General features: G+C 26.1%; 54 protein-coding genes and 2 tRNA genes (1 of these 56 cut by a window edge). 26 read left to right on the top strand and 30 right to left on the bottom strand.

Going from position 1 to position 57,671, the window contains the following annotated elements:
• Positions 1 to 294, bottom strand: partial view of a PD-(D/E)XK nuclease family protein gene (locus H0H71_RS02790; RefSeq protein ID WP_238784450.1) — the beginning only. Its footprint begins 2,151 nt before the window's first position; the window shows 294 of its 2,445 coding nt (coding positions 1–294); the start codon lies at positions 292 to 294; the stop codon falls past the left edge of the window.
• A gap of 297 nt (positions 295 to 591) precedes the next feature.
• Positions 592 to 1,548: a bifunctional riboflavin kinase/FAD synthetase gene (locus H0H71_RS02785; RefSeq protein WP_185856013.1), complete on the bottom strand. Its 957-nt coding sequence runs from the start codon at positions 1,546 to 1,548 to the stop codon at positions 592 to 594.
• A 64-nt stretch (positions 1,549 to 1,612) separates the two neighbouring features.
• On the opposite strand from H0H71_RS02785, the gene atpD reads away from it, so the two are divergent.
• Together atpD and H0H71_RS02775 are read left to right on the top strand one after the other, a co-directional pair.
• On the top strand, positions 1,613 to 3,118 hold the full coding sequence (gene atpD / locus H0H71_RS02780) for a F0F1 ATP synthase subunit beta (RefSeq protein ID WP_185856012.1): 1,506 nt from the start codon (positions 1,613 to 1,615) through the stop codon (positions 3,116 to 3,118).
• A gap of 32 nt (positions 3,119 to 3,150) precedes the next feature.
• Entirely contained in the window at positions 3,151 to 3,384 is a 234-nt protein-coding gene (locus H0H71_RS02775) for a F0F1 ATP synthase subunit epsilon (protein ID WP_185856011.1), read from the top strand.
• On the opposite strand, the gene pdxA is transcribed toward H0H71_RS02775, so the two are convergent.
• Positions 3,379 to 4,413, bottom strand: a complete 1,035-nt coding sequence (gene pdxA / locus H0H71_RS02770; RefSeq protein ID WP_238784449.1) for a 4-hydroxythreonine-4-phosphate dehydrogenase PdxA — start codon at positions 4,411 to 4,413, stop codon at positions 3,379 to 3,381. The two genes, H0H71_RS02775 and pdxA, sit on opposite strands and share 6 nt — an antisense overlap.
• A gap of 55 nt (positions 4,414 to 4,468) precedes the next feature.
• Between pdxA and H0H71_RS02765 the strand changes: the two genes are divergently transcribed.
• Positions 4,469 to 5,071 carry a riboflavin synthase gene (locus H0H71_RS02765; protein ID WP_185856010.1) on the top strand — a complete coding sequence of 201 codons (603 nt, stop codon included), beginning with the start codon at positions 4,469 to 4,471 and terminating at the stop codon, positions 5,069 to 5,071.
• A gap of 5 nt (positions 5,072 to 5,076) precedes the next feature.
• On the opposite strand, the gene H0H71_RS02760 is transcribed toward H0H71_RS02765, so the two are convergent.
• A complete protein-coding gene (locus H0H71_RS02760; protein WP_185856009.1) occupies positions 5,077 to 6,666 on the bottom strand; it encodes a phosphoenolpyruvate carboxykinase (ATP) in 1,590 nt (529 codons plus the stop codon).
• 98 nt (positions 6,667 to 6,764) lie between these two features.
• Between H0H71_RS02760 and H0H71_RS02755 the strand changes: the two genes are divergently transcribed.
• The 5 genes from H0H71_RS02755 (at position 6,765) to yihA (ending at position 10,547) form a co-directional block, all read left to right on the top strand.
• Entirely contained in the window at positions 6,765 to 7,028 is a 264-nt protein-coding gene (locus H0H71_RS02755) for an acyl carrier protein (RefSeq protein WP_185856499.1), read from the top strand.
• Positions 7,029 to 7,093: 65 nt separating this feature from the next.
• Positions 7,094 to 8,356 (top strand): beta-ketoacyl-ACP synthase II, encoded by a 1,263-nt coding sequence (fabF, locus tag H0H71_RS02750; protein WP_185856008.1) that lies wholly within the window; start codon positions 7,094 to 7,096, stop codon positions 8,354 to 8,356.
• Positions 8,346 to 9,131 carry a ribonuclease III family protein gene (locus H0H71_RS02745; protein ID WP_185856007.1) on the top strand — a complete coding sequence of 262 codons (786 nt, stop codon included), beginning with the start codon at positions 8,346 to 8,348 and terminating at the stop codon, positions 9,129 to 9,131. Before fabF ends, H0H71_RS02745 begins: the two co-directional genes overlap by 11 nt.
• A 41-nt stretch (positions 9,132 to 9,172) precedes the next feature.
• The gene (locus H0H71_RS02740; RefSeq protein ID WP_185856006.1) at positions 9,173 to 9,958 is read left to right on the top strand and encodes an alpha/beta fold hydrolase; all 786 of its coding nucleotides are present in this window, start codon (positions 9,173 to 9,175) and stop codon (positions 9,956 to 9,958) included.
• The gene (gene yihA / locus H0H71_RS02735) at positions 9,933 to 10,547 is read left to right on the top strand and encodes a ribosome biogenesis GTP-binding protein YihA/YsxC (protein WP_185856005.1); all 615 of its coding nucleotides are present in this window, start codon (positions 9,933 to 9,935) and stop codon (positions 10,545 to 10,547) included. Before H0H71_RS02740 ends, yihA begins: the two co-directional genes overlap by 26 nt.
• On the opposite strand, the gene aroQ is transcribed toward yihA, so the two are convergent.
• From aroQ to H0H71_RS02720, 3 genes are read right to left on the bottom strand one after another with little or no spacing between them, the layout of a single operon-like run.
• Positions 10,531 to 10,956 (bottom strand): type II 3-dehydroquinate dehydratase, encoded by a 426-nt coding sequence (aroQ, locus tag H0H71_RS02730; RefSeq protein WP_185856498.1) that lies wholly within the window; start codon positions 10,954 to 10,956, stop codon positions 10,531 to 10,533. The genes yihA and aroQ overlap by 17 nt on opposite strands.
• Positions 10,925 to 11,680: a pseudouridine synthase gene (locus H0H71_RS02725; protein WP_185856004.1), complete on the bottom strand. Its 756-nt coding sequence runs from the start codon at positions 11,678 to 11,680 to the stop codon at positions 10,925 to 10,927. Before H0H71_RS02725 ends, aroQ begins: the two co-directional genes overlap by 32 nt.
• 3 nt (positions 11,681 to 11,683) lie before the next feature.
• Positions 11,684 to 12,610 (bottom strand): mevalonate kinase family protein, encoded by a 927-nt coding sequence (locus H0H71_RS02720; RefSeq protein WP_185856003.1) that lies wholly within the window; start codon positions 12,608 to 12,610, stop codon positions 11,684 to 11,686.
• 159 nt (positions 12,611 to 12,769) lie between these two features.
• Between H0H71_RS02720 and H0H71_RS02715 the strand changes: the two genes are divergently transcribed.
• The 4 genes from H0H71_RS02715 (at position 12,770) to H0H71_RS02700 (ending at position 17,592) form a co-directional block, all read left to right on the top strand.
• Positions 12,770 to 13,663, top strand: coding sequence for an NAD kinase (locus H0H71_RS02715; protein WP_185856002.1), 894 nt, complete (start codon positions 12,770 to 12,772; stop codon positions 13,661 to 13,663).
• 106 nt (positions 13,664 to 13,769) lie between these two features.
• Entirely contained in the window at positions 13,770 to 14,507 is a 738-nt protein-coding gene (locus H0H71_RS02710; RefSeq protein WP_185856001.1) for an isoprenyl transferase, read from the top strand.
• A 23-nt stretch (positions 14,508 to 14,530) separates the two neighbouring features.
• A complete protein-coding gene (locus H0H71_RS02705; RefSeq protein WP_185856000.1) occupies positions 14,531 to 17,050 on the top strand; it encodes a BamA/OMP85 family outer membrane protein in 2,520 nt (839 codons plus the stop codon).
• A gap of 35 nt (positions 17,051 to 17,085) precedes the next feature.
• Positions 17,086 to 17,592, top strand: a complete 507-nt coding sequence (locus H0H71_RS02700; RefSeq protein ID WP_185855999.1) for an OmpH family outer membrane protein — start codon at positions 17,086 to 17,088, stop codon at positions 17,590 to 17,592.
• Between the two features lie 119 nt (positions 17,593 to 17,711).
• Here H0H71_RS02700 and H0H71_RS02695 read toward each other — a convergent pair.
• A tRNA-Phe gene (locus tag H0H71_RS02695) sits at positions 17,712 to 17,784 on the bottom strand.
• Positions 17,785 to 17,927: 143 nt separating this feature from the next.
• Between H0H71_RS02695 and H0H71_RS02690 the strand changes: the two genes are divergently transcribed.
• The 3 genes from H0H71_RS02690 to H0H71_RS02680 are packed head-to-tail and all read left to right on the top strand — an operon-like array spanning position 17,928 to position 21,799.
• On the top strand, positions 17,928 to 18,383 hold the full coding sequence (locus H0H71_RS02690) for an LptA/OstA family protein (RefSeq protein WP_238784448.1): 456 nt from the start codon (positions 17,928 to 17,930) through the stop codon (positions 18,381 to 18,383).
• A complete protein-coding gene (locus H0H71_RS02685; protein WP_185855998.1) occupies positions 18,380 to 19,651 on the top strand; it encodes a hemolysin family protein in 1,272 nt (423 codons plus the stop codon). Before H0H71_RS02690 ends, H0H71_RS02685 begins: the two co-directional genes overlap by 4 nt.
• Positions 19,652 to 21,799 (top strand): SurA N-terminal domain-containing protein, encoded by a 2,148-nt coding sequence (locus tag H0H71_RS02680; RefSeq protein WP_185855997.1) that lies wholly within the window; start codon positions 19,652 to 19,654, stop codon positions 21,797 to 21,799. It abuts the gene before it with no gap.
• A 10-nt stretch (positions 21,800 to 21,809) separates the two neighbouring features.
• Here H0H71_RS02680 and H0H71_RS02675 read toward each other — a convergent pair whose 3' ends face one another.
• The 3 genes from H0H71_RS02675 to H0H71_RS03090 all read right to left on the bottom strand — a co-directional run bounded on the left by H0H71_RS02675 (position 21,810) and on the right by H0H71_RS03090 (position 24,870).
• The gene (locus H0H71_RS02675) at positions 21,810 to 22,058 is read right to left on the bottom strand and encodes a Sec-independent protein translocase subunit TatA/TatB (RefSeq protein ID WP_238784447.1); all 249 of its coding nucleotides are present in this window, start codon (positions 22,056 to 22,058) and stop codon (positions 21,810 to 21,812) included.
• The gene (gene secF / locus H0H71_RS02670) at positions 22,058 to 24,004 is read right to left on the bottom strand and encodes a protein translocase subunit SecF (RefSeq protein WP_238784446.1); all 1,947 of its coding nucleotides are present in this window, start codon (positions 24,002 to 24,004) and stop codon (positions 22,058 to 22,060) included. Before secF ends, H0H71_RS02675 begins: the two co-directional genes overlap by 1 nt.
• 86 nt (positions 24,005 to 24,090) lie before the next feature.
• Complete coding sequence (locus H0H71_RS03090) at positions 24,091 to 24,870, bottom strand: preprotein translocase subunit SecD (protein ID WP_238784445.1); 780 nt, start codon at positions 24,868 to 24,870, stop codon at positions 24,091 to 24,093.
• Between the two features lie 552 nt (positions 24,871 to 25,422).
• Between H0H71_RS03090 and H0H71_RS02665 the strand changes: the two genes are divergently transcribed.
• Positions 25,423 to 26,160, top strand: coding sequence for a TerC family protein (locus H0H71_RS02665; protein WP_238784444.1), 738 nt, complete (start codon positions 25,423 to 25,425; stop codon positions 26,158 to 26,160).
• A gap of 2 nt (positions 26,161 to 26,162) precedes the next feature.
• Here H0H71_RS02665 and H0H71_RS02660 read toward each other — a convergent pair whose 3' ends face one another.
• From H0H71_RS02660 to folP, 6 genes are all read right to left on the bottom strand, one after another.
• Complete coding sequence (locus H0H71_RS02660; protein WP_185855996.1) at positions 26,163 to 27,383, bottom strand: dihydrolipoamide acetyltransferase family protein; 1,221 nt, start codon at positions 27,381 to 27,383, stop codon at positions 26,163 to 26,165.
• An 18-nt stretch (positions 27,384 to 27,401) separates the two neighbouring features.
• The gene (pdhA, locus tag H0H71_RS02655) at positions 27,402 to 28,418 is read right to left on the bottom strand and encodes a pyruvate dehydrogenase (acetyl-transferring) E1 component subunit alpha (protein WP_185855995.1); all 1,017 of its coding nucleotides are present in this window, start codon (positions 28,416 to 28,418) and stop codon (positions 27,402 to 27,404) included.
• Between the two features lie 87 nt (positions 28,419 to 28,505).
• On the bottom strand, positions 28,506 to 29,198 hold the full coding sequence (locus H0H71_RS03110) for a glutamate ligase domain-containing protein (RefSeq protein WP_262887063.1): 693 nt from the start codon (positions 29,196 to 29,198) through the stop codon (positions 28,506 to 28,508).
• Positions 29,195 to 29,830, bottom strand: coding sequence for a Mur ligase family protein (locus tag H0H71_RS03080; protein ID WP_262887062.1), 636 nt, complete (start codon positions 29,828 to 29,830; stop codon positions 29,195 to 29,197). The genes H0H71_RS03110 and H0H71_RS03080 overlap by 4 nt, the downstream gene beginning before the upstream one ends.
• A complete protein-coding gene (locus H0H71_RS02645; RefSeq protein WP_185855994.1) occupies positions 29,808 to 30,629 on the bottom strand; it encodes a diadenylate cyclase in 822 nt (273 codons plus the stop codon). The genes H0H71_RS03080 and H0H71_RS02645 overlap by 23 nt, the downstream gene beginning before the upstream one ends.
• A 111-nt stretch (positions 30,630 to 30,740) precedes the next feature.
• Positions 30,741 to 31,589 (bottom strand): dihydropteroate synthase, encoded by an 849-nt coding sequence (gene folP / locus H0H71_RS02640; protein ID WP_185855993.1) that lies wholly within the window; start codon positions 31,587 to 31,589, stop codon positions 30,741 to 30,743.
• A 56-nt stretch (positions 31,590 to 31,645) separates the two neighbouring features.
• On the opposite strand from folP, the gene H0H71_RS02635 reads away from it, so the two are divergent.
• The 3 genes from H0H71_RS02635 to H0H71_RS02625 all read left to right on the top strand — a co-directional run bounded on the left by H0H71_RS02635 (position 31,646) and on the right by H0H71_RS02625 (position 33,049).
• Entirely contained in the window at positions 31,646 to 32,227 is a 582-nt protein-coding gene (locus H0H71_RS02635) for a nucleotide modification associated domain-containing protein (RefSeq protein WP_185855992.1), read from the top strand.
• Positions 32,184 to 32,942: a triose-phosphate isomerase gene (gene tpiA, locus H0H71_RS02630; RefSeq protein ID WP_185855991.1), complete on the top strand. Its 759-nt coding sequence runs from the start codon at positions 32,184 to 32,186 to the stop codon at positions 32,940 to 32,942. Before H0H71_RS02635 ends, tpiA begins: the two co-directional genes overlap by 44 nt.
• 32 nt (positions 32,943 to 32,974) lie before the next feature.
• Positions 32,975 to 33,049: transfer RNA gene (locus H0H71_RS02625), tRNA-Arg, on the top strand.
• Positions 33,050 to 33,068: 19 nt separating this feature from the next.
• Here H0H71_RS02625 and H0H71_RS02620 read toward each other — a convergent pair.
• The 5 genes from H0H71_RS02620 to ubiE form a co-directional block, all read right to left on the bottom strand.
• Positions 33,069 to 33,935, bottom strand: a complete 867-nt coding sequence (locus tag H0H71_RS02620; RefSeq protein ID WP_185855990.1) for a sigma-70 family RNA polymerase sigma factor — start codon at positions 33,933 to 33,935, stop codon at positions 33,069 to 33,071.
• 10 nt (positions 33,936 to 33,945) lie between these two features.
• A complete protein-coding gene (pnp, locus tag H0H71_RS02615; protein WP_185855989.1) occupies positions 33,946 to 36,081 on the bottom strand; it encodes a polyribonucleotide nucleotidyltransferase in 2,136 nt (711 codons plus the stop codon).
• A gap of 231 nt (positions 36,082 to 36,312) precedes the next feature.
• On the bottom strand, positions 36,313 to 36,582 hold the full coding sequence (rpsO, locus tag H0H71_RS02610) for a 30S ribosomal protein S15 (RefSeq protein ID WP_185855988.1): 270 nt from the start codon (positions 36,580 to 36,582) through the stop codon (positions 36,313 to 36,315).
• A gap of 58 nt (positions 36,583 to 36,640) precedes the next feature.
• Entirely contained in the window at positions 36,641 to 38,143 is a 1,503-nt protein-coding gene (locus tag H0H71_RS02605) for a GH3 auxin-responsive promoter family protein (RefSeq protein WP_185855987.1), read from the bottom strand.
• A 33-nt stretch (positions 38,144 to 38,176) separates the two neighbouring features.
• A complete protein-coding gene (ubiE, locus tag H0H71_RS02600) occupies positions 38,177 to 38,911 on the bottom strand; it encodes a bifunctional demethylmenaquinone methyltransferase/2-methoxy-6-polyprenyl-1,4-benzoquinol methylase UbiE (RefSeq protein WP_185855986.1) in 735 nt (244 codons plus the stop codon).
• A 91-nt stretch (positions 38,912 to 39,002) separates the two neighbouring features.
• Here ubiE and H0H71_RS02595 point away from each other — a divergent pair, with 91 nt between their 5' ends.
• The 6 genes from H0H71_RS02595 to H0H71_RS02570 all read left to right on the top strand — a co-directional run bounded on the left by H0H71_RS02595 (position 39,003) and on the right by H0H71_RS02570 (position 46,008).
• Positions 39,003 to 40,115 (top strand): 3-oxoacyl-ACP synthase III family protein, encoded by a 1,113-nt coding sequence (locus H0H71_RS02595; protein ID WP_185855985.1) that lies wholly within the window; start codon positions 39,003 to 39,005, stop codon positions 40,113 to 40,115.
• Between the two features lie 82 nt (positions 40,116 to 40,197).
• Complete coding sequence (locus H0H71_RS02590) at positions 40,198 to 40,464, top strand: type B 50S ribosomal protein L31 (protein ID WP_185855984.1); 267 nt, start codon at positions 40,198 to 40,200, stop codon at positions 40,462 to 40,464.
• 21 nt (positions 40,465 to 40,485) lie between these two features.
• Positions 40,486 to 41,703 carry a putative sugar nucleotidyl transferase gene (locus tag H0H71_RS02585; RefSeq protein WP_185855983.1) on the top strand — a complete coding sequence of 406 codons (1,218 nt, stop codon included), beginning with the start codon at positions 40,486 to 40,488 and terminating at the stop codon, positions 41,701 to 41,703.
• Between the two features lie 48 nt (positions 41,704 to 41,751).
• Entirely contained in the window at positions 41,752 to 44,106 is a 2,355-nt protein-coding gene (metE, locus tag H0H71_RS02580; RefSeq protein WP_185855982.1) for a 5-methyltetrahydropteroyltriglutamate--homocysteine S-methyltransferase, read from the top strand.
• Positions 44,107 to 44,135: 29 nt separating this feature from the next.
• Entirely contained in the window at positions 44,136 to 44,582 is a 447-nt protein-coding gene (locus tag H0H71_RS02575; protein ID WP_185855981.1) for a SufE family protein, read from the top strand.
• A gap of 49 nt (positions 44,583 to 44,631) precedes the next feature.
• Positions 44,632 to 46,008 (top strand): aldehyde dehydrogenase family protein, encoded by a 1,377-nt coding sequence (locus H0H71_RS02570; protein ID WP_238784443.1) that lies wholly within the window; start codon positions 44,632 to 44,634, stop codon positions 46,006 to 46,008.
• Here H0H71_RS02570 and rpoN read toward each other — a convergent pair whose 3' ends face one another.
• From rpoN to leuS, 6 genes are all read right to left on the bottom strand, one after another.
• Positions 46,009 to 47,547 carry an RNA polymerase factor sigma-54 gene (gene rpoN / locus H0H71_RS02565; RefSeq protein ID WP_185855980.1) on the bottom strand — a complete coding sequence of 513 codons (1,539 nt, stop codon included), beginning with the start codon at positions 47,545 to 47,547 and terminating at the stop codon, positions 46,009 to 46,011.
• Between the two features lie 3 nt (positions 47,548 to 47,550).
• Positions 47,551 to 48,963: an asparagine--tRNA ligase gene (gene asnS, locus H0H71_RS02560; protein WP_185855979.1), complete on the bottom strand. Its 1,413-nt coding sequence runs from the start codon at positions 48,961 to 48,963 to the stop codon at positions 47,551 to 47,553.
• A complete protein-coding gene (frr, locus tag H0H71_RS02555; protein WP_185855978.1) occupies positions 48,960 to 49,514 on the bottom strand; it encodes a ribosome recycling factor in 555 nt (184 codons plus the stop codon). The genes asnS and frr overlap by 4 nt, the downstream gene beginning before the upstream one ends.
• A gap of 10 nt (positions 49,515 to 49,524) precedes the next feature.
• Positions 49,525 to 50,241, bottom strand: coding sequence for a UMP kinase (gene pyrH / locus H0H71_RS02550; protein ID WP_185855977.1), 717 nt, complete (start codon positions 50,239 to 50,241; stop codon positions 49,525 to 49,527).
• Between the two features lie 99 nt (positions 50,242 to 50,340).
• A complete protein-coding gene (locus tag H0H71_RS02545; protein ID WP_185855976.1) occupies positions 50,341 to 51,768 on the bottom strand; it encodes a Glu/Leu/Phe/Val family dehydrogenase in 1,428 nt (475 codons plus the stop codon).
• 146 nt (positions 51,769 to 51,914) lie between these two features.
• On the bottom strand, positions 51,915 to 54,776 hold the full coding sequence (leuS, locus tag H0H71_RS02540) for a leucine--tRNA ligase (RefSeq protein WP_185855975.1): 2,862 nt from the start codon (positions 54,774 to 54,776) through the stop codon (positions 51,915 to 51,917).
• Between the two features lie 160 nt (positions 54,777 to 54,936).
• On the opposite strand from leuS, the gene mgtE reads away from it, so the two are divergent.
• A complete protein-coding gene (gene mgtE, locus H0H71_RS02535; protein WP_238784475.1) occupies positions 54,937 to 56,217 on the top strand; it encodes a magnesium transporter in 1,281 nt (426 codons plus the stop codon).
• Between the two features lie 20 nt (positions 56,218 to 56,237).
• Here mgtE and H0H71_RS02530 read toward each other — a convergent pair whose 3' ends face one another.
• The gene (locus H0H71_RS02530) at positions 56,238 to 57,245 is read right to left on the bottom strand and encodes an RluA family pseudouridine synthase (RefSeq protein WP_185855973.1); all 1,008 of its coding nucleotides are present in this window, start codon (positions 57,243 to 57,245) and stop codon (positions 56,238 to 56,240) included.
• Between the two features lie 43 nt (positions 57,246 to 57,288).
• On the bottom strand, positions 57,289 to 57,671 hold a 383-nt coding region (locus tag H0H71_RS02525), incomplete at its 5' end, for a hypothetical protein (RefSeq protein WP_185855972.1).

Raw genomic sequence — 57,671 nt, 5'->3', positions numbered from 1 at the left:
TGAATCTCTTTTCAAAAGAAATACTATTTGTGTATTTTTTTCTTTAGATAGAAAATTCTTTAGCTTAGAAAAAGCTATTCTAAAAAGCATCCCAGGATAAGCTTTTCCTTTTTTTATAAGACAATGTTGAAGAATGTAATAGTACCTAGAAAGGTCTTCCCAAAAAAGTAAGTTTTTATTTTTTTTTTCCAAGATATTTGGATTCCATTCTTTCATTTTTTCTGTAGAAATAATAGAGGAAAAAAAAGAGTCTAGTTTAATAAGATTAAGATCCAAATCATGAAAATCATTCAAAATACTAGGCCCCCATTTTAAAAAATCGTTAAAATTTTTTGCTAGAAAACTGTTTTTTTTTTTAATATTTCAAAAAAAAGTAAAAGCACATAAAATCTATGGTATGAAGATAAACCTGAAAGGATTTCTAGAAATCTTTCCATAGTATAGAATTCTGTATTAGGAAAATTTCTAAACTTTGTACTATATTTTTTTTGGATATATTCTATGATAGAATTCTCAAATGAAACTAAAAAAAATTTTTTTTGAACAAACTCTTTTCTTTTTAGAAGAATATGATGAATGATTTGATCTATTTTATTTTTCACAATGATTATTAAATTTTTGAAAAAATTTTTTTATTTTTATTTGATCTTTATTTATTTGCGTTTTCAAATCTTGAATTGTCCTAAATTTTTTTTCTTCACGAATAATTTTAAGAATCAAAATATCTATTTCTTTTCCATAAATATTTTTATGAAAATCAAAAATATGAACTTCTATTTTAATTTTTTTATTATTTCTAATCCTAATAGTAGGACATACCCCTATATTCAACATTCCTTGATAAGTATTATGTAGATAATTAATTTTTACCGCATAGACTCCTTGTTTTGGAATTAATTTTTTGTTATCAATTCTTATATTAGCGGTAGGGTAATTTAAAATTCTTCCTATTCCATTTCCTTGAATCACAAAACCAGATAAAGTATACGAGTACCCTAAAGCTTTATTGGCCCATTCTATATTTCCTTTTATAAGAGATTTTCTAATACTTGTGGAACTTATGATTTTTTTGTTGGATTTACAAGGATTTACTTGATAAAGTTTGAATCCATAAATCGGAGATAGATTTTTTAAATGATGAAAAGATCCATCTCTATTTTTTCCAATATGTGAATCATATCCTGTAATGAATTGTTTAATTTTTAATCTGGATGAGACAATTTTTTGAAGAAAATCTTTCGTACTTAGTTTTGAAAAATTGATAGTAAAAGGATGAATAATTAAGTGTTGAATTCCTGTTTTTTTTAGGTTATATATTCTTTCAGAAAGAGTATTTAAATAGAAAATTTCTTTATTGGGTTCTAATATTTCTTTTGGATGTGGATAAAAAGTAAGTAAAACTGAACAAAATAATTTTTCTTTTTTTGCTCTGAAAACTAAATTTTTAATGATTTTTTGATGGCCTTTATGAACTCCATCAAAAACTCCAAGCGTAAATACACATGGAAGAAAAGAAGAAAATTCATCAATGAATGAATAAATTTTCAAAATTTTTATTTTTTCTCTTACATTTACAAAGATAAATGATTTGCGTATACTCAAAAAAAATTATATGCAGGAGAAAAAATTAAATGGAAAAATAATTAAAATTATAGGACCAGTTATTGATGTTTCTTTTAAAAAAAACTCTTTTCTTCCTAAAATATATGACGCATTAAAAGTTAGGGTACATGAAAAAAAAATTGTCTTAGAAGTACAGCAACATATTGGAGAATGTACTGTTAGATGTATCTCTATGGATACAACAGATGGGTTACAAAGAGGGCAAAAAGTAGATATTATTGGAGGGCCTATTAAAATGCCTATAGGAGAATCTATTAATGGACGGGTTTTTAATGTTTTGGGAGATGGGATAGATGGATTAGATAATTTAGATAGTTTAAAAACTAACCCTATTCATAAGATTCCTCCAAAATTTAAAGATTTGTCCACGGAAACAGAGATATTATACACAGGAATTAAAGTTATTGACTTGATAGAACCTTATCCAAAAGGGGGAAAAATTGGATTATTTGGAGGAGCTGGAGTTGGAAAAACTGTGTTAATACAAGAACTAATCAATAATGTAGCAAAAGGACACGGAGGGCGTTCTGTTTTTGCAGGAGTAGGAGAGCGGACTAGAGAAGGAAATGATTTATTAAGAGAAATGTTGGAATCGGGGATTATAAAATATGGTGATTCTTTTATGAAATCTATGAAAAAAGGGGTTTGGGATCTTACAAAAATAGATAAAGAAGCTTTAAAGGAATCTAAGGCCGCTTTTGTTTTTGGACAAATGAATGAACCTCCGGGAGCAAGAGCTAGAGTAGCTTTATCTGGGTTAACACTAGCGGAATATTATAGAGATCAAACAAGTTCGGAAAAAGAAAAAAAAGGAAAAGATGTATTATTTTTCATAGATAATATATTTAGATTTACTCAAGCTGGATCAGAGATTTCAGCTTTATTAGGTAGAATCCCTTCATCTGTTGGATACCAACCAACTTTATCTTCTGAAATGGGGGCTCTACAAGAAAGAATTACATCTACTAAGAAAGGATCTATAACTTCTGTACAAGCTGTTTATGTTCCAGCGGATGATTTAACAGATCCAGCTCCTGCTATTACGTTTTCTCATTTGGATGCTACTACTGTTCTTTCAAGAAAAATAGCTTCTTTAGGGATCTATCCTGCAATTGATCCATTAGATTCTACTTCACGTATTTTATCTCCCGACCTAATTAATAGAAATCATTATGATTGTGCAGAACGTGTTAAAGAAATCTTGCAAAAATACAATTCTTTGCAAGATATTATAGCGATTCTAGGGGTAGAAGAACTTAGTGATGAAGATCAATTACTAGTTCGTCGTGCAAGACGGATTCAACGGTTTTTATCTCAACCTTTTCATGTAGCAAAACAGTTTACAGGAATTGAAGGAGAATTTGTAAAAATTGAAGATACAATTAAAGGATTTAATATGATAATGGATGGGGAGCTGGATAGTATTCCAGAAACAGCTTTTAATTTGAAAGGGACAATTGAACAAGTGATAGAATCTGGAAAAAAAATGTTATAAAAATTTCAAGAAATAAAATAACATGAAATGAAATGAAAGTTACAATTATTAACTTTGAAAAAGTTTTGTATCAAGAAAATAGTGTTACAGAAATGACAGTTCCTGGAGTCAATGGATATTTTCAAATATTAGAAAATCATGACGCAATGATATCTGTATTAGGAGTGGGATTCATGAAACTATTATTTAAAAGTAAAAATTTTTTCATAAAAATAAATAGAGGTTTATTGCAAGTCAATAAAAATATTGTTCTTGTTATTTTATAATAAATTTTTTGAAATTTTCATATGTTCTTTTCTATTTTTGAATATTTTTATTGCACTGAAAATAGCTTTTTCAAAAGATTTTTCATTAGCAATTCCTTTTTTTGCAATATCATATGCGACCCCATGATCTGGAGAAGTTCGTATCTGAGAAAGACCAGCAGTAAAATTGACTCCTTCATTAAAGGTTAATGTTTTGAAAGGAATTAACCCTTGATCATGATACATAGCTAAAACAGCATCAAAATTACGATAACTATGATTTCCAAAAAATCCATCTGGTGAATAGGGGCCAAATACCAAGAGTCTTTGTTTAAATAAATGATCAACTGCTGGTTTAATTCTTGTTTTTTCCTCGTCTCCAACTAATCCGTTTTCACCTGAATGAGGATTGCATCCTAATACTGCAATTCTAGGTTTTTCTATAGAAAAATCTATTATCAAAGACTGATGCAAAATTTTGATAGACTTTATAATTTTTTTTATAGTCAATTCAGAACTAACATTTTTTAATGGTAAATGATTAGTAACTAAGGCTATTTTTAAAGTATCATGAATCATTACCATCAATGATTCCCCTTCCAAAATATTTTTAAAATATTCAGTATGACCAAAAAAAGAGAATCCTTTAAAATTCATAAAATTTTTATTTACTGGTGCAGTAACAAGAACATCAATTTTCCCTTCTTTTAGAGATTTGGCAGCTTTTTTTAAGGATGAGATAGGGTATTTTCCTGAATCTTGGTTAATTTTTACAGAATCAAATTTAATATCCTCTTTCCAAATGTTTAGAACATTGATTTTATAATCAGTAATTTCTTTGAAATTTTTTATTTCTCTAATATTGCTCACTTCTAGATTGAGAATTTTTTTATAATAAGAGCATAATTTCGTAGATCCAAATAATATAGGAGTAAAAAATTCTAAAAGTTTTTTTTTTCTACATACTTTTAAAAAAATTTCCATTCCTATTCCATTAATATCTCCAGTGGAAACTCCTACTATAATCTTGTTTTTTTTCATAATTTTCATAATTTATTTATGAAATAAATATATTTATATTTATTTTGTTTTTGTAAAAAAAAATATGTTTACTGGAGTTATAGAATGCACTACAAAAGTAAATCGGTTATATCTCTATAAAAATAATCTTTACATTACTTTTCAAAATCCATTTCATAAAATAAAAATTAATCAAAGTATTTCCCATAATGGAATATGTTTTACCATAATAGATATTAATAATCATAAAAAAACTTATTCAGTAGTAGCTTCTGAGGAAACTTTACATCGTACCAATTTAAATGGATTAAAAATGAACGATGAAGTCAATTTAGAACGTGGAATGAAAATTTATGAAAGATTCGATGGACATATTGTACAAGGTCACATAGATACAACTGCTAAAATAATTGGAATAAAAAAAAGGATTGGAAGTTGTATTTTTTCTTTTTATTCTAAAAAAAGTTTAGAAAATATGGTTGTAGAAAAAGGATCTATTGCTGTTAATGGAATCAGTCTTACTGTAGTAAAATGTACTAAATCCATGTTTGTCACATCTATTATTCCTTATACATATGAAAAAACAAATTTTCAATTTTTGAAAATTGGAGATTCTGTTAATGTGGAGTTTGATATACTTGGAAAGTATATTAGAAAATCTGTTCATTTTATAATGAAAAAACAATGAAAATTTTATCTTATTTGAGGTTCTCCAAATGTTATTTTTTCATCTGTATATTTTCTGTATCTATCAAAGTGTTTAATAAATTTTTTAACAAGATTTTTAACTTGAATTTGATACATTTTTTTATCTTTCCATGTTCTTTTTGGATTTAGTATCTCAGAAGAGATTCCGGGACAATATTTTGGAATTTTAAAATTAAAAATAGGATCTTTTTCATAAGGGGCTTTAGATAAATATCCATCTATAGCAGATTCTACAAGTTTTCGTGTGTCTTTTAATTTAATCCGAGATCCTCCTAAGGAATCTCCTCCAGATATCAATCCTGTATTTACCATCCACACATTGATTTCTGTTTTATCTAATTTTTCTATGAGCATATTCGTATATTGAACAGGGTGTAAAGGCATAAACGGGGCCCCAAAACAAGAAGAAAAAGTAGCTTGTGGTTTTTTTATATTTAACTCTGTTCCAGCAACTTTAGAAGTATATCCTAATAAAAAATAATAGGCTGATTGCGCTTTATTGAGTTTTGCTATAGGAGGTAATACTCCAAAAGCATCATAAGTTAGAAAAAAAATGTTTCTAATATTGGAAGATAATAATTTTTTTTCAATATTTTTCACAAAATAAATAGGATAACTAATTCGTATATTCTGTGTGATAGAATCATTAAAATAGTCAACTTCTTGAGTTTTTTTTTTGAAAACTACATTTTCCAACATAGCACCTTTTTTTATGGATTGATAAATCATAGGTTCTTTTTCTTTAGAGATTCCCAGTATTTTCGCATAACAACCTCCTTCAAAATTAAAAACAATATTATCGCGTGTCCATCCATGTTCATCATCACCTATTAATTTTCTATTTTCATCATTGGAAATAGTAGTTTTTCCAGTTCCAGATAATCCAAAGAAAAGTGCAGTATCTTTTTGACGTATGCCTACATTTGCTGAACAATGCATAGGAAATACATTTTTGTAAGTAGGAAGTATGAAATTTAAAACAGAAAAAATGGATTTCTTAATTTCTCCTGTATATCCAGATCCACCAATTAATACAATTTTTTTTAAAAAATTTAATATGGAAAAATTTTTTTTACGGGTTCCATCAGTTACAGGGTTTGCTTGGAATCCGGGAGCACATAATAACAACCAATCCGGAAGAATTTTTCTAATTTTTGGAATTCTAAAAAAAAGATTATGAATAAATAAATCGGACCATGGATATTCACTGATAGAACGAATATTCAATTGATAACGTGGATCTGAACAAAGATACCCATCTCTTACATATAATGTTTTTCCAGATAAATAATTAACTACTTTTTGATACAAATTATCAAATTTTTTTGCATCAAATGATTGATTAAATTTTTCATCCCACCAAATTGTATTTTCTGTAATGCTATCTTTCACAATAAATCTATCTTCAGGAGATCTTCCAGTAAAGAAACCTGTTTTAATAGCTAGTACTCCTGATTTGGTTTCTATCCCCATTTCATTTTGAATGACTATATTTTGCAATTCATCAGGAGATAACTGACAATAATTTGAAGAATTCAGTATACCGTAATTTTTTAGAGAAAGAGAACAACTCATAATAGTATCGTATCGAAATTTTTATGCGAAACAAATTTATATATGATTTACAAAAGTTTACTAATTTTGTACAAGAAAAAAACAAAAATATAGATTCTATGTCTGATATTGCATCAAGAGTTAATGCACTTATTGTAGAAAAATTGAGTGTAGAAGAAAATGAAATTCTTCCAACTGCTAGCTTTACTAATGATTTAGGTGCAGATTCCTTAGATATAGTGGAACTTATTATGGAGTTCGAAAAAGAATTTAAGATTAGTATTTCTGATGAAAAAGCAGAGAAAATTACTACTGTTGGGGAAGCTATACAGGCAATAGAAGATCTTTTAAATGAGGAAAAAATAGATTCACAAAAAGAGTAGTCAAACTTCTTAATGAATAATAAGAATGAATAAGAATAAATGATAATTTATATGGATATGATATTATGGGAGAGGAATTAAAGAGAGTAGTAGTTACTGGGATTGGTTCTATAAATCCAATAGGAAACAATGTAGAGGAGTATTGGGGGGCACTTGTTAGTGGAAAAAGTGGAGCGGAACCTATTACATATTTTGATACAAAAAAATACAAAACTAAATTTGCTTGTGAATTAAAAAATTATGATCCTAGTATTTTCTTTAGTAAAAAAGAAATACGAAAACTTGATCCTTGTGCTCAATATGGAATTTTAGCTGCTTCAGAAGCTGTAAAAAATAGTGTAATAAATTTTTCTAAAGAGAAAAAAGAACGAATAGGGGTCATTTGGTCTTCTGGAATAGGAGGTCTTTTAAATTTAGAAAAGTCTATTTCAGATTATGTAACAGGGGGAAGAAATCCTCGATTCAGTCCATTTTTCATTCCTAAAATGCTTATAGATATTACAGCTGGGGTCATTTCTATGAATTATGGCCTTCATGGTCCTAATTATGCAACTGTATCATCCTGTGCTTCATCATCTAATGCAATAGTGGATGCCTATCATTTAATATGTTTAGGAAAAGTTGATATCATGGTAACAGGTGGTTCAGAAGCAGCTATTACTCAAAGTGGAGTAGGAGGATTTAATGCTTTGCATGCATTATCAACTAGAAATGAAGATTATAAAACGGCTTCACGTCCTTTTGATAAGGATAGAGATGGGTTTGTTTTGGGGGAAGGAGCTGGATGTCTAATTCTTGAAGAATATCAACATGCTAAAGAAAGAGGAGCTACTATTTATGCCGAAATTGGAGGAATTGGAATGTCTGGAGATGCTTATCATATTACTGCACCTCATCCAGAAGGAAAAGGCATAGTATTAGCAATGAAAGCAGCAATTCAAGATGCTAGAATTGAGAATAACGAAGTAGACCATATTAATTCTCATGGAACTTCTACTAGATTAGGTGATCTTGCGGAAGTAAAAGCGATTCAAGAAGTTTTTCATGAAAATGTATATAATATTGATATAAATTCTACTAAATCTATGACAGGACATTTATTAGGAGCTGCGGGAGCCATAGAAGCTATAGCTTCCATACTTCCTTTAACAAGAAAAATTATCCCGCCAACTATTAATTTATTTCATATAGATGAAACTATAGATCCAAAAATTAGTTTTACCCCAAATAAGGCTAAAAAAAGGGAAGTAAAAGTTAGTCTATGTAATACTTTTGGTTTTGGAGGACATAACGTGTGTATTTTATTTAAAAAAATAGATGTTATCTGAGAAAATTCCTTTTCATAAAGAATATGAATATGAAGATGATGATTCTATTTTAGTTAGTAAATTAAAAAAGATATTGGGTTTTTGCCCTAACAATCTGAAATTGTTGAAAAAAGTATTTATTCATAGTTTTTCAAAAAAAAAAAGAAATAAAGATTATTATTTTTATTTTCAGAGATTAGAGTTTTTAGGAGATGCGGTTTTGAATTCCATTATTTCACATTTTTTGTATGAAAAACTTCCAGAAAAAAAGGAAGGTGAATTAACTCAAGTACGATCTAAAATAGTGTGTAGAAGAAATCTAAATGAAGTTTCTAGAAAATTAACTCTTACCGATATTTTTCTAAAAAAGGAGAATTCAATTCTATCTGTATCTGATAATATATTAGGGAATATCCTTGAAGCTTTAATAGGATTTCTTTATTTAGAAGTGGGGTACAAAGGGTGTAAAGATTTTGTCTATAAAAAAATATTACATTCTTACGTTGATATTGAAAAGTTGCAAAAAGAGATTTTTAGTTACAAAGTATGGATTATAGAATGGTCTCAGAAAAAGAAATTTTTTATAAATTTTAATACTTTTAGAGAAAAAAAAGTGTTGAATCGTTCAGAAAAAAATCAGAATGTAATTACCTATTTATCTGAATTTACTGTATCTCAATATGGAATAAAAACTAAAGGAAGAGGCACATCGAAAAAAAGATCAGAAGAAATTGCAGCAAAAAAAGCTTATTTTCTAATTCAAGAGAAATGTAAAAATAAAAAAAAAACGGAATAAATTTTGGATTCTAAAAAAATTACAAGTATATGTATGATTTTATGTCTTATTTTAAAGGAAAAAAGTATTACGTAAAAAAAGGAAAAGGACATCCTCTTATTTTGCTTCATGGATTAATGGGGGGATTAAGTAACTTCAATGCTCTTTTAGATTTTTTTCCAAAAAAAGGATATCAAGTTATTATTCCTTCACTTCCTCTTTATAAGATGCCTTTATTTCTTACAAATATTTATAGCTTATCTAAATTTGTTACTAAATTTTTGAATGAAATAAGTGTTAAAAAAGCTACATTAATAGGAAATTCTCTTGGAGGACACATTGCTTTAATGATAGCAAAAAAAAGAATGGATTTAGTTCATTCTGTTGTTCTTACAGGAAGTTCTGGGTTGTTTGAAAAATCTTTTGGATATGCTTTTCCTAAAAGAGAGAACTACGAATATATTAAAAAAAAATCTCAAGAAGTCTTTTATGATCCTAAAATAGCTACTAAAAAATTAGTAGATGAAGTTTTTCACATTGTGAATGATAAAAAAAAAGGAATTAAAACTTTGTATCTAGCAAGAAGCGCTATGAAATATAACATGGCCCAAGATTTATCTATGATTCAACAACCGATTTGTTTAATCTGGGGAAAACAAGATCATGTGACCCCACCTGAAGTAGCAGAAGAATTTCATAGGTTACTTCCACATTCAGAATTGCATTGGATCGATAAATGTGGACATGTTCCTATGATGGAACATCCAAAAAAATTCATAAATATACTGGAAAAATGGCTTACAAATTTGATAAAAAAAAAACATGAAAATTTTTTCAGTACAATTTAAAGGAAGTACGGTCCAATCAAATCAATTTTTTTTTTCTAACTTTCCTGAATATGTTTTTGCGGGACGTTCTAATGTCGGAAAATCTAGTTTGATCAATTTTATTACAAATCGTAAAAAACTTGCTAAAGTTTCCTCTAATCCAGGAAAAACACAGTTTATTAATCATTTTTTAATAAACCATAAATGGTATCTGATAGATTTTCCTGGATACGGATATTCTTCTCTAAAGAAGACAAAAAAGGAAAAAATACAAAAGTTAATCACAGGCTATATTTCTTTTTATAGAAGAAATTTAACCTGTTTTTTATTGATAGATTGTAGAAGAACAACCATTCAAAAAATGGAAAAAGATTTTATCCAAATATTAAAAACATTTGGGATCCATTTTTGTATTATTTTTACAAAAATTGATAAATTAAATCAAAGAATTCTTGAAAAGAATATTTTTCTATGTAAAAAACAAATTGAAAAAATATTCTTTTCAATCCCGAAATATTTTAAAGTTTCTGTAAAAGAAAAATATGGAAAAGAGAAAATTCTTAGTTTTATTGAAAATATCAATAATACGATATCTACAATGAAAAACTAATTATCCCCAACTCATAAGATTTTAATCCAAAACCAAAAATAGTTCCTTTACATACAGAAGATATGTATGATTTTTTTCTGAACGATTCCCTTGAATGGATATTAGAAATATGTACTTCTACAACTGGTGATGGAATTGCTTTTATGGCATCAGCAATTCCTAAAGATGTATGTGTATAAGCACCTGCATTGATGACAATTCCATCAACTTGAAATCCGATAACATGTAAAATATCTATAATTTTTCCTTCGTGATTACTCTGATGATATGTAAGATCTATATTACAGAAAAGTTTTTTTTTTTTAATTCTTTTGAAAAAAGATATAAAATCTTCATTTCCATATAATTCTTGTTCTCTTTTTCCTAATAAATTTAAATTAGGGCCGTTGATTATGCTTATTTTTTTCATGTTTTTCATGAATTTTCATTATGTCATTTACTTCTTTTCTATTTAAAAAACACCAACATCCTATTTTAATATTTTTTTTAGTAAATCCTCCAAAATTTACTCTATCCAATCGGATTACTTTATAATTTAATTTCGTAAAAATACGTCTAATCACTCTATTCCATCCTATGTGCAATCCAATTTTTATTTTATTTTTATCTCTATAGATAAAATCTACTTTTACTCTTCCTTCATTGAGAGATATTTTTCCTTTTCTAATTTTATCAATATCAATGTTTTGAATTTTTTTATTTAAAAAAACATGATATATTTTTTTTACATTATATTTTGGATGAGTTAATTTTTCAGTTAGATTCCCATCGTTTGTAAAAAGTAATACACCTGTTGTTAAACGATCTAATCTTCCTACAGGATAAATTCTATAATTAGAAAAACTTGGAATTAGATTCATAACTGTTTTTCTTTTAAATTGATCTTTTGTAGAAGTAATAAATCCTTTTGGTTTATTCAGAAGTAGATATATTTTTTTTTTATCTTTTATTTTATGTCCATGGAATTTTATAACATCATTAACGTGTACTAGGGTCCCCAATTTTGAAACTGTTTTTCCATTGACTTCTATAATTCCTGATTGAATTAATTGATCCGATTTTCTTCTTGAAGCAATTCCCGCATTAGATAAATAATGATTTAATCGTATAAATCCATATTTTTTTTTTTTCATTTTTTAAAACCGAAAAAGAACTTCTGTTGTATATTGTTTTAGTTTTTCTTTAGATAAATCATAATCTGGAGTAAACACTAACATAAAACCTCCTCCTCCAAAACCACATAATTTTAGGTAATGTATATTGGTAAAAAGTCCTTCTTCCCATATTTTACAAAATTTTTCTGGAATTATAGGACGAAAATGATGAAATCCCCAAGCAGAAAGTGATTTGACGTGTTTTAGTAATACTTGAAAATCTTTTTTTAGAAAAGCTTCAATACATTTTTCATTGTATTTAAAAAATTCTTCCTTTAATATTTTTTTGAATTTATCATGGTTTAATTTTTTTAAAAAAAAATTTATCATTGATGATGTCCTTGGGATTCCGGAATCGAGTAAAAATATCGCCCCTCTCCCTTTTAAAAAAGGAATTTTTATAGTTGAAATATTTGTTTTTGAACGAATCAGTAAAGGAATGTTTAAGTAACAAATTAAAGGATCAATCCCCGAACTTTTTCCGTGAAAAAAAGATTCCATTTGGCTAAATGTTCTTTTCAAACTTATTATGTGTTTTTGTTCTTTTTTTATCACACATTTTTTGAGTTTGTTTGTAGCGTATTTTTCATAAATAGCGGCAACTAGCGCACCTGAACTTCCAATTCCATATCCTTGAGGAATGTTTGAATGAAAAAAAATTCCTTTTTGAATATCTTCATGTAATTTATAAAGATCTAATGAAACCAAATTTTTTCTTTTTTTTTTCAATAAAAATTTGTAGTATTTTTTTAATTCTAAATTAGAATAAGAAAATTCTTTACTGGAAGTAGATTGAAATTTTAAAGTTCCTTGATAAGAATTATGAGGAATGGAAAGTCCGCTAGAATTTTCCAATATTCCATATTCTCCAAACAAAAGAACTTTTGCATGAAATAAAGATTGTTTCATATTTACTTCCTTAACTTTGTGTATCCTTTAAACAAATTTAGTGCAATTAAAACAAAAAACTAATTATTTTTTTATTTTTAATGTTTATAAATTTTTTCATAAAAATTTTGTAATTTTTCTTTTTAGTGTTTAGTAACTGAAACTTAATAATTATTCACTATGAAAATAGCCATATATGGACAAAAATTTGTTAAGAAAAATATTCCATACATCAATCAGTTCATAGGCTATGTTTCAAATCATTCAATAGAAATTTATATTGAACAGTCATTTTTTAATGTTTTATCTTCTTTTGAAGAATTTAAAAATCTTAATTTTCCAGTTTTTTCTCATTATAAGGAATTATTAAATAAAGATTTTAGTTTGATGTTTACTTTTGGTGGAGATGGGACTATATTGTCTGCAATTACTCTCATTAGAGATTCAGGAATTCCTATTGTTGGAATAAATACAGGAAACTTGGGATTTTTAGCTTCTTTCAATAAAGATGTTTTTATTAAAAAAATAGATCAAATTTTTAATCAAAAACTCCATTTAATTCCTAGGAGTTTATTATGGTTAGAAACATCAATCGTAAATCATGATTTATTTTTTTTTAATAATTTTGCGTTAAATGAAATAGTTATCTTCCGTAAAGAAACGGTTTCTATGATCACCATAGATGTTTATATAGATAATGAATTTTTAACATCTTATTGGGCAGATGGGTTGATCATATCTACGCCTACAGGTTCTACCGGGTATTCTTTAAGCTGCGGGGGGCCAATAATTACTCCAGATAATAAAAATTTTGTTCTTACTCCCATTTCTCCACATAATTTATTTTCACGTCCACTAATTATTCCAGATACACAAAAAGTTCATTTTAAAATACATAGTCGTGTTAAATCTTATTCATTATCTTTAGACACAAGGCTGACTTATTTGAATAAAGAAAATGAATTATATATTAAAAAGGCTCCTTTTTATATATATCTCATTCAAGAAGAAAAAAAAACTTATTATAAAACTTTACGAGAAAAATTATTATGGGGAATGGATCAAAGGAATTAAAAAGAATTAATTTAATAAAAAATAAATACATATATCTTTGTATATAAATATATTTGTTACTCATAAATAAAAATAAAGAGAAAGATGGATTGATTATTTGATTTTTATGAAAAACTTATTAAAAAAAATAGATTATAATAACATTCCTCATCATGTAGCTATTATCATGGATGGAAACGGACGTTGGGCTGAAAAAAGAGGAAAAATTAGAACATTTGGACATGAAAATGCAATACAATCTGTAAGAGATACTATAATTGTAGTAAAAAAATTAAGAATTTCCTATATAACTTTATATGCTTTTTCCTCAGAAAATTGGAATCGTCCAAAAAAAGAAATAGATAATTTAATGCATTTCATTCATCTGAATTTAACTTCTTCTTTAGAAGAAATTCATGATAATAATGTAAAAATTATTTTTATAGGAGAAATAGAAAAATTTTCTTATCTAATTCAAAAAAAATTGATCTACTTTAGAAATAAAACCAAACATAATACATCAGGAACCTTGATTTTAGCTTTGAGCTATGGTGGAAGAGAAGAAATTTTAAGAGCTACAAAAAATATTGCTGAAAAAATTCATATTGGACGTTTTTCATTGAAAGATGTGAATTATTCTTCTTTTCAAAATCATTTATATACTAAAGACATACCAGATGTAGATTTGATCATTAGAACTAGTGGAGAACAACGAATTAGCAATTTTTTACTTTGGCAATCTGCTTATGCAGAATTTTATTTTACAAATGTATTATGGCCAGATTTTCGGAAAAAAGATTTTTATGAGGCCATAATAAATTATCAAAAAAGAAAACGTCGATTTGGAACAGTTGAGAATAACTAATAACTAGAACTAGAGTATTTTTTATGAAAAAAAGTATAATATTTTTCTTATTATTGACGCATCTTTCATTTTCATATAGCGTAACTGATTCATATAACAATAGCGTAACTGAAAAAACAGAAAACTGGATTCAGGAAAAACCAAAAAATGAGAAAATTTCTTCTTCTTTTACTATTAAAAATATTAAAATAATAGGGAAGACAAAATATGATCCTGTTTTTATTTCAAACTTATCTTGTCTCTATCCTGGAGATAAAATTGAGATACCAGGAAAAGAAATAGATAATGCTATTAAAAAGTTATGGGATACTAATCTTTTTAAAACAATATCCATATACAAAAAAAATACAAATCCAAAAAATAAAAATGAGATAGATTTATTCTTTGATTTAGAAGATTCAATAAAAGTTAATCAGATAAATCTTGAGGGAAATGGAAAGACACAATTTGAGACTATTAAAAAAATACATTCCGGAGATAAAATTTCTGATCATTTAATTCAATCTATTCATAATGAGATTGAAGATTATTATCTTAAAAAAGGATATAAAGATATTTCTATAAAAAAGGAATTCATTTCTACAAAAAAAGAGAATGAAAATATTCTCAATATACATGTATATAAAGGAAAAAAAACATGGATAGAAAATATATTTTTTTCGGGGAATCAAATTCTAAATGAAAAAGAATTACTCAATCTGATAGTTAAGACTAGAAATAAATTTTCTATTCCTTTTATAGAAAAAACTTTTTGTTTTGTATATGAAAATATCAATGATGACTTAAAAAATATTATACGAAAATATCAATCTATGGGATTTCTAGATGTAAAAGTTTTTTTAGATTCTATATGGAAAGAAAAATCTGGTAATTATAGCATAAAAATAAAAGTAGTAGAAGGAAAAAGATATTATCTAGGAAATGTTAAGTTTGTAGGGAACACATTTTTTAATGACTCTTTTTTAAAGAATATTCTCTCTTATAAAAAGGGAGATATTTATGATAAAATTGGAATTAATAACAATATTTTCAACTCTTTTGATGAGTTCAGTATTCTTTCAAATTATCTAAATTTTGGTTTTTTCTTCGTAAAGATTGTACCTATAGAAAAAAAAATCGTGAATAATCAAATTCATCTAGAAATAGAAATAGAAGAAAACAAACCGGTTTATATAAACAAAGTAAAGATATCAGGTAATACAATAACTAAAGATCATATCATTAGACGGGAATTAACCACTTATCCTGGAAATACTTTTTCTCCTAAAGAGATCAAATCTAGTTTACTTCATTTGAATAATTTAAATTTATTTGAAAGAATAAATCCATTTATTTTAATAAATAGAAAGAATAATACTCTCGATATAGAATGGCGTGTAGTTGAAAAAGGAGCCAATCAAATCCAATTACATGGAGGATATGAAAAAAGAAAAATTTTTGGAAATTTAAAATTAATTTTTGGAAATTTTTCTATTATCAATTTTTTTAAATGGAAATCTTGGAATCCTATCCCTCAAGGAAATGGACAAAAATTATTATTATTCAATCAATTTGGAAAAGATAAACAATCTTATGGTTTTTCTTTTACAGAACCTTGGATAGAAAAGACAAATCCAACATCTCTTACTTTTGAAATGCACTTTTCTAAGAAAAAGATAAAAAACGATGAAAATATTTCTTTTTTCACAAAAAAATTTAATCTAATCCCAGAAGGTTTTTTAGAAGAAAAAAAAATAGGATCTTCTATTAATTTGAATAAATTTTTAACTTTTTTTGATCCCTATTCTAAAATAGAATTATCTATGCATTATGATAAATTTTTTTATAAGAATTTAGTTACAGATGTTGATCTTAAAAAAAATCATTCTTTCCAGTTAAATAATTTAAGTTATTTAATCTCTTTACAAAGATTTTATGGAGTCCCCGATTTAATTTATCCTGTTAATGGATCTAAAATCCAGTTGAGTAGTATATTTACCATTCCTTATTCTATTCTTTTCAATAAGAAATTTGATTGGATAGAATTCTTTAAACTGAAAATTATTTCTTTTGGTTATAAAAAAATTGTAGATAATGTGGTCATCAAATTTGGAGGAGAATTTGGAATATTAGGAAAATATAATAATTCAAGTGAATTATTATCATCTCAAAAGTTTTATATGGGGGGAACTGGAGGAAGAAAATTAGAAGATAAAGATCTGATTCTGTTTAGAGGGTATAATCATACTGAATTTCTTCCCCCAGTAAATGGGGGAATTATTTATAATAAATATCTTTTTGAGGTTCGTTATTTAATAAAAAAATTTTCTTATAATATGTCTAAATTTTGGACTTTTCTTTTTATAGAAGAAGGATGTATTAGTGATTCTTATAAAAAATTTAATCCATTAAGAATGAATAAATCTTTTGGATTTGGATTTCGTATTTTTTTATCTCCAATAGGTCTTTTTGGAATAGACTTTGGTTATCCTATTAATAGTAGAATGAAAAAAGATTCCTTTTTATCTAGGTGGAAAACACATTTTATCATAGGACAAGATTGATTATTAATAAATCTAAACATAACATAGAATATTTTATGAAAAAAAACACGATTTTTTATTGTCTATTATTTTTTTTATTATTTGGAATAAAAGGATTTTCTAAATCTAAAGTAGAATGTAGTCAAAAAATTGTTTGTCTGAACAGTCTAATTCTTGTAGAAAAAATGCCTGGATTTTCTATTGCTCAAAAAGAATTAGAAAAATTAACTAAAAACCATGAAAATACGTTGGAAAAATTGGCAAAAGAATTTCATAAAAAGGCAGATAAATTTCAAAGAAATAGAAGTCCAATTCTTCAAAGAGAATTAGAAGTTTTACAGGCAAGGGCTCATGCATATCAGAAAACCGCTTCAGACGACTTAGCTAAAAAACAACAGAAATTATTGAATCCTCTGTATAAAAAAATAGAAAATGCTATTTACAAAGTAATGGAAAAAAATAAAACCATTATACGTGTTGATGACTGTAGTCCGGGAAAAGGAGTTTTAGTTAATAAAGGAATAGATATCACAGAGGAAGTCAGAAAAGAGTTAGGGATTTGATCCTATTATTTATAATAACATAACTAACTCTACTCTAGAGATACTACTACTATATAACTTCTCGCTTCTCTAATTAATCTCTAACTAAAAGTAGTAGTAGTGTTGTGGTGTGGTATCTGTGGTATCTCCCGGAATCGAACCGGGGACACAAGGATTTTCAGTCCTTTGCTCTACCGACTGAGCTAAGATACCAATAATCAATAAAACTATAAAAGTACAATAAAATAATAAGTAATAATCTGAAAAATTTTGTAAAGATATTTTTTTTATTAGTCTTTTTTATTTTTTCATGTACAACAACTCCAACAATAAAAACAAATACGAAAAAGGAAAATGTGAAAAAAGAGGCTCCTCATAGAATTTTTATTCGTATAAGTATTTTATATAAAGAAAATGGAATTTCTAGATTTTTCATTTATTCTCCAATTATGGAAGAATATTCTATTTATACTTTATATCCAAAAGGAATCCAATTATTTTTTTATGAAAAAGAAGATCCTAAAAAGTATATTTATCTTACTGCAAATTGGGTAAAATCAACTGAAAAAATCCTTTATCATATTAAAGGAAATATTATAATCATGAATCATAATGGAGATTATTTAAAAACTAATGAAATATTTTGGAATAAAAAAAACAAAAAAATATTTAATGATAAGTCTACAATCATCCATTATTCAGATGGAAGTATATTGCATGCGGTAAATGGATTCGAAGCATCTGATGATTTTAAAAATATTAAGCTAAAAAATACTCGGGGGATTTTCTTTTCTATAATAAAAACACTATGATTTTTCATATAAGTATAGTTTTCATTACTATACTTGTGTCCGCTTTTTTTTCTGGAATGGAAATGGCTTTAATTTCTTCTAGTTTTTTTCAAATAGAATTAGAGAAAAAAAAAGGATCTTTTCGTTCTAAGTTACTTTCTAAAAGCATAAGAAATCCAAAAAAATTTATCACTACAATGTTAATAGGAAACACTATATCTTTAGTGATATATGGAATTCATATGGGAAAATTATTTCTATTTATCTCTCAAAAATGGTTTTTGATTTATAATAATTCTTTTTGGTTTTTAATTTTAGAAACAGTTTTTTCTGCTACTATCATTCTTGTTATTGGAGAATTGATTCCTAAAATAATATTTAGTGTATATTCTAATGAACTGTTAAATTTATTTATTATACCTGTATATTTTATATGCAAAATTTTTTCTCCTATTACAAATTTTATTATTTGGATATCTAATATTTTTCTGAATTTTTTCTGTGAAAAAGAAAATGATAAAGTGAAAATTTTTGATAAAGAAGATTTAATTTCTTTTATATCAGAAAACATAGAAAATGATATTCATGGAATAGTAGAATCAGAAGTAGAGATTTTTCACAAAGCATTGGATTTTTCTGAGAAAAAAGCGAGAGAGTGTATGGTTCCTAGAAAAGAAATGGTTGCTTCTAACATATGGAATTCTTCTATTGACAACATTCGGCATAAGTTTACAGAAAAAGGATTTTCAAAAATTGTAATTTATAAAAATAATATAGATAATATTATAGGATACATTCATTATTTAGAAATTTTGAAAAGAAACTCAAAAAATCTAGAATCTATAGTTAGACCGGTAGAATTTGTTTATCTTACTACTCCAATACGGAAAATAATGGATCTTCTCATTAAGAAAAAAAAAAGCATAGCTGTAGTGTTAGATGAATATGGTGGCACATCCGGAATGATAACTATAGAAGATATTTTAGAAGAGTTTCTTGGAGATATTAAAGATGAACATGATGAAATTTTATTTTTGGAAAAAAAATTAAATAGCAATGAATTTTTATTTTCTGCTCGGTTAAAGATTGATTTTCTTAATGAAAAGTATAAATTAGATCTTCCTAAGTCTGAAGATTATGAAACTTTAGGAGGTTTAATTGTGTTTCATACAGGAAATATTCCTAAAAAAGGTGAAGAAATAATTATTAGGAATATTTTTATTATTGAAATCAAAAAAGTATCTAAAAATAAAATAGAAGAAGTTTTTCTTAGAAAAAAAAAATTATAAATGAGTATTTTAGGAAAAATCAGAAAAAATACATGGCTTTTATTTTTATTTGTAGGAATTTTTTTGTTAGTTTTTATATTAGATCCTAATTTATTAAAAATTTTTTATGAAAATCCAAATATTATTGGAAAAGTAAATGGAGAAAACATTCCTGTAAAAGAATATATTAATTGTTTTCAATTTTTGAAACTATTTCGACAGGATGAACCAGACATTTATTTAAAAAACGAAGCTTGGAAATTATTGATTCATGAAAAAATGTTAAATCAACAAGCTGTAAAATTAGGAATACAAAGTACAAAAAAAGAATTTTGGGACGCTGTTTCTAAACAATCTTTGTATAGTAATATATCTGATTTTCAGAATTTCAATGGAGAATTAGACATTGTAAAATTTCAATCATATTTGAAAAAATTGGAAAATACTTCACCCATTTCTAATCCTCGAATAGAGGAGGAGAAAAATATTTGGTTATACGAAAAAAAAAATATAGCAAAAAAAATTTTTGCAAAAAAATACATAGAGATGTTAATGTATGGATTAAATACATCTTTGATAGAAGCAGAATTAAATTATAAGGATAAAAATTTTTTTTCTTTTATTGATTACATTTTTATTCCCTATTCTGAAATTGAAAACAGATATAAAAATATGTTTTCGATAAACAATTATGAGATTTCTGATTATATTAAAAAACATAAATTTTTTTATAATAAGAAAAAAGAAAATTTAAGAAGTCTTAGTTTTGTCATTTTTCGCTCTAAACCATCTTTAGATGATGAAAATTATATGAGAAAAAAAATGGAAAATTTATTTTATAAATTTCAATCAACCAATAAAAATTCCATTTTTGTTTCAAATCAATCTGAAAAACCTTTTGATTCAAATTTTTACTTAAAAAGATCTCTTCCACCTATTTTACAAAATTTTGTTTCAAACAATAATAATAAGATAGGAAGTATATTCGGACCTATAAAAGAAAAAAATATTTACATGATGGCTAAATTAACTGGAAAAAAAATGATATCTGATTCTGTTTTGGTAAGCCATATTTTAATTTCTCATAAAAATGCTGCGCGTTCTTCTAATCAAAGAACAAAAGAAGTATCTAAAAAAATAGCTCAAAATATATATAATATTCTTAAAAAGAATCCTTCCTTATTTGATTTTTTTGTGAAAAAAAAATCCGATGACTTAATGAATGCAAAAAAAAATAAAGGAAGTTTAGGATGGATTAAATATGAAGATAAAAATTCAATTGGAGAATTTGATATTTTTTCATCTAAAAATAAAAAAGGAATGATAGGAATGACTGAAACAAAATTTGGGTATCATATCCTTAGAATTGATGATAAAAGTAGTTTTATTCCTTCTTATCAATTTGCAGTAATAATAAAGACATTGATTCCATCTAAAAAAACAGAAGATTTTCTTTACAAAAGAGTAAGAAAATTTTTGATAAAAAATAAAAATTCTAGTTTAAATACATTGATTAATAATGCAAGAAGAAATAAATATGAAACTATATATTTGAAAAATATTAAATCTTCTCAATGGGAGATAGATGGATTAAATACAGAAGTAGATAAAGAAATTATTAATTGGGCATTTGAAAAAAATAGAAAAAAGGGAGATTTTAAAATGCTCTCCACATCAAATAATAAAGACTATATTCTTATCTATCTTTCTAAAATTCAAAATAGAGGAATTTCTATTGAAAAAATAAAAAAAGATTTGATTTTTTCCCTAAAAAAAGAAAAAATAAGCAGGTATTTATCTAACATGATGAATAAAAAATTTTTTCCAAAAAATTTGAAAGAAATCGCATTCTATTTTTCTAAAAAAATAAAAAAATATTATAAAATAAATTTTCATGATTCGATAATTGATTCTTGTAAAGAACCTGAAGTAGTAGGGTATTCTTTTTCATTGAAGTTGGGGGAAACTTCACCACCTATATTAGGAGAAAAAGGAGTTTTTTTTGTTAGACCATTAAAACATTTTTTTCCTTCTAAAAAACCATCTTATTTTTCTTATGAAATGGAAATTTTAAATTCTTATTTGAGAAAAAATTCACTGGAAATTTTGGGGAAAGTTTTTATGGACAAATCAATAATAAAAGATTACAGAAGTAATATTCTAGATTAGAATTATTCTTCTATTTTCGTTTTATAGAAAACTTATTATTTTCTTTTTGATCATCTTGAGAAAGAAAAGATTTTTCATTAGTATTGTTGATGTTATTTTGAAGAATAGAATTCTGAATTTTTTTTTTAGCATTTCTTAAATATCTTATTCCTTCTCCCATTCCCCTAGCTATATCCGGTATTTTTTTGGGTCCAAATATAAGAATAGCTACAAAAATTATAAAAAAACTTTCTTCAATACTGAGAAATAAGAGATTCATTATTCTTGATTTTTTTGATTTGAAAAATCATATACTATAGATGATGCTATAAATATAGAAGAATAAGTCCCAATACTTATTCCAAGTAATAAAGATAGCATAAAACTTCGAATAGTAATTTCTCCAAATAAAAAAATAGTAGCTATAACTAGTATAGTTATAAATGAAGTATTTATGGTTCTGTTTAAGGTGTTATAAATTCCATTATTTATAATTTTTCTCATGGAGAGACCTGATTTATAAAATTTTCGAATCTTATCATAAACTACTACTGTATCATTAATAGAATACCCTATTATAGTCAGTAAAGCGGCTATAAATGATTGATCTATTTCTAAAAAAGGAATTTTTTCATAAAAAATAGAGTATATTCCAATAACAATGATCAAATCATGTAATAGAGAAATGACTGCCCCCAATCCAAATTGCCATTTTTTAAATCTAATGAAAATATAAATAAATATCACTAATAAAGATATTATTATTGAAATAAAAGCATTTATAGTAATATCTTTAGCTATAAAAGGGTCTATTTTTTCATAGGATAAAATGCCTAAATGTTTTTCCTTTTCTAGAGATTTAAAGGAATTAAATTCCATAGGAATAAAATATGATTTTAATGCGAAAAACATTTTTTCTAAAATCTCTTGATCTACTTGATTACTTTCATCCCATATTTTATATTTAGTTACTATTTTTATTTGATTTTCATTTCCGAAAGTAAATACTTTCGGAAATGAAGGTTTTCCATTTTCTACAAATACTTTTGACAAAACCATAGCAATTTTTTCTGGTAGAACCTTTTTGTCAAAACGGATTATGTATGTCCGTCCTCCTACGAAATCTATTCCAAGATTTAATCCTTTATAAGAAAGCGAAATGACGCTAACTATAATACAAAAAAAAGAAATACTATAAGCTAATTTTCTTTTGGATAAAAAATCCCATTGTCCATTTATAATTTTCTTACTCTGAAAAAAAATGTTTTTGTATTTCTTTAAATGCCATTCTAAAAAAAATCTTCCAAGACATGTAGAAGAAAACACTGATGTCAAAATTCCAATAATTAAAGTAGTAGAAAATCCTTTAACAGGCCCTATTCCAAAATAAAATAAAATGATTCCACATAATAAAGTAGTTATTTGGCTATCTATAATAGATGATAAAGCTCCTTTTTTAAAAGTATAACTATTATAGATCGCTTTATGAATAGATAATCCGTAATTTAGATCTTCTTTAATTTTTTCATAAATAAGAACATAAGCGTCCATAGACATTGCTAATGTCAATATAATTCCAGCAATTCCAGGAAGAGTTAATACTGCATTGATAGAAATTAAAATTCCAAACATAAATATTAAATTAAATATCAATGCTATATTGGAATATAATCCCGGAATTAAGTAATAGAAAATCATCCAAATAAATACAAAAAATATTGCAAGAAAAAAAGATATTATTCCTTTTTGAATAGATTCTTTTCCTAAAGAAGCTCCTACTATTTCAGATTGAATAATTTTAACGGAAGTAGGGAATTTTCCTGCATTTAATATATTCACTAAATCATCTGATTCTTGAATTGATAAAAAAGGTCCCGATATTTGGAACATTCCATTTGTAATGACTGATTTTATTACAGGAGCTGTATAAACTAAATCATCAAGAACTATAGCAATGTTTTTTCCAATTTTTTTTTCAGTAAATATTTTCCAATTTCTAGTTCCTTCTCTATTCATTTTTATCTGAATAAACAATTCGTTAAATTGCCCTAAATATTTATCTGCATTCAGAATATCGTCTCCTTTTAAAAGATTTTCAGGATTAATTTTTACAGCGAATAACTTCAAAAAGTTTTCTTTATTATATTGGGCAGTTTGATATCCCCATAAAAATTTTATGTTCTTTAATTGATAAGGAAGTGATTCTACAGCTTCAATAGAATTCAAAAATTTTGTAATTATATTCGTATATTTTTGATTAACGAATCCTACAACTATATTGTTTTTTTCAAGATTAGAAACATTTAATAGTTTTATAAAAGATTGATTTTTATATTTGATTTCTTTATTTTTTTTTGTAAAATATTTTTTTTTTTTTGAGAAAAAATTTTATTTATGATTTCATAGTATGAATCAATTTCTTGTAATTGGCATACTTCAAAGAAGTTTAATTCAGCTTTTTTTTGTAAAATATTTTTTATTCTATCTATATCTTTTATCCCAGATAATTCTATCAAAATTTTATTTGAATTTTTGATACGTTGTATCTTGGGTTGAGTTACTCCAAATTTTGCAATTCTTGATCTAAGAATATTATAAGTAGTAAAAATAGAATCTTCTATTTTTTTTCTGATCTCCTTTTCTATTTCTTTTTTTGAACGACGATGACTATTATAGTCGTCTTCTGAAGAGAATTTTTCTATGTTGTTGTGGATGTGAAATCTATTTTCAAATAATTCTGATAAATCAATATTTGATTTTTTCTTTTTTTTTTCCTTATAAAAGAAATCTATAAAATTAGATAAATAATCTATATTCGGATATTTTTCCTTTTCTTTATCAGTCCGTTCTAATGCTTTTAAAAAAATAGGATTTTGATAATTTTTAGAAATTTTTTTTAACAGGTCTTTTTCAGATATTTCTAAAGTCATGCTAATTCCTCCTTTTAAATCTAATCCTAGATTTAGCGTTTTGTTTTTCTTATTAGGAGAAGGAGAATTAGAAAGGATTGAAGTGTTTTTTTCTTTTTCTTCTGAAAAAAATACAGTTCCAGATAGAATATAATATAAACAAATTATAGTTAATAAAATCATTATAAAAACTGTGAAAAAATTTCTTACACGCATTCTATCGATTATGTAATTTGCATTGTATATTAAAATGAAAATAAAAAGAAAATTATTTTATTGTTATTAGAATTTTTTAATTTTATAATATTAAATTTAATAACTAAATATAAATAACAAAAGACTTTATTTTTTGTTATCTCTATAATTATCTATGAATCATTTTTTCAGTATTTTACTTGATATTATGATAAAAAAAAAGAAAGTAAAACAACATTTTTTAATGTTCTAATTTTTTTTTACTTTATTAGAAAATATTTTAATGATTTTATCATCCATCCATATGAATAAATACACTAGCTACTTTTTGTATTTTTCATGTATGGATTTTTTTTTCAAATGATTCATCCTGAAAAAAAAAAGTTTAGTAAATTCTATCTTTAATGTTCAAAAAGGAAAATCGTCTGTGTAACGCATTATGCGAAAATATTAAATATTTAGATGCGGGGCAAATGAAAAAATGCGTTACAAATAAATTACTTATTAAGTATTAAAAAACAAGATGGATACAGAAATTTAATGATTTTACAAAATTTTTTGATGAATAATGATTGGATTGAGAATTCTATCTTGGATATCATGAATCATCCTATTATAGTTTCTATTTCTATTGTGGGAAATATTTTTTTGATAGAAAGTATTTTATCAATAGATAATGCGGCAGTATTATCATCTATGATTTTGGATCTAAAAGTAGAAGATAGAAAAAAAGCTCTAAGATATGGTCTTTTTGGAGCTTATTTTTTTAGAGGATTATGTTTATTTTTTACATCTAAATTGATTAGAATATGGTGGTTAAAACCTTTAGGAGGAATTTATTTAATTTATATTGGAGTAAAGTATTTTTTTTACCAGAAATTTTATAAAAAAAATGATAGAAAAAATATCCTTCCAATAACGAGTTCTTTTTGGAAAAGTATTTTTTTTATAGAAATAATGGATTTAGCTTTTTCTATTGACAATATTCTTGCAGCCGTTGCTTTATCTGAAAATTTAATTTTGATTTTTTTAGGTGTTTTTACAGGTATTTTATCTATGAGATGGGTAACTAAAATATTTGTAAAATTAATAGAAAAAAAACCTTTTTTGAAAGATTCAGCTTTTTCTGTAATTTTTCTTCTTGGAATTAAACTTATTTTTTCTTTTTTCTATAAAAAATATTTTTTTATTTTTGAAAGGTTTTTTCCGTTTCTTACTGTTATGATATTTTTATTTCCAATTTTTATGTCCTATATTTTTCAAAAAAAAACAGAATAATATCAAACTAATATAGTAATAGGATCTTCCAATAGCTTTTTCAAAGAATTAAGAAAACTACTTCCTGTTGTTCCATCTATAATTCTATGATCGCAAGATAAAGTCACTTTCATAACATGGCCGATTTCAATCTTTGAATCTTTAACTATTGGTTTTTCTATAATAGCTCCTACAGAAAGAATAGATGAATTAGGGATATTAATTATAGAAGTAAAAAATTCAATTCCATACATGCCTAGATTAGAAACTGTAAACGTACTATTTTCTATTTCTTCTGGTTGTATTTTTTTAGATTTAGAACGTAATACTTTATCTTTTATCTCTTTGGAAATTTGAAGTAACGATTTTTGATCAGTATTTCGAATTACGGGGACAATTAATCCATCTTTTACAGATACTGCTACTCCAATATTAATATGAGAATAACATAGAATTTCTTTTTCTTTCCATGAAGCATTGATATTAGGATGATTTCTCAAAGAGTGAGAAACTGCTTTAATAATAATATCGTTAAAAGATATTTTTTCTTCTAGAGTGAGTTTTTCATTCAAATTTTTTCTTAATTGTATCATTTTTCCCACATTAATTTCAATCATTAAATAATAATGAGGAGCTGTAAATTTAGAATTTGTTAAATGTGTCGCAATTCTTTTTCTCATAGAAGAATGAGGATAATGTGTCGATTCCTGATTACTACTATTATTATTGTTATTGTTGTTGTTTTTATTTAAAAAACTGAGATCCTCATTATTCACATTTATATCAAATGTTTTTTGGTATATTTCAATATCTTTTTTAGTGATACGACCTTTTTCACAGATTCCTTTTTTTATTTTTTTGATAGGAATACCTATTTTTTTTGCCATTTTTTTTGCTAAAGGAGAGATAAATATTCTTTTTTCTTCTTTTTTATTATTCTTTTCAATAATTTTTTTTTCTGTTTTGTTTTTTTTTAACTTAGATAAAAGAAAACTTATATCTTCTCCTTCTTCTCCAATAATGGCTAGGGGCTCATTTACACGTGTTGTCCCCCCTTTTTTTACACCAATAAAAAGTAGAATTCCGCTAACATCAATTTCAAAATCCTGGGTCGCTTTATCAGTTTCTATTTCAGCAAGAATATCTCCTTCTGAAACTTTATCTCCTACTTTTTTATTCCATTTGATAATAGTCCCCTCTTTCATTGTATCACTCAACTGGGGCATAGATATTATTTCTGCCATTCTTAAATATTATTTTTTTTAAATTATTTTATTACTCATGGGATCATTATCTAAAAAAGGATAATTGGTTTCGTTGTAAACGACATTATACATTTTTTCTAAAGAAGGAGGATCTGATTTTTCTGCAAATTCAACACAGGTTTCTACTTCTTTTTTTATTTCATACTCTATGGAATTTAAATTTTCTATAGTTTCCCATTTATTTTGGATAATAATATTTTTTAATTTCAAAATAGGATCTTTTTTTTTATAAAAATGAATTTCTTTTTTACTCCTATATGATTCGGAATCAGACATAGAATGGCCTCTATATCTGTAAGTTTTTATTTCTAAAAATGTTGGCCCATCACCTCTTCTAGCTCTTTCAATAGCAGGAAAAACTTTTTTTGCTACTTTTTCAGGATCCATTCCATCTACAGGATAAGAAGGCATTCCGTAGGCCCCCCCTATTTTATAAATTTCTTCTATATTAGTACTTCTTTTTACAGATGTCCCCATAGCATATTGATTATTTTCACATATGAAGACAACAGGAAGTTTCCATATCATAGACATATTGAAAGTTTCATGTAAAGATCCTTGTCTTACGGCTCCATCTCCCATAATTGTTATGGTCACAGAATCTCTATTAAAATACTTATCTGCAAAAGCGATTCCAGCACCTAATGGAATTTGAGCACCTACTATCCCATGTCCTCCGTAAAAACGATATTTTTTACTAAATATATGCATAGACCCTCCCATACCATGAGAGGTCCCTGTATCCTTTCCTAGTAGTTCTGACATTACTTCTTTTGGATCTACTCCCATAGAAATGGGTAAAATATGACATCTATAAGCAGTTATAATTTTATCTTTAGACAAATCCATTGCATGAGTTAATCCTGCAGGAATTGCCTCTTGTCCGTTATATAAATGTAAAAATCCTCTTATTTTTTGCTTTAAATATAGGACACGACATTTATCCTCAAATTTTCTCCAAAAAGACATATCTTTAAACCACTTTAGATAGGTTACGGTGGTAATTTCTTTCATCAAAGAAAAATTTAATTTTTATGAATTTTTTGCATATACAAATTTAATCTTTCAAATAGAAATCTACAACAAAAGAAAAAAATTACTTCAGATTAAGTCAATTAGAGTTTCTAATGAATTTTTTCTAGATCCTTTAATGAGAATTAAATCTATTTTATGAGTTGTTGAATTAGAAATAGAAGAAGAATAATAATCTTGAATCCATTTTTTGAAAATGTTTTTGTTAATAAATTTTTTTATTTTTTCACTGTTTTTGATAGTTATGGAAAAAAATATTTTTCCAATTAAAAATACTGTATTTATGTTACTATTTTCTAACTCAATAACAATTTTTTTATGCTCTTTAAAAGAAGAAAAACCTAATTCCAACATATCTCCTAGTATAGCCATTTTATTTCCTTTAATTTGATTAAAATAGGAAATAGATTTTTTCATACTGGTGGGATTTGCATTGTAACAATCCATAATAATTTTTATTTTTTTTATTTCTACAATTTGAGATCTGTAACTATTTGGAACATATTCTTCTATAGCTTTTTTAATTTTTTTCAAAGGAACCTGAAAGTAATTTCCAATAGTTATGGCAGCAGCGATGTTGTATAAATTATAGTTTCCTATTAATTTAGAAATTATTTGTATGTTTTTTACATATAAAACAGAGATCAGATCTCTTTGATTCCATGAATATTTAATTTTGACATCTGAATTTTTTTTTTCAGAAAAAATATATCTATTAATTCCTAAACTATTAGTTAATTGAATGGAATCATCTCCATTCACAAAAACTTTTTTCTTTTTTTTTTTAAAAAATCATACAATTCTAATTTTCCAGAAATCACTCCTTTCATGTTCTTAAATCCTTCTAAATGAGCTTTTCCAAAATTAGTTATATATCCATAATCTGGATTAATTATGGAACACATTTTTTTTATTTCTTTTTCATGATTTGCACCTATTTCTATGACAGAAATTTGTGTTTTCTTAGACATTGATAGAATAGTTAACGGAATCCCTATATGATTGTTTAAATTATCTTTAGTAGAATGAACAAAATTATATTTTTTAGAGAGAACTGCGCTTATTAATTCTTTAGTAGTCGTTTTTCCATTACTCCCCGTAATCGCGATTATAGGGATATTTTTTATTTGTAATCTATGATATTTCGCTAATTTTTGTAGAAAATACAGAGTGTTTTTTACAAAAAAAATGTTTTTATAACGAGAAAAAGAATAAATTGGATTATCCACTATAGACATCATTGCTCCATTTGAAATTGCTTCGTGAGCAAATTGATTTCCATCAAAATTTTTTCCTTTTAGAGCAAAAAAAATAGAATTTTTTTTTATTTTTTTACTATTTGTTTCTATTCCAGAAGAAATGGAATAAAACTTATATAAGTTTCTGATGTTCATCAATAATTTTATTTTTGAATTTTTTTTTATTCAAAAACAGATCTTCTTCAAGTTTCGTTTTTAAATTATGAATATTGGTAATAACTATTCTATTTTTCTCTTTGATGTAAGAAATATAACCAGTTTCTTCAGAAATTACGAGACAGATTGCATCAGTTTTTTCAGATAATCCAATAGCCGCTCTATGACGAAGACCTAACCGAGATGGAATTTCTTTATTATAAGAGACTGGAAGTATAGCTCTCGTTCTCACTATTTTATTTCCTATAACGACGACAGCTCCATCATGGAGTGGACTATTTTTATAAAAAATACTTTCTAAAATAGGAATATTTACTTTCGCATCCATTTCATCTCCATTTTGTATAAACTCTTTTATATCTTGATGTAATTGAATCACTATCAATACTCCTGTTTTATCACCTGATAAGATAGCACAAGCTTTTACAATACTATCTATAGTTTCCGTTTTTACTGAAGAGGTCCCCCCACCTGATTTTCCAAATAGAGAAAGAACAAATTTTTTCAAAAAAATTCTGCTTCCAACTATAAGAAGAAATTTTCTAATTTCTGGTTGAAATAGTATAATTAAAGCTAAGAAACCTCCTTTGAAAAAAGCACTTATAACTATGCTAAGAAGTTTCATATCATACATTTCTACTATTTTCCAAAAAACAAAAGTAACAATGATTCCGTAAAAAATATTTAAAGCAGCTGTACTATAAATGAGTTTATACACTTGAAAGAAAATAATGGATACTAGAAAAATATCTAAAATATTAATGAAGGAAATTCTCAATAAAAAAAATGTATACACAAAAATAATAAATTAAGAAGTATGATGTAGTATTATTTACTTACTAAACTGACTTAACTTAATACAAAAAAACTACTAAAGTCACAATACTTATTATCTACTTACTTTAAACTTTTTTTCTATTTTTATTTTTTTATAAAATTGTACTAATTTGATACATTCCATAGCTTCTTTCACGTCATGTACACGGATAAATTTAACTCCTTTCAACAGAGATAAAGTATGAATAACAGAAGTCGCATTTAATGATTTTTCAGAAGAAATATTTAGAATATTTTGAATCATAGATTTTCTAGAAATACCTATTAAAATTAAATGATCTTCAAATCCCATCAAAGATAAATGTTTTAATAATTGAAAATTTTGTTCTAATGTTTTTCCAAAACCAAATCCAGGATCTAAAATTATATCATTTATACCATATTGTTTCAAATAGTAAATTTTCTTAGAAAAGAAATTATTAGTATCTATAATTATATTTTTTGTATTTCTTTCATTTTTCTTTAAACTCAAATAAGTTAATATATATGGAATCTTAAGTTTGGATAACAAAAGAAACATTTTTTTATCTAGTATTCCTCCAGATATATCATTTATCATTACTGCTCCTTCTTTTACTGCTATTTCAGCAACTTTACTACGAAAAGTATCTATAGATATTTTAGTTTTTGGAAATGTTTTTAATATAATACGAATGGGGTTGATTACTCTTTTTAGTTCTTCTTCTTCTGTTGGGAATTTAGTAGCATATGGACGAGTCGAACAACCTCCAATATCTATGAAATCAGATCCTTCATTTAATAGAGATTCTACATGTTGTAAAATTTTGTATTCTGAATTCAATTGTCCTCCATCATAAAAGGAATCAGGTGTAACATTTACTATCCCCATAATTTTTGGTTCCTTGAAACATAGTAAAGATCCTGCACAATTAATCGTCATTTTAAAAAAAAACTATTTTTGTAATTGATTGAATAATCAAATTCAATGATATGGATATGAATCATATTTTCATTGATTTTATCATTAAAAAATGTAAAAAATTGTTTAAAGAAAAATTAAAAGATTATGATATTTCATGGAAAAAGCTAAAAAATACATCTATGATGGATCAAATTTTTATAAAAATTTTACGTATACAAAATATACAAAAAATAGGTAATCAAAATCAAAAAGTAAAAGAAGAAAACATTATAGATACATACATAGATATCATAAATTATATTATAATAACATTAATAAAATTAAATTATTCTCATGATTTAGAAAAAAAAATTAAACATTTTAAAATTTTAAATATTTATACTAAAGAATTAAATAAGATCAAAAGTTATAGTTATAATTCTAATTCTACATATGAAAATATTTCAATAGATAAAATTGTAAGAAATATTTTTCATATTAAGAAAAAAAAATATTTTTCATATTTTAATGAAAAATTCTATTTTGAAATGTTAAAAATGATAACATTTTTATTAATTAAATATATGGAAAAACTAGAAGAAAAAACTAATAATTTTTCTATCTATACGAACAATGAAAAAAAAAATTGTAATTGCAAATTGGAAGATGAATCATGATTTCTATGAAACTACTTCTTTTCTTAGAAACTTATTAAAAATTATTCTTGAAAGAAAAATAAATCACAAAAAAAAAGTAATTATAGCACCATCTTTTCCTTTTTTACAAATTTCAAATCAGATTTTACAAGGGACTTGTTTAAGTATTTCCGCTCAAAATGTTCATCAAATAGAAAATGGATCTTATACAGGTGAAGTGTCTGTTTCTATGTTAAGATCTATAGGGGTACAACAAGTTATATTAGGACATAGTGAGCGTAAAAAGTATTTTTTTGAAACAAATGAGATTCTACTGAAAAAAATTCATATTTCATTAAAATATGGTTTTTCCATTATTTTCTGTATTGGAGAAACGTTTTTTGAAAGAGAAAAAAAAAAACATTTTTCTGTTATAAAAAATCAGTTAGAAAAAACTATTTTTCAATTTCCTTCAGAAAAAATGAACTTTTTTATTATAGCATACGAACCGATATGGGCAATTGGAACAGGAAAAACTGCTACTCCTGAACAAGCTCAGAAAATGCATCAGTATATTCGTTCCTTATTTATGGAAAAGTATGGAAAAAAAATATCTAAAAGAATTTCTATTTTATATGGAGGAAGTATTAGCGAGACTAATGCTAGAAATCTTTTTTCTCAAGAAGATATAGATGGGGGGCTGGTTGGAAATTCTTCACTAAGAATAGAAAAATTTGTAAAAATCCTTTTATCTTAAAAAAAGAATTAAAATAGTATTCGTATTTACATGACCCCGTAGCTTAATTGGATAGAGCATCTGACTACGGATCAGAAGGTTTATGGGTTCGAATCCCATCGGGGTCTTCTTTTTTATATTTTTTATTTATCCTAAATAAGGTTTTAGTATTTTACTTCTGGAAGAATGTTTTAATCTTTTTAAAGCTATGCTTTCAATTTGTCTCACTCTTTCTCTTGTTAAATCACAAGATTGTCCTACTTCTTCTAATGTCATTGGGGGGGATCCATTCAAACCAAAATGTAAAATGATAACACGACGTTCTCTTTCACTTAAAGTTTCTAAAATTCTCTTTATATCTTTTCTAAGAGATTCTTTTTCTAAATGTTCATCCGGTCTAGGTGATTCATCAGATCGTACTAAATCATATAGATTAGAGGAATCTTCCCCTTCTATTAAAGGGGCGTCCATTGAAACATGTCTACCTGAATTTTTGATAGATTCTTCTACATCTTTTTCATTCATATTTAAATGTTCTGCGATTTCTCTTACAGAAGGGGTTCTTTGTAACTCTTGTTCTAATTGAGAAAGAGTTTTAAGTATTTTATTTAATAAAGCTAATTTATTTGTGGGTTGACGAATAGATCTTGATTGTTCTGCAATTGCTTGTAGAATTGCTTGTCTTATCCACCAAACAACATAAGAAATACATTTGAAGCCTCTTGTTTCATCAAAACGAAGTATCCCCTTTATCAACCCTAAATTTCCTTCATTTATTAAATCGCATAAACTTAATCCTTGATTTTGATATTGTTTAGCTACAGAAACAACAAAACGTAAATTAGCATTAACAAGCTTTTCTATAGCATATGGATCTCCTTTTCTTGCTTTACGAGCATATTCTACTTCTTCTTCTGGTGTTAATAATGGAATTTTTCCTATTTCATGAAGATATTTATCTAAAGATTCAGATTCACGATTGGTTACTTGTTTAGTAATTTTTAGTTGTCTCATAATTAAAAAATTATTTTTTCGTAGGACGAGGGAAGAGGACTTTTCTAGAAAGTTTCATTTTTTTGTTTTTATCGTTAATTCCCATGAATTTTACATCAATAATATCTCCTATTTTCAATTCTTCTTCTATATTGTTTAATTTTTTCCATCCTATTTCAGAAATATGTAATAATCCTTCTATTCCTTTAGAAATTTCAACAAAAGCTCCAAAATCTTTTATAGATTTTACTTTTGCTTTGTAAACCTTCCCAATTTCAGGAACAAAAGTAATTTCTTTAATTCTATTAATAGCTTTTTCCATTTTTTTATAATCTTTTCCTATAATTTCAATATACCCCATTCCTTCTTTTTCTTTAATTAAAATATTTGTCTCTGTATGAGATTGTATTTCTTGAATAATTTTTCCTCCCGGGCCTATAACGGAACCTATCAAATCTTTTGGGATATTTAAAGTATATATTTTTGGAGCATTAGGTTTCAATTTTTTTCTATACTTTGGTAAAGTATTCAACATATTTTTTAATATGAAGATACGACCTTTAAAAGCTTGCATTAAAATTTTATTTAAAAGATCATATGTTAATCCTTTTGTTTTTACATCCATTTGACATGCTGTAATTCCATTCTTTGTTCCCGTTATTTTAAAATCAAGTTCTCCAAAACTATCTTCATCTCCAGTAATATCAGAGATTATAACTGTCTTTTCTTTTTTTTTATCTGTGAACAATCCCATAGAAATTCCAGAAACAGGATTTTCAATAGGTATTCCTGCATCCATCAATGCTAAACTTGCTGCACAAACTGTAGCCATAGAAGAAGAACCATTAGATTCTAATATATCAGAAACTACACGAATTGTATATGGATTATTGGAAAGAACATTTCTTAGAGCTCTTTGTGCTAAATTTCCATGACCTATTTCTCTTCTAGTCACACCTCTAATGACTCGTATATCTCCTGTAGAAAAAGGAGGAAAATTATAATGTAGATAAAATTTTTCTTGGTTTTCCATAATAACATTATCAATTCTATTGGCATCTAAAGATGATCCTAATGTTACTGTAGTTAAAGACTGAGTATCTCCTCTTGAAAACAATGCGGATCCATGTATTCCAGGTAGATAGTCTACAATACTACATATTGGGCGTATTTGTTGATTGGTTCTTCCATCTAATCGAACCCCTTCTTCTAAAATCATATGTCTAATTATTTCTTTTTTAATTTCCTCATAACATTGAAGAATATAAATCTCATTTTTTTCTATTTCATTTGTTGAAAAATTTTTCTTGAATTGATTTAATATTTCTTTTTCCTGAAAAGATCTCGTTTTTTTATCCAAGTAACTTTTATATACTTTGTATATTTTTTCATAAGAAAAAGAAAAAAGTTCTTTTTTCAAATTTTCTTTTTCTAAAGAATCTTCTTGATTCAAATCATTATAAAAGAAAATAAAACGATTTTTTGGTAGTTTTTTTACCAGTTTAATTTGCGCTTGTATTTGATTTTTTACAGCTTTATGAGCTGTAGTAATAGCATTTATAAATTCTTTCTCTGAAATTTCTTTCATTTCTCCTTCTATCATGATAATAGAATTCATAGAAGCACCTACTATTAAATCTATATCTGCTTTTTCCAACTGATCTAAACTAGGATTTAGAATAAATTTTCCATTTACACGGATAATACGGGTTTCTGATATTGGGCCATCAAATGGAATCCCTGCCACTGACAAGGCAGTGGACGCGGCTAATCCAGCTAATCCATCTGGTAAAACTGTTTTATCATAAGATAACAAAGATATCATAATCTGTATTTCTTTTCGAAAGAAATCAGGAAAAGTAGGTCTTAAGACACGATCTACTAATCTCATTGTTAAAATCTCTTCATCAGAAGGTCTTCCTTCTCTTTTTATAAATCCACCAGGAATTTTTCCACCTGCAGAATATTTTTCTCTATAATCTACTGTTAATGGCAAAAAATTGATTCCATTTTTAATTTCCTTGGAAACGACTACAGTTGCTAATAACATTGTATTTTTTGTACGTACAATAGCAGACCCGTCAGCTTGTTTAGCTAACTGTCCTGTTTCTATTACAATAGTACGATCATCTTCTAGAGAAATAATTTCTTTTACTATATCTGACATATTGAATTGTTTTCTTCTGATCTGTCTGAACTGAATAAAAAAAAACAAAAAAAAAATTGTGTTTTTATCTCCTTTCTGAAAAGATCTTAAAAGGATAATTTATTTGTAATTAGAAATTACATCATAGTAATTGATACACTTACTTTACTTAATTATATTATTTTGTATTGTGTTTGTGTATGGAGAATCGGATTATTTATTTATCAGTTTTTATTTTTTTCTGTAAATTGATCATTTTCTTAATCCCAAGTGTTTGATTAGTTCTTTGTAACTATTTCTATCATATAGTTCTATATATTTCAGTAGTTTTTTTCTTTTTCCTACTAATTTGACTAGTGCTCTTTCTGTGTTGAAGTCTTTCTTATTATTTTCTAGATGTTTGCTTAAATGGTTAATTCTATAAGTAAATAAAGCAACTTGTGCTTTGGATGAACCTGTATCTAAAACAGATGCTCCATAAGTTTTAAATATTTCTTTTTTTTTTTCTGATGTCAAGTACATATACATATGTATGATTGTATTGTAAAGTTAAAATAAAAATAATTTTTGAATTAAAAAACTACATATTTAACAGAGAATCTATATATTTTCTATCATTAGACAATCGGGGGACTTTATTTTGTCCCCCTAATTTTTTCTGTTTTTTTAACCAATCGTAAAACAATCCATTTCTAGCAACATATATAACAGGAGGACGTAAAATTATATTCTTATCCCGTTTAATTTCATAATCCGAATTCAAAGATTTTAATTCTTCATCTAAAAGATCTCTAAAATTGTTTAAATTTTTTGGTGGTTCTTTAAATTCTATAATCCATTCATGAGCTCCCGAATTTTTCTGATTCATATAAATAGGCCCTGCTGTATATTCATGAATAATAGAATCAGTTTTTATACAAGCCATGTGTAATGCTTTTTCCGCATTTTCAATAATTAATTCTTCTCCAAAAGAATTTATATAATGGGTAGTTCTTCCAGAAATAAGAATTCTATATGGAGATAAACTAGTGAATTTTATTGTGTCGCCAACTATATATCTCCATAATCCAGCGTTTGTAGAAATAACAATTGCATAATTTTTGTTCAATTCTACTTTTTCAATAGGAATAATTTTTTGATAAGGGAGCTCGAATTCTTCCATGGGAATAAATTCATAAAAAATTCCATGATCTAATAATAGTAAAAGATCTTTTTCATTTTTTTGATCCTGTATTGCAAAAAAACCTTCTGATGCGCTGTATACTTCATAATAATTAATAGAGTTAGAGAATAAATTATTGTATTGTGAAATATATGGTTTAAAACTTACACCTCCATGGAAAATCACTTCTATGTTTTTCCATATTTCATCTATTTTGTTTTTTTTAGATGTTTGTAATAATTGGTTTAAAAAAATTAGTAACCAAGAACAAACTCCTAAAAGAATGCGGACATCTTTATATAATGTTTCTTTAACAAGGGTTTCTAATTTTTTTTCCCATTCACTTATTAAAGCAATTTTTTTATTTGGAATACTAATATATTCCGCCCAAAATGGAAGGTTTTTTATCAAAATAGAAGATAAGTCTCCATAAAAAGTATTGTACTTTTTGTATAACTCGAAACTTCCTCCTAAACGAAGAGATTTTCCGAAAAAAACTTTCGTTTTGGGATGATTATGAATGTATATAGATAACATATCTTTTCCTGCTTTGTAATGACATTCATTCATAGAATTCTTAGTCACAGGAATATACTTACTTTTTGTATTTGTAGTTCCAGATGATCTGGCGAACCATTTTACTTGACCGGGCCAAAGAACATTTTTTTCTCCTTTTCTGATTCTTTTAATTATAGGATGTAAATCCATATATTTAGAGATGGGGATTCTTTCAGAAAATTGTTTGTATTTTTTGATGTTGCAAAATCCATATTTTTTTCCAAATTCAGTATTTTTTGCATATACAATCAATTTTTGCATTAATTGATGTTGGGTACCTATTGGATTCCGGATAATATGTTCTATATTTTTAATTCTTTTTTTTAGAAAAGCAGATGTAAAATATCCAGATAAAGACTTCATAAGTATGAAAAAATTTTAATTGATCTAAAAATATCACTTAGAAGAAACTATTTTTTTTGATAAATAAATAGATGCAATTCCAAATGTTAATTTTTTTGTATGAATGGGGTTAAATCTGTGGTATTTTAAAAATTTTTTCATTTTATTTCCGTAATAAGAAAAAGATTTAATAGATTCTTGTAAATAGTTATAGGCAAAATAATTTTTTGATAGATAACTTCCAATTTTAGGTAAAATAAAATGAGAATAAAAATAATAAAGTTTTTTTATACAAATATTTGAAGGATGAGAAAATTCTAAAATTTCTAAAAAACCCAAAGGTTTAAGGATTCTATATATTTCTTTTAAAGAAATGTGAAAACACTGAAAATTTCTAAAACCGAAAGAAATAGTCACCCCGTCAAATGTATCATTTTTAAATGGGATATTTTGTGAATAGCCCTGAATAATTTGAACTCTTTTTTCAAGAAAATGATTTTTTATTTTTTTTTGAGCTATTTTTAGCATTTTGTAAGATGGATCCATACCTATCACATTAGTGTCATGAAATTTTTTAGCAATTAGTATAGCAAAATCTCCAGTTCCAGTAGCTACATCTAATATTTTTTTTTTTTTATTAATGTGATTTAGAAGATTCACTGCTTTCTTTCTCCAAAGAAAATCTATTCCAAAAGACAAAACATGATTCAGAAAATCATATCTTGAAGAAATGTCGTCAAACATTTTTGTTAATTCTTTTTCATTTGAGAAAAGAGGATCTTTGTTCATAAGATTCTGTAATTTACATAACAGAAATGAAAAAAACGATTTTTTCAAAAGATTTTATTATTTATTATTTATTATTTTCAAACGTAGTGAAATGATTCGATCAGTTATTACAGGAACTGGACATTATTTACCAAAAAAGATTGTAAAAAGCAATCATTTTTTAAAACATACATTTTACGATCAAAAAGGATTAAAAATCAATAAATCTAATGAAGATATTATTAAAAAATTTCAAAAAATAACCGAAATAGAAGAAAGAAGATACATTAATAATAATAATTTATTTAATTCAGATATTGCTACTATTGCTGCAAAAAAAGCTTTGATCAATTCCAAAATTGATAAAGAAAAAATAGATTATATTATATCTGCTCACAATTATGGAGATATCAATCCTATTTCTTTTCAATCTGATTTGATGCCTTCGATAGCAGCTAGAGTGAAGAATAAACTTCAAATAAAAAATAGAAAATGTCGTCCATATGATATGATTTTTGGATGTACAGGATGGATCGAAGGGATGATTTTAGCAGATCAACTTTTACGATCTAGGTATGCTAATAATATTTTGATTACAAGTTCTGAGACTTTATCTAAAGTTATAGATCCACATGATAGAAATGCAATGATTTTTTCGGATGGAGCAGGAGCCGCAGTGTTATCTGCAATTGATGATATAAAAGATGAAAATAACGGGATAATTTATTATGATTCTCAATGCAATAACAATGAGGAATTACATTATTTAACTAATGGACCTTCTTTGAATCCTAGTTATAAGAAATCTTTAGTCAATATTAAAATGAATGGAAGACGGATTTATGAATACGCATTAACAGAAGTTCCCAATATGCTAAAAAATATATTGGACCATGCGGATTTACATATTAAAGATATTAAAAAAATTCTTATTCATCAAGCAAATGCTAAAATGGATTATGCTATTTTGAAAAGATTGTTGAAATTGTACAATGATTCTTCTTTTTTTTTTAAAAACAAATATTTTTATTCAAATTTAATGCCAATGACTATCCAAAAATTTGGAAATTCTTCTGTTGCTACTGTTCCTACTTTATTAGATTTAATTCTTCAAGGAAAAATGCCTCCTCATGAAATTCATCCTGGAGATACTATTTTAATGGCATCATTAGGAGCGGGAATGAATATTAATGGAATGATTTATCGTTTTCCACTAAATCAATAAATATTCCTAATGATAATACTTATATATACTTATATATAATAACTACTGTGTAAGAGTAAAGTAAGAAAATAAGAATTGAATTATGAGAAAAAAAATACATCCAAAAAATTATAGACCTGTTGTTTTTAAAGATATTAACAACGAAAAAATATTAATATGCAGATCTACAGTAGAAACAAAAGATTCTATTCAAATAAATGGACTAGATTATCCTCTATATAAAATGGAAGTATCTAGTTTTTCACATCCTTTTTTTACTGGAGAAAAAAGATTTCTAGGAAAAACAGGTCCCGCAGAAAGGTTTAAAAAAAAATATGAAAAATATAATAATATAAATAAAAAGAAGTAATCATTTTATGTCGTTATTGTTATGGATTTTTTTATATTATATGATGGGATAGAATGGGAAAATTTGTTTCCTATTACATTCACTAGACCAGTATCTGAAATTCGTTTAGGAATTTTTACTCTAAGAGAAAGATGGGAAAAATATATGGGGGGAAAAGCAGTAATTCTTACCCAGCCATATCTTTCAAAAAAATATTCTTTTGGGATTAGTAGAAACAATGTATTTAGAAACATTTTACTAATCAACTCTTCATTTATTCCAAATGAAGAGTTGATTCAAATTCTTTTCAAATTAAAAGAAAATGAAGCGATTGTTTGCAACAATAAGATTGTTGCTTTTAGAGAATCTTATTTTTCCTATTCCGATGCATCGGAGGCATCTCTTATTATTAAAAAAAAGAAAAAATACAAAAAAGTTTATCCCCTAAATAAAATTGTTTATATTCAATATCCATGGGATCTATTTATCCATAACGAAATTGTATTAAAACAAGATTTTTTTTCTTTTTTTAAGAAAAAAAAATCTTGTTCTATTTTAGGAAATAACCAGATTCTTTTGAAAGAAAAAATATTTCTGGAAGAAGAAATAGTTGCAGAAAATATTGTACTCAACGCGAATACAGGTCCAATATATCTTGGAAAAGGAGTTCAAATTATGGAAGGATCCATGATTAGAGGCCCCGTCGCGATTTGTCAGAAAGCAACATTAAACATGGGGACTAAAGTATATGGATCGACAACTATTGGTCCATTTTGTAAAGTAGGTGGAGAAATAAGAAATTCTATTCTATTTTCTTATTCGAACAAAGCTCATGATGGTTTTTTAGGAAATACTATTTTGGGAGAATGGTGTAATTTAGGAGCTGGAACGAATATTTCGAATTTAAGAAATGATTATTCTAAAGTAACAGTTTGGAATTATAAAAAAAAGGATTTTTATCCTATTGATGTACAATTTTTTGGGATGATTATGGGAGATCATTCTAAATCTGCTATCAATACCCCATTTAATACTGCTACAATAGTTGGTGTTAATGCAAATATTTTTGGATATGGATTTCCTCCTAGATACATTTCTTCATTCTCTTTTGGAGGAATACAAAATAAGAAATTGATTCTTTTTAGGAAGGTTTGTGAAACAGCTGAAATTATGATGAAAAGAAGAAATGTCCATTTTTCTTTTTTGGATAAAGAAATTTTAGAATACTTATATATAAATAGATTAGAAAAGAAAGAATGAAAAATAAAAAAGGGGGGCCCCCATTCTTTAAAAAAGAAAATAATTAATATGCTAAAACATAATTTAGGTTATCCTCGTATAGGAATACGAAGAGAATTAAAAAAAGCTTGCGAATCTTATTGGGGAAATAAAATTGATTCAAAAAAATTGTTTGATGTTGGAAAACAAATACGAGAAGAAAATTGGAAAATACAAGAAAAATCCGGGATGGATTTGATCCCATGTAATGATTTTAGTTTTTATGATCATGTACTAGATATGTCTTTATTATTAGGGGCAATTCCAGAATCTTATAAAGAAATAGTTCATGATACTACTAATGATGATAGTAGTAGTAATCAGAAGATAGAGATTTATTTTGCAATGGCTAGAGGGATTCAAAAAAAAGGATTGGATATAAAAGCTATGGAGATGACTAAGTGGTTCAATACTAATTATCATTACATAGTCCCCGAATTTTACAAAAATCAAAAATTTAGTATTTTTTCAAGAAAAATATTCGATGAATTTGAAGAAGCAAAAAAAATATTAAAATCAATTCCAAAACCGGTTGTGATAGGTCCTGTTTCTTACCTTTTTTTAGGAAAAGAAAAAGAAAAGGAAAATTTTCATAAGATGGATTTGATTGAAAATATTGTTCCTATTTATATAAAAGTAATCAATTCTTTAAAAAAGAGAGGTTCTAATTGGATACAATTGGACGAGCCAATTTTAGTTTTTGATGATTTATCTAAAAAAGTAGTAGAGGCGTTTCAATATTCTTATCAAGAAATTTCTAAACATTGTTCTGAAATTAATATTCTATTAACATCCTACTTTGATGGAATTTCAGAAAACATTTCTATTCTTAGAGAGTTTTCTTCTTCTATAAATGCTTTGCATGTTGATTTAATAGAAGATCCAGATCAATTAGAAAAAGTGCTTAGTTTTTTGAGTGATACAAAAATGATTTTATCTTTAGGGTTAATAGATGGAAGAAATATTTGGAAAAATAATTATGTGAATTCCATTAAGAATATCGAAAGATCAATAAAAGTGTTAGGAGAAAAACGTGTTATGATTGCTCCCAGTTGTTCTCTGATACATATCCCCCTCGATATAGAATATGAATATTCCATTCATTCAGATATAAAAAATAGAATGGTTTTTGCAAAACAAAAGATATATGAATTAAAAGATTTAGAAGATATTATGAAAGGGAATAAGGATTTATTATCTCAAAATTTGATGTCTTTAAAAAAAACAAAAAGTTCTTTTCTTTTTCATGATCAAAAAGTGAAAGAAAAAGTAAAACAAGTAAGAGACTTAGATTTTCAAAGAAAAAGTCCTTTTAACATTCGACAAAAAAAACAAAATAAAAAATTTAATCTTCCTGTATTTCCCACTACGACCATTGGTTCCTTTCCACAGACTAAAGAAATTCGTACTTTACGAAATAAGTTTAAAAAAAAAGAATTTAGTCAAGAAGAATATGAAAAAAAAATTAAGGAATTTATTGTATATGTTATAAAGAAACAAGAAGAAATCAATTTAGATGTTTTAGTACATGGAGAATTTGAGAGGAATGATATGGTCGAATTTTTTTCAGATAAACTAAAAGGATTTATTTCTACTGAAAATGGGTGGGTTCAAAGTTATGGAAGTCGCTGCGTGAAACCTCCAATTATTTATGGAGATGTTACTCGGAATAAAAATATTACCACTAAATATATCTGTTTTGCTCAGTCCCAAACTGAAAAATTAATGAAGGGGATGTTGACTGGACCTGTAACTATTTTACAGTGGTCTTTTGTAAGAAATGATCAACCTATTTTTACTACGGCTTATCAGATTGCTTTATCTATTAGAGATGAAGTAAAGGATTTAGAAGATTCTGGTATTCAAATAATTCAAATTGATGAACCAGCAATTAGAGAAGGATTACCTTTGAAAAAAAAAAAGTGGAAATTTTATTTTGATTGGACAGTTAAAGCTTTTCGGATTTCTTCAAGTGTAGTAAAAGATGAAACTCAAATTCATACACATATGTGTTATAGTGAATTTAATGACATATTACCTCATATAGAAAATCTAGATGCAGATGTTCTAACAATAGAAACATCAAGATCTAAAATGGAATTGTTAGAATCTTTTTCAAAATATTCTTATCCAAATGAAATAGGCCCCGGGGTATATGATATTCATTCTCCAAGAATTCCTACTGTAAAAGAAATATTTGATTTAATTAAAAAAGCTTCTAATAGGTTTCCAATTAAAAATATTTGGGTGAATCCAGATTGTGGTTTAAAAACTAGAAAATGGAATGAAGTAATGAAATCACTTAAAAATATGACAAAAGCTGCAAAAATAGCTAGAGAAAAATTATTAAATAATCCTATCCTAAATAATAATCAGAAATCATAATCATTCTATATTTGTGTAAAAATTTTGAAATGACGTTACAGGAAAAAGAAGAAGAAATTAAAAAAGAATTTATTCTTCTCAAAGATTGGGAAGAGAAATATGAATATCTTATAGATTTAGGAAGAAATTTGCCCGAAAAATCGATTGATTTTAGATCAGATGATAAATTAATTTATGGATGTCAATCTCAAGTTTGGCTAGGTGCCCAATTAAAAGGAGTACGTGTTTTTTTTGATGCAGATAGTGACGCTTTGTTGCCTAGAGGTATGGCAGCTCTTATGATTCGTCTATATTCAGGACAGATTCCTTTTGAAATCATTTCATCAAATGCAAATTTTATTTCTGAAATAGGTTTGAAAACATTTTTATCTCCAATTCGATCTAATGGTCTATTTTTATTTTTGAAAAAGATTAAGTTGTATGCGATTTGTTTTCAAGAAAAAATTTCTATTCAAACGAGTAGAAAAGTTACATAGATGATTTTATGTTCTTTTTATTTTCAAAAAAATGAGGAACTATGAAACTATGAATATGAATAATAATAAGTTTCAAACCATTAATCCGGTTGATAATAGTATAATTAACACTTATTCTTTTCTTTCTGAAAAAGATATTTTAGAAAAAATATCTATAGCTCATAAAGCATATGAAGAATGGAAAAACACTTCTTTTTCTTATAGAATTAAACAGATTATTAAACTGTCTTTTTGCATGAAAAAGACTATAGATATCATATCGTATTTAATTACTCAGGAGATGGGAAAACCCATATATCAATCAAAATCAGAAGTCAATAAAAGCATAAAATTGTGCGAGTATTATTCTTCTATTAAAGAATCTGTTTTTTTTAAAAATATAACAACTACAGAATATGAAAAATCTTATGTTAGATTTGAATCAATAGGTGCTATATTAGGGATTATGCCTTGGAATTATCCAATATGGCAGACTATAAGATATGCCATTCCTAACTTGTTATTAGGAAATGTAATTCTTTTAAAACCCGCTTTTAATACTACAGGTTGTTCTATTCTTTTAGAAAAAATATTTATTGAATCTGGATTTCCAAAAGGGGTTTTTCAAGTTCTTTTAATAGATATTCCTAAAATAGAATCAGTTATATCTAATTCTACAATACAAGGAGTTACTTTTACAGGAAGTCATTTTGCTGGAAGTCATATAGGATATTTATCCGGAAAATATATTAAAAAATCTGTTTTAGAGTTAGGTGGTAATGACGCTTTTGTAGTTCTAAAAGATGTGAAAAACATAGAAGAAACTGGAAAAATTGCAACAAAATCTAGATTAAACAATACAGGCCAAACATGTATTTCAGCTAAAAGATTTGTTGTGGATAATTCCATTTCAGATTATTTTATAGATATTGTAATTCAAGAAATGAAAAAATATCAGAGAGGAGATTTATATGATGAATCTACTAAAATAGGTTATATTTCTCGTTCTGATTTATCTGAAAAATTATATAAACAATACAATAATATTATTGCTAATGAAGCAAAAATCTGTCTCTCTTCTGTAAGAGAAAAAAATTTTTTTTCTCCATCTTTATTGAAAATAAAAAATAATAATATTTCTTCAAATAAAGAGGAACTATTTGGGCCAATAGGATTGATATATACTTTTTTTGATGAACAAGAAATTCCATCTATTGTGAATTCTACATGTTATGGATTAGGTGCTTCCATTTGGACAGAAGATTTAGAAAAGGCGGAGGAATTATCCAAAAAAATTCAGACGGGTATGGTATTTATCAATGAAGTAGTAAAGTCTGATCCTCGTTTTCCTTTTGGAGGAATAAAAAAATCTGGATATGGAAGAGAGCTTTCTGTTCTGTCAATAAAAGAATTTTCTAATTGGAAAACTATTATAATCAAAAAATAATTATAAAATTTTTCGCATTCTTGCAACAGGAATCTGCATTTGAGATCTATATTTTGCTACAGTACGTCTAGCTATTGGATAGCCTTTTCTTTTGAGAATATTTGATAACTTTTCATCAGTTAAAGGGCTTTTTTTATTTTCTTTTTCAATAGAATCTCCTAATAATTTTTTTATTTCAATTGAAGAAATTTCTTCTCCTTCTTCGTTAATCATTTTTTCTGAAAAAAAACTTTTTATTAAAAAAGTTCCATATGGTGTATTTACATATTTACTGTTAGCAACACGAGAGACAGTTGATATCCCTACTCCAATTTTTTGTGAAATGTTTTTTAAAATCATAGGTTTTATTTGATATGGATCTCCAGTTAAAAAATATTCTTTTTGATAATCCATAATAGCATTCATTGTTAACATTAATGTATCTTTTCGTTGTTTAATAGCATCAACAAACCACTTTGCTGAATCAATTTTTTGTTTTATAAACATAATAGCATTTTCGTCATTTTTTATATTTTTTATTTTCTTTGAACAATTATAAGATTTTAACATCTCTAAATATAAAGATGAAATTTTTACTTCTGGAGTATTTCTTTGATTTAAAGAAAGTTCTAATTTTCCATCTACTATGCAGATAGTAAAATCTGGAATAAGATTATCAAAATCATCTAAATTTTTAGCGTTTCCAGAATAAATCTTACCTGGTTTTGGATTTAACTTTTCTATTTTAGAAATGGCTTTTCTTAAATTTTTTTTTGTTGTTCCTAACTTATTTTGCAATTTTTGATAATGTTTTTTTGTAAAAAACTTGAAATAATCTTGGACAATTTTTTTTGCAAAATTTATTTCTGATGATTTTTTTTTATTTTTTAATTGTAAAAGAAGACATTCTTGTAAATTTCTAGATCCTACTCCTATAGGATCTAACTTTTGAATATAGTTTAAAAGCAATTTTTCAATCTTTTTGACAGATACTGATATTCCAAGAATCAGAAGTATATCATCAGATAGGGCTGTGAGATCTCTTCTGAGATAACCATCTTCGTCGATATTTCCTAATATAAAATCTGCTATCAATAAATCTTCCTGATTTAAAAAACGAAAAGTATGTAATTGACTTTTTAAATATTCTTGAAAAGAAATTCCCGAAATTATGGAAATATCTTTTCCGAATCCCCCTCTATATTGTTTTATAAAATTATGATTATTGTTATCTATTATAATTTCGTCTAAATTTTTTTTAGAAGAAAGATCTGCAGAGGAATCATTTATTATTCCATTTTCATCATCTGAAAAATCAAAAATTTCAGAATTTTCATCAGAACGAACATCTGTGATTCTATTTTTGTTATGATCGATAATAATATTATTATCTTTATTATTATAACAATCTTCTTCTAATTCTAATGCTGTATTTTCTTCCAATTCTTGTTTTACTCTTTGTTCAAAATCCAAAGTAGATAATTGTACTAATTTCATTAGTTTAATTTGTTGGGGGGAAAGCTTTTGTTGTCCTTTTTGTAATAATTTTTGTTTTAACATATTTTAGAATTCTGCATTTTTTGGAGTCCTGGGAAAAGGAATTACATCTCGAATATTTTTCATCCCTGTAATGAATTGAACTAAACGATCAAATCCTAACCCAAATCCACTATGGGGAACTGATCCAAAACGACGTGTATCTAAATACCAACAAAGTTTACTATTATCTACATTTGTGTTTTTTATGCGATTTAATAATATATCATAACGTTCTTCCCGTTGAGATCCTCCAATTATTTCTCCTATTTCTGGAAATAATACATCCATCGCTTGAACCGTTTTTTTATCCTTATTCATACGCATATAAAAAGCTTTAATACAAGAAGGATAATCAAATATTATTACAGGAGATTGAAAATAGTTAGTCACTAAATACTGTTCATGTTCTGATTGTAAATCCATCCCCCAAAGAACTGGATAAACAAAATCTGTATTTTTACTTTTTTCAAGAATATTTATAGCTTCAGTGTAACTGATTCGTATAAAAGTAGATTTTAATATTTTTTCTAATTTTTTTAAAAGAGAAGAATTCTTATTCCATTTTTTTATATGTTCATTTAAAAATGAGAGATCTTCCATGCAAAGATCAAGAATATATCTGATGATGTATTTTAAAAAATCTTCCGCTACATTCATATTTTCTTCTAGACGAAAAAAAGCCATTTCTGGTTCTATCATCCAAAATTCTGACAAATGTCGTGAAGTATTAGAATTTTCTGCACGAAAAACCGGTCCAAAAGTATATACTTTTCCTAATGCTAAAGCCGCAGTTTCCGCTTCTAATTGGCCAGAAACACTAAGATAGGTTTGTTGTTTAAAAAAATCTTTTGTATAATCTACTTTTCCTTTTATATATGGAATATTTTTTAAATCCAGAGTAGTCACTTGAAACATTTTTCCACTACCTTCAGAATTAGAATTAGTTATAATTGGAGAATGAATATAAAAAAAACCATTTTCATGAAAATATTTATGTATTAAAAAAGCTATATGATGACGGATCCGCATGATACTACTAAAAAGACTTGTACGAAAACGTAAATGTGCTTGTTTCCGTAATTTATCCAAACTATGTTTTTTTGGTTGTAAAATAGATCTTTGAAATCTTATAGAATCTACTTCTCCATAAATAGTTAGATCTAATGCTTGTAGTTCTATACATTGTTTTTTTCCTATACTTTCTTTTATCATTCCTGTTACTTGAATAGATGATCCAACTGTTATTTTCTTTATAATTTTTTTATCAAAATTTTTTTTGGATAAAATAATTTGAAGATTTTTAATTGTAGATCCATCATTTAATGATATGAAAATAGAATTTCGAAAAGAACGAATCCATCCTTCAACTAAAACTGTTTTATTTAAAAATATTTTTCCTTTATCTAATAATTTTTTAATAGAATACTTTTCAATCATTTATGAAGTATTTCTTTTTCTTTGGAAAGAAATAAGCAATTAATTTTTTGAATATATTCACTTGTTTTTTTTTGAATTCTATTTTCTCCTTCTTTTGATAAATCTTCTGATAGTTTCAATTTTTTTATATTTTGATTGTTTTTTTTACGTATGTTTCTTATGAATATTTTCGCTTGTTCTGTTTGCCATTTTACTTTTTTTATCAAGTTTTTTCTTCCTTCTTCTGTAATAACTGGAATATGAATATGAATATATTCTCCTTTATTATTCGGCATAAATCCTAAATTTGAATCAATGATTGCTTTGTCTATAATAGATATTATAGAACGATCCCAAGGATGGATAGTCAGATTCATATTGTCTATAATATTAATATTGGCTATTTCAATCAAAGGTAAGAAACTTCCATAACACTTTATTTTTATTTTTTCTAAAAAGGAAATAACAGATTTACTTCCTAATCGGATACTATAAATTTCTTTTTGTAATTGTTTTACAACTTTTTCCATATCCTTTTTGCAAGAAATAAAAATTTCATTTAAATCATCCATAATATTTTTTTTAGAAACATTTAGAAACAAGCGTCCCTACTTTTTCTCCGGAAATTACTTTTTTGAAATTTCCTATTTTATTTATATCAAAAATAATAATAGGTAAATTATTTTCGTTTCCTAAAATAAATGCTGTTTGATCCATCACTTTGATTCCCATCTGATAGGCCATATCAAATGATATGTTTTTTAGTTTTTTAGCACATTTATCTTTTTCCGGATCTGTAGTGTAGATTCCATCTACTCTTGTTCCTTTCAATAACACGTCAGCTTTGATTTCTATAGCACGTAATACAGCTGCAGTATCTGTTGTAAAATATGGGTTTCCTAATCCTGCAACAAATATAACAACTCGTCCTTTTTCAAGATGACGAATGGCTCTATCTTTTACAAATGGTTCTGCGATTTGATCCATTCTAATAGCTGTTTGTATAGAAGTACATACTCCTACATTTTCTAAATAAGATTGAAATGCGATTCCGTTAATCACGGTAGCTAACATGCCCATATAATCTCCTCCTATACGATCTATCGTATTTTCTTTTATCCTAGAAAATCCTCTAAATATATTTCCTCCTCCAATAACTATAGCAACTTGAGCTCCCATATCTACTACTTTTTTTACTTCTTCAGCATATTGTTGAAGACGAGTAGAATGAAGTCCAAATTCGTTATTACCCATAAGAGCTTCTCCGCTTAATTTCAACAATGATCTTTTGTACTTCATGATTAGTAATAAATAAAGGATGTTTTTTTTTTATTATTATCATTAATAAAAATAAAAATAGATACTGAGTCTAGACTAGAATAGAGACTAAGTAGTGGATTATGGAAAAATTCCTAATTTTTCATAAGAATCTATAATTTTATTTATAGCGAAAACAAATGCAGCAGTACGCATATCTTTTATTCCTGTTGAATTTTTTAATTCACGAATTTTATGAAATCCACTAATCATTGTATCTTCTAATCCGCTACGTACTAAATCTATTTCTCTTGCACCTCTGAGAATAATTTTTTTTTCTTCTTTTAGTATTTTTTTTCTGCAAATAGTTTCTATAACTTTCACTAATTCTGCATTCATATTTTCACTAAAACGTTTTTCCATACGGCCATATCGAACATGACTTAAATTCTTTAACCATTCAAAGTAAGATACGGTAACTCCTCCCGCATTTAAATAAATATCTGGAACAACAATTACCCCCATTTTTTCTAATATTTCATCTGCTTCTGGAGTAATAGGTCCATTTGCAGCTTCTCCAATAATTTTTGCTTTAATACGATTGGCATTGTTTTTATGTATAACATTTTCTAATGCTGCGGGAATAAGTATATCGCATTCTAATTCTAACGCTTTTTCCGTATTTTCAATGTTTTTTGAACCTGGAAAATTTAATATAGATCCAGTATTTTTCAAATGTAAAACGACGTTGTATACATTTAATCCATTTTGATTGTAAATCGCACCTTCTCTTTCTGCTAATGCAATAATAATAGCTCCTGCTTCGTGAAAAGAAGTTGCTGCATGATATCCTACATTTCCTAATCCTTGTATTATTACTTTTTTTCCTACTAATCCAACATCAAGACCTATAGATAACATATCTTCTTTGATACGACATAATTCTCTAATTCCATAAAAAACGCCTAATCCTGTTGCTTCCTTTCTTCCTCTAACACCTCCTTGAGAGATAGGTTTTCCGGTAACACAAGCTAATGCATCTACTTCTCCAGGACTCAGTGATAAAAACGTATCAAAAATCCAACTCATTTCTCTTTCTCCAGTTCCATAATCAGGAGCAGGAACGTCTATTCCGGGGCCTATAAAATTCTTTTTAATCAGCTCAGAAGTGTAACGACGAGTGATTTTTTCTATATTTTCTACAGAAATAGTTTGTGGATCCATTTTAATTCCTCCTTTAGCTCCTCCAAAAGGAACATCTACTATAGCACACTTGTATGTCATGAGTGCGGCTAAAGTCATAATTTCATCTTGGTTTACTTTTATGCTATATCTTATTCCTCCTTTGCAGGGGAGTTTGTGATGAGAATGTTGTACTCTATACGCTTCAATTACTTTAATTTCTTTTCCTATTTTCACAGGAAAGTGCATTCGGTATACTGAATTACAAGCTTTTATTTGTTCTAAAATGCCTTTTTCTTCTGGAGAAAAAAATTTTGCTGCTTTATCAAAATTTTTTTCTATAGAACTAAAAAAACTATACGTTTTATTTTGGTTTTTTTTTGACATAAAAAAAAGTTTTTAGACTTTTCTAAATCTAAAATGAAAAAAAAATTCAAGAAATGATTATGGAACACAAATTTACGTTTTATGTAGGAATCTTTTTTTTTAAGATACAATTGATAATAAATAATATCTTTTTTTAGAGAAAAAAATCATATATATACTATATTTATTACTTTTTTTGGTATTATAATTATTTTTTTTAATATTCTTTTTTTTAAAAAAAATTTTGTTTTAGAATGATTTAATATTTTATATTTTATTTTTTTTATTGAGATATCTGACTCAAATTTTTCTTCAAATTTAAACTTTCCATTAAACATTATTGGATATGTAATTTTTTTTTCTAAAATATATTTAGAATTGAAAGTAGGAATGGAATAATAAATGATAGATTTATTTTTTCCTAGTTTTTTCCATATTTCTTCAGAAATATGAGGGACAAACGGAGCCATTAATTTTACTAATGGTTCTAATATATTTCTTTTATTACATTTTAGAATAGTTAATTGGTTCACAAGAATCATAAAAATACTAATAGATGTATTGAAAGAAAAAGATTTTATTTTTTTATGCAATTTTTTGATTGCATAATGTAATATTTTGAATTCTTCTAAAGTTGGAGATAATTCACTAATCTGAAATTTTCCGTTTTTGTGAAATAAACGCCAGAACTTATTCATAAAATTTTTTATTCCGTTTATTTTTTCATCATCCCAAGGTTTTGATTGTGTAATAGGCCCCAAAAACATTTCATAAAGACGAAATACATCTGATCCATATTTTTCATAAATTTGATCTGGATTAATTACATTATATTTAGACTTTGACATTTTTTCTAATTTTCTTTTACAGAAAAAATTTCCTTCTTCTAACAGGAATTTAGCATTAGAAAATTCGGGCGCCCATTTTTTTAAGTTTTTGATATTTAATTTATTATCTTTTTTTAAAAGAGATATATCAACATAAATTTCTTGAAAAGATAAATTATTAGTTTGATTTCTTAATCCATAAGAAACGAATGTATTTTCTCCAATAATTTTTAGGATTATAGCAGAATAACTAAGAATCATTCCTTGATTTAATATTTTCTTAAAAGGTTCTTCTGAACTGATCCATCCTCTATCTTTTAGAAATTTATTCCAAAATCTTGCATAAATTAAATGTCCTGTAGTATGCTCAGATCCTCCAATATATAAATCAATATTTTTCCAATAATGTTCTTTTTTCTTTTCTATGAAAAATCGATGGTTATGAACATCCATATAACGAAGAAAATACCAACTGGATCCTGCCCAACTTGGCATAGTACTAGTTTCTAGTGGAAAAACTTGTTGATTGTCAACAAGTTTTTTTGAAACTATTTTCATATTTTTTTCATCCCAAGCCCAGTTATTGACTCTAATCAATGGAGATTTTCCATCTTTTGGATGAAAATTTTCTATTTTCGGGAGAAGAAGAGGAAGTTTATCAACAGGAATAGTTTTTGGAATTTTATTTTTAAAATAAATAGGAATTGGCTCCCCCCAATATCTTTGTCTAGAAAAAACCGCATCACGTAATTTATACGTATTTCTTTTTTTTCCAATATGTTTTTGTTCCAGAATTTGAATAATTTTTTCTTTTGCTTCTTTTGTGTTTAATCCATTTAAAAAATCAGAATTTATGCATGTCCCATTTTCTCCTTCATAAGGAATGACTTTTTTACTACTACTAGGATCAAGAATTTTTTCTTTTTTTTCAGGAATAAGGACAAGTAGGATTTCTAATCCAAATTTTTTTGCAAATTCTAGACTATATTTTTCATGCCCCGGGATCCCTATTATAGATTTTGTTTTCTGGTCTACAGAGAAATCATTACTAATATAAATAGGAATCTTTTTCATTTTAATAAATGGATGAAAAACATAGTTCCCTGTGAACACTCCAGAAATAGTTTCATTATTTTTTCCTACTAATCCTAATGAAGCTCCCCCCCCCTTATTTTTTTTATAGTTGATCACATTTTTTTTATGTGTAGAAATAGAAATTTTTTCTGCAATAGGATGATCTGTAGATAAAATAATAAAAGTCATTCCAAATATAGTTTCTGGTCTAGGAATAAATAATTCCACTTTTTTTATATTTTCTTTTTGAAATAAAATTTTCAATAGAATGGATGCACCTAAGTTTTTTCCTATCCAATTTTTCTGCAAATTTTTAAAGGATTTAGAACAGTTAATAGATTCTAATCCCTTTAAAAGTCTTTCTCCATACGAACTGATTCTTATATGCCATTGTAGCATTTTCTTTTTATAAATAGGATATCCCCCTCTTTGACTTTTTCCGTTTTTTATTTCATCATTTGCTAAAACAGTTCCTAAATCTGGACACCAATTAACTGTATTTTTACATAAAAAAGCTAAACGATATTCTAAAAGAACGGATTCTTTTTCATAAGAATTGAATTCTTTCCATGTATTAGAATCAAATTGATAGTTTAAAGTACTGCTTGCGGAGACCGACAAATTTCCGTTTTTATTAAATTCATCAATCAAAATTTCTATAGGTTTAGCTTGTTCACTTTTTTTGTCATACCAAGAATTAAAAATTTGAATAAACATCCATTGAGTCCAACGATAATAATTAGGATCACTTGTACATAATGAACGACTCCAATCGAAAGAAATTCCTATTTGATTTATCTGTTCTTGATATCTTTTAACATTTTTACGAGTAGTTTCATAAGGGTGTTGGCCAGTTTGTATTGCATATTGTTCAGCAGGAAGTCCAAAAGAATCGAATCCTATAGGGTTTAGTACATTATATCCTTCTGATCTTTTATATCTTGCATAAATATCTGATGCAATATATCCTAAACAATGGCCAACATGAAGGCCTGCTCCAGATGGATAAGGAAACATATTCAAAATATAATATTTTTTCTGTTTTTCTTCTTCTTTTGTATGAAAAAGATGATTATTTTTCCAATATATTTGCCATCGTTTTTCAATTTCACGAAAATTATATTCCATATTTTATAATTAAAAAATTACTATTCAATAATATTGAAATTAATTTCAATATTTGTAAATATGAATTTTTTTCTAAACAAGAAAAGAAATGTTTAATTCCAATTATTTCAAAAATAATTTGAACAAAAAATTTTTGAACAATCAAACGATAAGCTATTTGGTGAAATTAATTCAAGATCATCCAAATAAAATTGTAACAATATTTAGTTTATTAAAAATATGTAAAGCAACTTCTGTTTTTAAGGTTTTAGATTTTTCTATAAAAAAAAAAATTATAGAAGATCTTCCATCAATTCAAATGATGGAATTTTTAAATAAATTATCAGTAGATGACCGTGTTTCTTTTTTGGAAAATCTTCCCAAAAATTCTTTAAAAGATCTAATTAAATATTTGAATCCGGAAGAAAAACGTCAAACATTAGTTTCTTTGGGATATCCTGAAAATAGTGTTGGTCGTTTAATGATCCCATATTACTTATCTGTCCAAAATACTTGGAATGTACAAAAAGTATTAGATTATATACGAAAAGAAGGAAAGAATAGTGATGTTATAGAAATTATATATATAGTTGATCAAACAGGAAAATTAGTAGGTGATATAAAAATCAGAGAATTTTTATTAGTAGATACAAAAACTAAAGTGTCTGATTTAATGAATAAACAATCTACTGCAGTATTATATGTAACAGATACAGAAGAAGAAGCTACAAAAATGTTTTCTCTGAACAATAGAGTTTCTCTTCCCGTGATAGATGATCAGAAAATTTTATTGGGGATAGTAACCATAGATGATATTTTATGGGTATTAAATGAAAATTATAGAGAGGATATTCAAAAAATTGGGGGGATGGAAGTATTGAATCAATCTTATCTTAATGTTCCTTTATTAAAATTAATAAAAAAAAGAGCTGGTTGGCTTACTTTGTTATTTATGGGCGAAATGATTACAACAACGGTAATGCAGCAATTTTCAAGTGTGATAGAAAAAGCAGTAGTCTTGGCGTTATTTATTCCATTAGTAGTCTCAAGTGGTGGAAATAGTGGAGCTCAAGCAGCTAGTTTAGTTATTCAAGCTATGGCTTTAGGAGAAGTAAAAATAAAAGATTGGTGGACTGTCATGCGTAGAGAAATAATATGCGGTTTTTTTTTAGGTAGTATTTTAGGATTAACAGGTTTTATACGGATTATGACTTGGCATAGTATTAATTTATATAATTATGGTCCTCATTGTATTTTGGTTGGATTAACTGTTTTTTTTTCTTTGATAGGTGTAGTTTTATGGGGGACTTTTAGCGGATCTATGTTTCCTTTTATCATTAAAAAATTTAGAGGAGATCCAGCAAGTTCTTCTGCTCCTTTTGTAGCGACATTAGTCGATGTAATTGGACTGATTATATATTTCTCTATATCTTATCTCCTTCTTAAAGGAACAGTATTGTGAAATAATAGAATTTTTTCTATTTAAAATTTATCTCTGCATTTTAGTAAAACATTTTTAAAATCTTCAGGTATTGGACATGTAAAATTATATTTTCTCTTATTTCTTGGATGGATAAAAGAAAGAGAAATAGCATGTAATGCTTGTCTTTTTAAAATTTTTAAACACATATTAAAAAATTCAATATTTTTTTTAGATAGTTTTTTCTTCATAAGAATTTGATCCCCCCCATAAGTAGAATCATTGAATAAAGGATGTCCTAAATATTTGAAATGGGCTCTTATTTGATGTGTTTTTCCTGTTTCTATATTACAAGAAATATATGTTATATTCGGGTATCTTTCCAGGATTTTATAATGAGTTATTGAATATTTCCCTTTGTAAGGGAAAGGATTTTGAAATAGAATCATTCTTTTTCTATTTTTAGGATCTCTTCCTATAAATCCAGTTATACTCCCCTCTTTTTTTTGTAAATCCCCCCATACTAAAGCAATATATTTTCTTTTAATAGTTTTATGAAAAAATTGTTGTAATAACCATTTTTGAGAATGTTCATTTTTTGCTAAAAGAAGTAATCCTGAAGTATCTTTATCTATTCTATGAATTAACCCTAATCTAGGAGGAAATCTATTTTGATTAGAATTTTTTTTTAAATGATATTTAATTCCATGAATTAATGTTCCTTTTTCGTGTCCGAATCCTGGATGTACTACCATACCTGCAGGTTTATTTACAACTAAAACATCTTTGTCTTCATGAAGAATATCAAGAGGAATTTTTTCTTCTATAATATTTTTGTATTCTTCATCTAAGAAAAAAATGGATGTAGGGATAGTTTCTATAATTATAGAATCTAAAGGTTTGATTTTATAATTATTTTTTTTTATGATACGTTCATTCACTGATATTTTTCCTAGTCTAGTAGATTTTTGAATTTGATTCCTGCTAATATTTGGGATTGCTTGTATCAAAAATTTGTCAATACGAATAGGTTTTTGATCTTTATCTGCTAGGAATTTGAATATAGGCATTTTTTTTATTTTATTTAAATGCTTATTATTTTATTTCAACTTCTTAATCTTTTTTCTTTTTGTTGTCTAAGTCTTTCTTCTTCTTGTTATTATTATTGAAATCTTTTTTCTTTTTGTTGTCTAAGTCTTTCTTCTTCTTGTTATTATTATTGAAATCTTTTTTCTTTTTGTTGTCTAAGTCTTTCTTCTTCTTGTTATTATTATTGAAATCTTTTTTCTTTTTGTTGTCTAAGTCTTTCTTCTTCTTGTTATTATTATTGAAATCTTTTTTCTTTTTGTTGTCTAAGTCTTTCTTCTTCTTGTTATTATTATTGAAATCTTTTTTCTTTTTGTTGTCTAAGTCTTTCTTCTTCTTGTTATTATTATTGAAATCTTTTTTCTTTTTGTTGTCTAAGTCTTTCTTCTTCTTGTTATTATTATTGAAAT

The sequence above is a fragment of the Blattabacterium cuenoti genome, assembly GCF_014251375.1.
Lineage (GTDB): Bacteria > Bacteroidota > Bacteroidia > Flavobacteriales > Blattabacteriaceae > Blattabacterium > Blattabacterium cuenoti_K.
This window is presented reverse-complemented; position numbering and strand designations above follow the sequence as displayed.

Coding starts and splice junctions, on each gene's coding strand:
- atpD (WP_185856012.1), top strand. CDS start 1,613: ATGCAGGAGAAAAAATTAAATGGAAAAATAATTAAAATTATAGGACCA.
- H0H71_RS02775 (WP_185856011.1), top strand. CDS start 3,151: ATGAAAGTTACAATTATTAACTTTGAAAAAGTTTTGTATCAAGAAAAT.
- pdxA (WP_238784449.1), bottom strand. CDS start 4,413: ATGAAAATTATGAAAAAAAACAAGATTATAGTAGGAGTTTCCACTGGA.
- H0H71_RS02765 (WP_185856010.1), top strand. CDS start 4,469: ATGTTTACTGGAGTTATAGAATGCACTACAAAAGTAAATCGGTTATAT.
- H0H71_RS02760 (WP_185856009.1), bottom strand. CDS start 6,666: ATGAGTTGTTCTCTTTCTCTAAAAAATTACGGTATACTGAATTCTTCA.
- H0H71_RS02755 (WP_185856499.1), top strand. CDS start 6,765: ATGTCTGATATTGCATCAAGAGTTAATGCACTTATTGTAGAAAAATTG.
- fabF (WP_185856008.1), top strand. CDS start 7,094: ATGGGAGAGGAATTAAAGAGAGTAGTAGTTACTGGGATTGGTTCTATA.
- H0H71_RS02745 (WP_185856007.1), top strand. CDS start 8,346: ATGTTATCTGAGAAAATTCCTTTTCATAAAGAATATGAATATGAAGAT.
- H0H71_RS02740 (WP_185856006.1), top strand. CDS start 9,173: ATGTCTTATTTTAAAGGAAAAAAGTATTACGTAAAAAAAGGAAAAGGA.
- yihA (WP_185856005.1), top strand. CDS start 9,933: ATGAAAATTTTTTCAGTACAATTTAAAGGAAGTACGGTCCAATCAAAT.
- aroQ (WP_185856498.1), bottom strand. CDS start 10,956: ATGAAAAAAATAAGCATAATCAACGGCCCTAATTTAAATTTATTAGGA.
- H0H71_RS02725 (WP_185856004.1), bottom strand. CDS start 11,680: ATGAAAAAAAAAAAATATGGATTTATACGATTAAATCATTATTTATCT.
- H0H71_RS02720 (WP_185856003.1), bottom strand. CDS start 12,610: ATGAAACAATCTTTATTTCATGCAAAAGTTCTTTTGTTTGGAGAATAT.
- H0H71_RS02715 (WP_185856002.1), top strand. CDS start 12,770: ATGAAAATAGCCATATATGGACAAAAATTTGTTAAGAAAAATATTCCA.
- H0H71_RS02710 (WP_185856001.1), top strand. CDS start 13,770: ATGAAAAACTTATTAAAAAAAATAGATTATAATAACATTCCTCATCAT.
- H0H71_RS02705 (WP_185856000.1), top strand. CDS start 14,531: ATGAAAAAAAGTATAATATTTTTCTTATTATTGACGCATCTTTCATTT.
- H0H71_RS02700 (WP_185855999.1), top strand. CDS start 17,086: ATGAAAAAAAACACGATTTTTTATTGTCTATTATTTTTTTTATTATTT.
- H0H71_RS02685 (WP_185855998.1), top strand. CDS start 18,380: ATGATTTTTCATATAAGTATAGTTTTCATTACTATACTTGTGTCCGCT.
- H0H71_RS02680 (WP_185855997.1), top strand. CDS start 19,652: ATGAGTATTTTAGGAAAAATCAGAAAAAATACATGGCTTTTATTTTTA.
- H0H71_RS02675 (WP_238784447.1), bottom strand. CDS start 22,058: ATGAATCTCTTATTTCTCAGTATTGAAGAAAGTTTTTTTATAATTTTT.
- H0H71_RS03090 (WP_238784445.1), bottom strand. CDS start 24,870: ATGATTTTATTAACTATAATTTGTTTATATTATATTCTATCTGGAACT.
- H0H71_RS02665 (WP_238784444.1), top strand. CDS start 25,423: ATGATTTTACAAAATTTTTTGATGAATAATGATTGGATTGAGAATTCT.
- H0H71_RS02660 (WP_185855996.1), bottom strand. CDS start 27,383: ATGGCAGAAATAATATCTATGCCCCAGTTGAGTGATACAATGAAAGAG.
- pdhA (WP_185855995.1), bottom strand. CDS start 28,418: ATGAAAGAAATTACCACCGTAACCTATCTAAAGTGGTTTAAAGATATG.
- H0H71_RS03080 (WP_262887062.1), bottom strand. CDS start 29,830: ATGAACATCAGAAACTTATATAAGTTTTATTCCATTTCTTCTGGAATA.
- folP (WP_185855993.1), bottom strand. CDS start 31,589: ATGACGATTAATTGTGCAGGATCTTTACTATGTTTCAAGGAACCAAAA.
- H0H71_RS02635 (WP_185855992.1), top strand. CDS start 31,646: ATGAATCATATTTTCATTGATTTTATCATTAAAAAATGTAAAAAATTG.
- tpiA (WP_185855991.1), top strand. CDS start 32,184: ATGAAAAAAAAAATTGTAATTGCAAATTGGAAGATGAATCATGATTTC.
- H0H71_RS02620 (WP_185855990.1), bottom strand. CDS start 33,935: ATGAGACAACTAAAAATTACTAAACAAGTAACCAATCGTGAATCTGAA.
- pnp (WP_185855989.1), bottom strand. CDS start 36,081: ATGTCAGATATAGTAAAAGAAATTATTTCTCTAGAAGATGATCGTACT.
- rpsO (WP_185855988.1), bottom strand. CDS start 36,582: ATGTACTTGACATCAGAAAAAAAAAAAGAAATATTTAAAACTTATGGA.
- H0H71_RS02605 (WP_185855987.1), bottom strand. CDS start 38,143: ATGAAGTCTTTATCTGGATATTTTACATCTGCTTTTCTAAAAAAAAGA.
- ubiE (WP_185855986.1), bottom strand. CDS start 38,911: ATGAACAAAGATCCTCTTTTCTCAAATGAAAAAGAATTAACAAAAATG.
- H0H71_RS02595 (WP_185855985.1), top strand. CDS start 39,003: ATGATTCGATCAGTTATTACAGGAACTGGACATTATTTACCAAAAAAG.
- H0H71_RS02590 (WP_185855984.1), top strand. CDS start 40,198: ATGAGAAAAAAAATACATCCAAAAAATTATAGACCTGTTGTTTTTAAA.
- H0H71_RS02585 (WP_185855983.1), top strand. CDS start 40,486: ATGGATTTTTTTATATTATATGATGGGATAGAATGGGAAAATTTGTTT.
- metE (WP_185855982.1), top strand. CDS start 41,752: ATGCTAAAACATAATTTAGGTTATCCTCGTATAGGAATACGAAGAGAA.
- H0H71_RS02575 (WP_185855981.1), top strand. CDS start 44,136: ATGACGTTACAGGAAAAAGAAGAAGAAATTAAAAAAGAATTTATTCTT.
- H0H71_RS02570 (WP_238784443.1), top strand. CDS start 44,632: ATGAATATGAATAATAATAAGTTTCAAACCATTAATCCGGTTGATAAT.
- rpoN (WP_185855980.1), bottom strand. CDS start 47,547: ATGTTAAAACAAAAATTATTACAAAAAGGACAACAAAAGCTTTCCCCC.
- asnS (WP_185855979.1), bottom strand. CDS start 48,963: ATGATTGAAAAGTATTCTATTAAAAAATTATTAGATAAAGGAAAAATA.
- frr (WP_185855978.1), bottom strand. CDS start 49,514: ATGGATGATTTAAATGAAATTTTTATTTCTTGCAAAAAGGATATGGAA.
- pyrH (WP_185855977.1), bottom strand. CDS start 50,241: ATGAAGTACAAAAGATCATTGTTGAAATTAAGCGGAGAAGCTCTTATG.
- H0H71_RS02545 (WP_185855976.1), bottom strand. CDS start 51,768: ATGTCAAAAAAAAACCAAAATAAAACGTATAGTTTTTTTAGTTCTATA.
- leuS (WP_185855975.1), bottom strand. CDS start 54,776: ATGGAATATAATTTTCGTGAAATTGAAAAACGATGGCAAATATATTGG.
- H0H71_RS02530 (WP_185855973.1), bottom strand. CDS start 57,245: ATGCCTATATTCAAATTCCTAGCAGATAAAGATCAAAAACCTATTCGT.